The sequence below is a fragment of the Agrobacterium sp. LR_9 genome (assembly GCF_041954855.1).
Classification (GTDB): Bacteria; Pseudomonadota; Alphaproteobacteria; order Rhizobiales; family Rhizobiaceae; genus Agrobacterium; species Agrobacterium leguminum.
Window position 1 is genome coordinate 1 of the sequence record NZ_JAVAYA010000027.1, and the last position, 50838, is coordinate 50838.

General features: G+C 57.9%; 48 protein-coding genes and 2 pseudogenes. 23 read left to right on the top strand and 27 right to left on the bottom strand.

From position 1 onward, the window contains the following. Nucleotides 1-949: 949 nt before the first annotated feature. From RAC79_RS22160 to RAC79_RS22175, 4 genes are all read right to left on the bottom strand, one after another. Entirely contained in the window at nt 950-1684 is a 735-nt protein-coding gene (locus RAC79_RS22160; RefSeq protein WP_161987797.1) for a hypothetical protein, read from the bottom strand. Beyond that, complete coding sequence (locus RAC79_RS22165) at nt 1648-2049, bottom strand: ATP-binding cassette domain-containing protein (RefSeq protein WP_142844488.1); 402 nt, start codon at nt 2047-2049, stop codon at nt 1648-1650. The genes RAC79_RS22160 and RAC79_RS22165 overlap by 37 nt, the downstream gene beginning before the upstream one ends. A gap of 347 nt (nt 2050-2396) precedes the next feature. Then, complete coding sequence (locus RAC79_RS22170) at nt 2397-3359, bottom strand: O-antigen ligase family protein (protein WP_161987798.1); 963 nt, start codon at nt 3357-3359, stop codon at nt 2397-2399. Nucleotides 3360-3837: 478 nt separating this feature from the next. Beyond that, the gene (locus RAC79_RS22175; RefSeq protein ID WP_161987799.1) at nt 3838-4086 is read right to left on the bottom strand and encodes a hypothetical protein; all 249 of its coding nucleotides are present in this window, start codon (nt 4084-4086) and stop codon (nt 3838-3840) included. 69 nt (nt 4087-4155) lie between these two features. Here RAC79_RS22175 and RAC79_RS22180 point away from each other — a divergent pair, with 69 nt between their 5' ends. Further along, entirely contained in the window at nt 4156-5217 is a 1062-nt protein-coding gene (locus tag RAC79_RS22180) for an acyltransferase (RefSeq protein WP_065656022.1), read from the top strand. Here the strand turns inward: RAC79_RS22180 and RAC79_RS22185 are convergent. Beyond that, on the bottom strand, nt 5214-5930 hold the full coding sequence (locus RAC79_RS22185; protein ID WP_142844491.1) for an SGNH/GDSL hydrolase family protein: 717 nt from the start codon (nt 5928-5930) through the stop codon (nt 5214-5216). The two genes, RAC79_RS22180 and RAC79_RS22185, sit on opposite strands and share 4 nt — an antisense overlap. Nucleotides 5931-5980: 50 nt before the next feature. Between RAC79_RS22185 and RAC79_RS22190 the strand changes: the two genes are divergently transcribed. Beyond that, on the top strand, nt 5981-7048 hold the full coding sequence (locus RAC79_RS22190; RefSeq protein WP_142844492.1) for an acyltransferase: 1068 nt from the start codon (nt 5981-5983) through the stop codon (nt 7046-7048). 27 nt (nt 7049-7075) lie between these two features. On the opposite strand, the pseudogene RAC79_RS22195 reads toward RAC79_RS22190, so the two are convergent. Continuing rightward, nucleotides 7076-7366: pseudogene (locus RAC79_RS22195) on the bottom strand (SRPBCC domain-containing protein); the annotation flags it as partial. 64 nt (nt 7367-7430) lie between these two features. On the opposite strand from RAC79_RS22195, the pseudogene RAC79_RS22200 reads away from it, so the two are divergent. Both RAC79_RS22200 and RAC79_RS22205 read left to right on the top strand, forming a co-directional pair. Further along, nucleotides 7431-7562, top strand: a pseudogene (locus tag RAC79_RS22200) (transposase); the annotation flags it as partial. Further along, entirely contained in the window at nt 7553-7693 is a 141-nt protein-coding gene (locus RAC79_RS22205; protein ID WP_162540016.1) for a hypothetical protein, read from the top strand. The pseudogene RAC79_RS22200 and the gene RAC79_RS22205, both read left to right, overlap by 10 nt. 74 nt (nt 7694-7767) lie before the next feature. Here RAC79_RS22205 and RAC79_RS22210 read toward each other — a convergent pair whose 3' ends face one another. Continuing rightward, on the bottom strand, nt 7768-8856 hold the full coding sequence (locus tag RAC79_RS22210; RefSeq protein WP_142844493.1) for a hypothetical protein: 1089 nt from the start codon (nt 8854-8856) through the stop codon (nt 7768-7770). Nucleotides 8857-9326: 470 nt separating this feature from the next. Here RAC79_RS22210 and RAC79_RS22215 point away from each other — a divergent pair, with 470 nt between their 5' ends. From RAC79_RS22215 to RAC79_RS22250, 8 genes are all read left to right on the top strand, one after another. Then, on the top strand, nt 9327-9836 hold the full coding sequence (locus RAC79_RS22215; RefSeq protein WP_142844494.1) for a cytochrome P460 family protein: 510 nt from the start codon (nt 9327-9329) through the stop codon (nt 9834-9836). Nucleotides 9837-10017: 181 nt separating this feature from the next. Next, the gene (locus tag RAC79_RS22220; RefSeq protein ID WP_374997544.1) at nt 10018-11763 is read left to right on the top strand and encodes a cytochrome c biogenesis protein DipZ; all 1746 of its coding nucleotides are present in this window, start codon (nt 10018-10020) and stop codon (nt 11761-11763) included. A gap of 45 nt (nt 11764-11808) precedes the next feature. Beyond that, nucleotides 11809-12567 carry an alpha/beta fold hydrolase gene (locus tag RAC79_RS22225; RefSeq protein ID WP_065656079.1) on the top strand — a complete coding sequence of 253 codons (759 nt, stop codon included), beginning with the start codon at nt 11809-11811 and terminating at the stop codon, nt 12565-12567. A 201-nt stretch (nt 12568-12768) separates the two neighbouring features. Beyond that, nucleotides 12769-13815 (top strand): alpha/beta fold hydrolase, encoded by a 1047-nt coding sequence (locus tag RAC79_RS22230; RefSeq protein ID WP_374997545.1) that lies wholly within the window; start codon nt 12769-12771, stop codon nt 13813-13815. A gap of 94 nt (nt 13816-13909) precedes the next feature. Next, the gene (locus RAC79_RS22235) at nt 13910-14650 is read left to right on the top strand and encodes a response regulator (RefSeq protein WP_026372362.1); all 741 of its coding nucleotides are present in this window, start codon (nt 13910-13912) and stop codon (nt 14648-14650) included. Next, nucleotides 14647-15963: an ATP-binding protein gene (locus RAC79_RS22240; RefSeq protein ID WP_174036665.1), complete on the top strand. Its 1317-nt coding sequence runs from the start codon at nt 14647-14649 to the stop codon at nt 15961-15963. Before RAC79_RS22235 ends, RAC79_RS22240 begins: the two co-directional genes overlap by 4 nt. 149 nt (nt 15964-16112) lie before the next feature. Further along, on the top strand, nt 16113-16529 hold the full coding sequence (locus RAC79_RS22245; protein WP_060726459.1) for an organic hydroperoxide resistance protein: 417 nt from the start codon (nt 16113-16115) through the stop codon (nt 16527-16529). Between the two features lie 309 nt (nt 16530-16838). After that, complete coding sequence (locus RAC79_RS22250; protein ID WP_174045001.1) at nt 16839-18257, top strand: aldehyde dehydrogenase family protein; 1419 nt, start codon at nt 16839-16841, stop codon at nt 18255-18257. Nucleotides 18258-18303: 46 nt separating this feature from the next. On the opposite strand, the gene RAC79_RS22255 is transcribed toward RAC79_RS22250, so the two are convergent. From RAC79_RS22255 to RAC79_RS22270, 4 genes are all read right to left on the bottom strand, one after another. Continuing rightward, entirely contained in the window at nt 18304-18435 is a 132-nt protein-coding gene (locus RAC79_RS22255) for a hypothetical protein (protein WP_272872071.1), read from the bottom strand. 151 nt (nt 18436-18586) lie between these two features. Further along, the gene (locus tag RAC79_RS22260; RefSeq protein WP_162934162.1) at nt 18587-18757 is read right to left on the bottom strand and encodes a hypothetical protein; all 171 of its coding nucleotides are present in this window, start codon (nt 18755-18757) and stop codon (nt 18587-18589) included. A gap of 68 nt (nt 18758-18825) precedes the next feature. Continuing rightward, nucleotides 18826-19806, bottom strand: a complete 981-nt coding sequence (locus tag RAC79_RS22265; RefSeq protein ID WP_174045004.1) for an alpha/beta fold hydrolase — start codon at nt 19804-19806, stop codon at nt 18826-18828. 19 nt (nt 19807-19825) lie between these two features. Beyond that, entirely contained in the window at nt 19826-20344 is a 519-nt protein-coding gene (locus RAC79_RS22270; protein WP_065656035.1) for a Dps family protein, read from the bottom strand. A 412-nt stretch (nt 20345-20756) separates the two neighbouring features. On the opposite strand from RAC79_RS22270, the gene RAC79_RS22275 reads away from it, so the two are divergent. The 7 genes from RAC79_RS22275 (at nt 20757) to RAC79_RS22305 (ending at nt 29143) form a co-directional block, all read left to right on the top strand. Further along, the gene (locus tag RAC79_RS22275) at nt 20757-23051 is read left to right on the top strand and encodes an FdhF/YdeP family oxidoreductase (RefSeq protein WP_174039785.1); all 2295 of its coding nucleotides are present in this window, start codon (nt 20757-20759) and stop codon (nt 23049-23051) included. 250 nt (nt 23052-23301) lie between these two features. After that, on the top strand, nt 23302-24882 hold the full coding sequence (locus tag RAC79_RS22280) for an ATP-binding protein (RefSeq protein WP_142844501.1): 1581 nt from the start codon (nt 23302-23304) through the stop codon (nt 24880-24882). Beyond that, nucleotides 24875-25531 carry a response regulator transcription factor gene (locus tag RAC79_RS22285; RefSeq protein WP_142844502.1) on the top strand — a complete coding sequence of 219 codons (657 nt, stop codon included), beginning with the start codon at nt 24875-24877 and terminating at the stop codon, nt 25529-25531. The genes RAC79_RS22280 and RAC79_RS22285 overlap by 8 nt, the downstream gene beginning before the upstream one ends. Before the next feature lie 66 nt (nt 25532-25597). Next, nucleotides 25598-25972, top strand: coding sequence for a response regulator transcription factor (locus RAC79_RS22290; RefSeq protein WP_080820869.1), 375 nt, complete (start codon nt 25598-25600; stop codon nt 25970-25972). Nucleotides 25973-26212: 240 nt separating this feature from the next. Then, on the top strand, nt 26213-26680 hold the full coding sequence (locus RAC79_RS22295; RefSeq protein ID WP_065656040.1) for a hypothetical protein: 468 nt from the start codon (nt 26213-26215) through the stop codon (nt 26678-26680). A 1-nt stretch (nt 26681) separates the two neighbouring features. Next, nucleotides 26682-27929 carry an oxalate decarboxylase family bicupin gene (locus tag RAC79_RS22300; RefSeq protein ID WP_142844503.1) on the top strand — a complete coding sequence of 416 codons (1248 nt, stop codon included), beginning with the start codon at nt 26682-26684 and terminating at the stop codon, nt 27927-27929. 101 nt (nt 27930-28030) lie between these two features. After that, nucleotides 28031-29143, top strand: a complete 1113-nt coding sequence (locus tag RAC79_RS22305; protein WP_142844504.1) for an FAD binding domain-containing protein — start codon at nt 28031-28033, stop codon at nt 29141-29143. A gap of 72 nt (nt 29144-29215) precedes the next feature. Here the strand turns inward: RAC79_RS22305 and RAC79_RS22310 are convergent, their stop codons facing one another. Beyond that, a complete protein-coding gene (locus RAC79_RS22310; protein ID WP_142844505.1) occupies nt 29216-30034 on the bottom strand; it encodes a helix-turn-helix transcriptional regulator in 819 nt (272 codons plus the stop codon). Between the two features lie 107 nt (nt 30035-30141). Here RAC79_RS22310 and RAC79_RS22315 point away from each other — a divergent pair, with 107 nt between their 5' ends. Continuing rightward, the gene (locus RAC79_RS22315) at nt 30142-31038 is read left to right on the top strand and encodes an SDR family oxidoreductase (RefSeq protein WP_220319243.1); all 897 of its coding nucleotides are present in this window, start codon (nt 30142-30144) and stop codon (nt 31036-31038) included. A gap of 122 nt (nt 31039-31160) precedes the next feature. Here RAC79_RS22315 and RAC79_RS22320 read toward each other — a convergent pair whose 3' ends face one another. Both RAC79_RS22320 and ampC read right to left on the bottom strand, forming a co-directional pair. Next, nucleotides 31161-32483 (bottom strand): solute carrier family 23 protein, encoded by a 1323-nt coding sequence (locus tag RAC79_RS22320; protein WP_078053583.1) that lies wholly within the window; start codon nt 32481-32483, stop codon nt 31161-31163. A gap of 248 nt (nt 32484-32731) precedes the next feature. After that, complete coding sequence (gene ampC / locus RAC79_RS22325; protein ID WP_374997546.1) at nt 32732-33889, bottom strand: class C beta-lactamase; 1158 nt, start codon at nt 33887-33889, stop codon at nt 32732-32734. Nucleotides 33890-34022: 133 nt separating this feature from the next. Here ampC and gcvA point away from each other — a divergent pair, with 133 nt between their 5' ends. After that, nucleotides 34023-34904, top strand: a complete 882-nt coding sequence (gcvA, locus tag RAC79_RS22330; protein ID WP_142844508.1) for a transcriptional regulator GcvA — start codon at nt 34023-34025, stop codon at nt 34902-34904. 3 nt (nt 34905-34907) lie between these two features. Here gcvA and chrA read toward each other — a convergent pair whose 3' ends face one another. The 5 genes from chrA to RAC79_RS22355 form a co-directional block, all read right to left on the bottom strand. Next, complete coding sequence (gene chrA / locus RAC79_RS22335; RefSeq protein WP_142844624.1) at nt 34908-36116, bottom strand: chromate efflux transporter; 1209 nt, start codon at nt 36114-36116, stop codon at nt 34908-34910. A 184-nt stretch (nt 36117-36300) separates the two neighbouring features. After that, nucleotides 36301-36783, bottom strand: coding sequence for a hypothetical protein (locus RAC79_RS22340; protein WP_065656048.1), 483 nt, complete (start codon nt 36781-36783; stop codon nt 36301-36303). Nucleotides 36784-36919: 136 nt separating this feature from the next. Further along, nucleotides 36920-37462 carry a hypothetical protein gene (locus tag RAC79_RS22345; protein WP_374997547.1) on the bottom strand — a complete coding sequence of 181 codons (543 nt, stop codon included), beginning with the start codon at nt 37460-37462 and terminating at the stop codon, nt 36920-36922. A gap of 221 nt (nt 37463-37683) precedes the next feature. Beyond that, on the bottom strand, nt 37684-39552 hold the full coding sequence (locus RAC79_RS22350) for a tyrosyl-tRNA deacylase (protein ID WP_374997548.1): 1869 nt from the start codon (nt 39550-39552) through the stop codon (nt 37684-37686). Nucleotides 39553-39610: 58 nt separating this feature from the next. Continuing rightward, nucleotides 39611-40513 (bottom strand): hypothetical protein, encoded by a 903-nt coding sequence (locus RAC79_RS22355; protein WP_374997549.1) that lies wholly within the window; start codon nt 40511-40513, stop codon nt 39611-39613. Nucleotides 40514-41086: 573 nt separating this feature from the next. Between RAC79_RS22355 and RAC79_RS22360 the strand changes: the two genes are divergently transcribed. Further along, nucleotides 41087-41980, top strand: a complete 894-nt coding sequence (locus tag RAC79_RS22360) for a hypothetical protein (protein WP_374997550.1) — start codon at nt 41087-41089, stop codon at nt 41978-41980. Here the strand turns inward: RAC79_RS22360 and RAC79_RS22365 are convergent. The 6 genes from RAC79_RS22365 to RAC79_RS22390 form a co-directional block, all read right to left on the bottom strand. Next, complete coding sequence (locus tag RAC79_RS22365) at nt 41872-42675, bottom strand: aspartate/glutamate racemase family protein (protein ID WP_374997551.1); 804 nt, start codon at nt 42673-42675, stop codon at nt 41872-41874. The two genes, RAC79_RS22360 and RAC79_RS22365, sit on opposite strands and share 109 nt — an antisense overlap. Nucleotides 42676-42686: 11 nt before the next feature. Then, nucleotides 42687-43505, bottom strand: a complete 819-nt coding sequence (locus RAC79_RS22370) for an ABC transporter permease (RefSeq protein ID WP_374997552.1) — start codon at nt 43503-43505, stop codon at nt 42687-42689. Nucleotides 43506-43509: 4 nt separating this feature from the next. Continuing rightward, entirely contained in the window at nt 43510-44421 is a 912-nt protein-coding gene (locus tag RAC79_RS22375; RefSeq protein WP_125146407.1) for an ABC transporter permease, read from the bottom strand. A gap of 69 nt (nt 44422-44490) precedes the next feature. Then, a complete protein-coding gene (locus tag RAC79_RS22380; RefSeq protein ID WP_374997553.1) occupies nt 44491-45780 on the bottom strand; it encodes a PotD/PotF family extracellular solute-binding protein in 1290 nt (429 codons plus the stop codon). A gap of 29 nt (nt 45781-45809) precedes the next feature. After that, nucleotides 45810-46895: an ABC transporter ATP-binding protein gene (locus RAC79_RS22385; RefSeq protein WP_174039795.1), complete on the bottom strand. Its 1086-nt coding sequence runs from the start codon at nt 46893-46895 to the stop codon at nt 45810-45812. A gap of 182 nt (nt 46896-47077) precedes the next feature. Beyond that, nucleotides 47078-48058: a 3'-5' exonuclease gene (locus RAC79_RS22390; RefSeq protein ID WP_174039796.1), complete on the bottom strand. Its 981-nt coding sequence runs from the start codon at nt 48056-48058 to the stop codon at nt 47078-47080. A gap of 191 nt (nt 48059-48249) precedes the next feature. On the opposite strand from RAC79_RS22390, the gene RAC79_RS22395 reads away from it, so the two are divergent. Next, a complete protein-coding gene (locus RAC79_RS22395) occupies nt 48250-49152 on the top strand; it encodes a hypothetical protein (RefSeq protein ID WP_080857150.1) in 903 nt (300 codons plus the stop codon). 36 nt (nt 49153-49188) lie between these two features. On the opposite strand, the gene RAC79_RS22400 is transcribed toward RAC79_RS22395, so the two are convergent. Further along, nucleotides 49189-49602, bottom strand: coding sequence for a hypothetical protein (locus RAC79_RS22400; RefSeq protein ID WP_174039797.1), 414 nt, complete (start codon nt 49600-49602; stop codon nt 49189-49191). A 173-nt stretch (nt 49603-49775) separates the two neighbouring features. After that, the gene (locus RAC79_RS22405) at nt 49776-50669 is read right to left on the bottom strand and encodes a transglycosylase SLT domain-containing protein (protein WP_174039798.1); all 894 of its coding nucleotides are present in this window, start codon (nt 50667-50669) and stop codon (nt 49776-49778) included. Nucleotides 50670-50838: the final 169 nt, after the last annotated feature.

The window sequence follows — 50838 nt, forward strand, 5'->3', positions numbered from 1 at the left end:
AACAATATCTTGATATTGTTATTGTAATCGATAGCCACTCGAATCTGATCTCCACTCCAATCAATTCTATCTCACTCATATAGTTTCCACGCATAATCATTCTCCAGCCATATCGGCATTTTCAGCATAAAAATCATATATTTACGCGTTTTCGTCCCGCAATCCGCAAATTGCAGGCCGCAAAACAAGATTCTGGCCGCGAATTTTCATCCGACCTCAATATTCTTATACAATTCAACACAGCATATATTTTATATGTTTCGCACATATATATCTATGTAAATATATGTTTGCGGAATCCTCCTAGGTCGAAGGTGTACTCTTCTCTTCATCTAGGTCTCCAAATCTGGATTCTTCTTCCGGTTGTGTAAATATTGCTTCTTGCGTCGACGATTCATAATCTTCGCTACCCTTCGCCTCATCAGGGCTGTATCTGCACGAGCTGCAAGAACGTACATTTCAAAGAGACCCATTTGAACATACCTTTCCTATCGCGCGACGTAGTTGCGACCGTGTTGTGAACTTCATCTCTTTTCCCATCCGCCTTTCAGCTCGATGGGCACTGCAACGGGGCACTGAAAATTGCCACCTGGGGGAATAAAGACACTTATCAGTGCCCCGCATCAGCGGTTTATGCCTGGCAAAGCCAGTCCTTCAGCCAACGAACTCCAGAGAAAGAGAAAGGCCCACCACAAACCAAATCCATTCTCCTCAATCCTTGACGGAATTTCCTTGTCAGACCCCACATATGAGAGCGACGCCCTCTCTCACGACCGGAGCTGGCTCCAAGCAAAAACAGAATGTCTCCTGGTTTTTGATGGAACATAATCAATATAATACGATCACGATGGACGTGCATAAACGGGGAATTGAAAAAAGAGTTAGCCACGTGCCAAAACAAAAAACAGCGTTGAAAATGCCCGATTTTAATCGAAAAATATTCTAGAGATCATTTAAAAAGCTTTTCAAAATCCCCACCCTCGCGCAACTCATCGAGAAGCTCCTCCACAGCGCCGATATCATTTTTACCATTTATCCAATTTACAACCCGACATGCAGCAGCACTATATATATCAACGTCTCCCGCACTGGCTTTTTGCCACCACTCATCGATATCGGCTATCAAGACTCCGCCAGACAATTTATTACAAGAAAGAGTGCCGGATGGTCCGATTTCCAAATATCGGCTATCTCGAGATACTGCCACCGCAAGCCCCTCATCAAACCAAGCAGGAATAGAGGCCCAGCCATAAAATCCGATCCTAAAGCCAGTCTCGACATGAGAAAGCTCATGGGCCAAAATAACGGGATTGTTTCCATCACTAAAAACAACCACTGCCCAGTGCCCATAAGATGAGGCTTTCTCTCCCTGATTACCAAAGCGTGTGAAGCACTTCGCCGAGCTACACAAAAACACCGTCGGCATTGGAGCTCTGACCGCTCCGTATACTTTCCTCACCAAAGATAGCGCGATATCAACATTGCTTGAAATTTTACTTATTTCCCTATCATCGTCCAATTCAGCATCAACATAAATACCAGATGCAACTTCTTTAAATCCAAAACAACGCGGACATAACAACGCACCCCAAATAGGAAAAAATAAAAAAACAAATATAAATAAAGAAAAAAGCAATATTAACGAAACTAATGCTGTCTTTCTGATTCTATAATACCATCGCATTCAAATCTCCAAATTTTATTGCAGAACCTCCCCAATTCTTCTTTGTGAGCTGCCATAACAACAGTAAGCCCCAAATCTCTTACATTTTCTAGAAGCTGCGTCTCAACACGCTCGTCAAGATGGGCTGTCCCTTCATCCAAAATAAGAATCTCCGTACGTTGGTACAATGCTCGTGCAATGAGAACTCTTTGTTGTTGCCCCTGACTAAGGGTACTGCCCACTTCACCAATCAGCGTTTCATAACTCATTGAAAATGACGAAATGTCATCGTGAATACATGCGAGCTCCGCGCATTCCATAGCGACTGCGACATCCGGTTTCTGATCGAAGAACGTTATATTTTCAAGAATAGAGCCGCTAACCAATCCATCACTCCTCCGCCGTTATCGAAGGACACTCACCGTCAAACCCCGAATGCGAGAGTGACCGTCCCCTCCCACAACCGGCGCTGATCCAACGTAAAACCGGAACGTCTCCCGGTTCATCGCAGAACAGGAAGAGTATAGCACAGGCAAACAGACCGGAGATGAATGAGGAAATCAAAAATCGGCCCGCACAGAGCCGAACAGGGCTAAATTACAAAACAAACTGGCGTCAAGTAATTGAAAAACTCGGAGAAACCGTGACTGTGAAATCTTGAACCTTTAGGAGATCACTAAAACCACTATTCTGGATTGGTAGAAAACGGGACATGGTTTCCACGCTGTTAGTCTCAGGCCTTCGTCGAAGGTAAACTAGTGCCTTCAGAGCACAAGGACTGCTGATTACGAAATTCTTTCGACAGGTATCGCAAAATTGCCCGTCCCCGAACCAAGCGATAATCGAGATCCAAACAAGTGTAACCTATTAACAAACCAGCCCAACACATAAAGGCAGCATTGACATCCAATTCCTCAAAAAGATAGCCGCACGTCAGCGTAACTGCGACGTAAAGAAAAAATCTAATTTTTCTAAAACGAAAAAAGATATATGCAACTGACGTGACAACAAAAAAGCTAACTAAAACACCGGCCGTGAAGGCAGTAGAAACAAAACCGTTGTGAGGCGTTCCGAAGTGACTGAACATATTCATCTCGGCAATCCTAGAAATAAGCCCTATACCAAAAGGATTGTTTAGAGCCACTTGGATGCCATAGCCGAGAGATTCTAGCCGCTCGAAAATATTCGAGCTAGCATTCTCGTCCTCAAGAAACCTTTTTGAGATCGCGCCATCGATCGAATCGAATGAGCCAAAGGAGAACATCAGTAAGACAACCATAATCCCAAGGATGGCATACACCAATGTCAAAGTTATTTTTCGGCTCGACAACGACGACATGTACGACATCAGCCCTATTAAGACGACTGTACCCATTCCCGATCTGTTTAATGTAGCAGTAAACGAAACTAGGTATATAGCTGCAAATGACGCAAATATAAAAAAGCTGCGACGCCTCTCTGCCAAATACGCCGCAGCGGCGGCAGCCAATGCGAACACCGGACCAGCTTCATTTCCGTGCGTCCAAAGTCCACCCGCTTTCTCGAAGCGTAGAAGAGGTGCATTATAGTCACCGTTTGCTGCAGCATCAGCGACGGCCTGATAGTCAAAGACAAGGGCCAGGCCAACATTTGTAAGAGTATATGGAACATACAAATCAACAAACAAACAAAAAGTAGTTGCAGCAAATCCTGCCAAAATACCCCAACAAAACAAATCTAGGCAGCCATCTCGAAGCAAGGCAAATGTAAAAGGGAGAAAATAAATTATGTATAAAAACGTGAATACGGATGAATAGAGTTCCCCATTCCCCCTATCAGTGAAAAATAATAGAGACGTTAGGAATGCAAACATCACGGGCAAAAGATATATTAAAATAAGCGCAGAATTAAACAGTCTAATGTATACAATATACAATATAGGAAGAGTTGTTATAACTATCATGTCCGTAATCCGAAGAAACGGAATTCCGAACGCTATCGGAATGATGTTACATTGCAACAAGAAGCCAAAAATAAATGTAAATAAACGGATCACCCCACGAGACACAATTATGCGCCCAGGGTACATCGGTAGCGCCACAATGAAGCTGGGCAATTCATCGTATTGCCGCGGTCTGCTAAGTCTTCGTCGCTGCACTTTGAAAAGCCTTATGTATAAATATTATTCGCAAGACTCACCAAGCCAAATCGGAAAACATTTCCTGTTTTTCAGCTTCACTCAAGGCACGATATTCGTAGTTGTTGGCTTCGCCTCGCCGCATAACCACATGCGACAGTTTCTCACCATCAATCGAAATTACCGGAAAGAAAACGTGCCCACGCACCCATTCGTCGGGTTGGCGCTCGCGCTTGTTACGTTTAAATAATGCAGCTATCTCTAGGAACTTGCCATAGAGTAGTGACGACATAACCACTGAACTCATTTTGATCCCAATCATTTTTTTCTTAAAATATCAAAAATATCGAAAAAACTTTTAGCCTAGGAAGCGACCTTGATCAAGAACCTTCACGCCCTCAGAGCTGTCGCCGCGTTGATGGTAGTTTATGTGCACATCGTCCCCAACTTGCGACGCGCATATGAGGATCTTCCCATATTCGTCTCCGCAAATGCCGGTGTCGACATATTTTTCGTGTTGTCCGGCTTTCTTATGGTAACAAGCACCGAAAAATCGCAAACAACAATATTAGAATTCTATTTCAACCGTATGGCAAGGATAGTACCATTGTATTGGCTACTTAATTTGCTTATCTGCACCACATATTTTCTAGGACTGAAGCCAATCGGCGTGATCAGTCTTCAGCTTGACAGTGTTCTTAAGTCCTTTCTATTTCTTCCAGTCCACAGAAATGGAGTGGACTATCCTATTCTATACGTCGGATGGACATTGATTTACGAAATATTTTTCTATTTATTATTTGGATTTTTTGTACAAATGAAATATCGAATTTATGCCTCGATTTTCGTTACATTGATTGTGACAATTTTGGGTGGACTACCCTTGGTGTTAAACGTTGGAGATTCGGTATTCGCACGATTTTACACAAACCCGATCATGCTGGACTTCGCTTTAGGTGTTTGGCTTGCTCACTTATCATTGGCATACGATTTCAGACGACTCCCTGCTTACAGCTTGATTAGCAGTGCGTTAGCAGGAGGATTGCTCGTAGCTATACCCGATATTATTTCCCTTCCCTCGTTTGAGGGTTTTATCAGGCCTGCCACTTGGGGGCTTGGAGGGAGTTTAATAATTTTCACGCTGATAGGCTTGGAAAAACGAGGACTATATCTGAACTACTCGCCCGTGATTACGATTGGCTCCGCCAGTTATGCAATATATCTAATCCACCCATTTGTATTACAAATTGTCGAAAAAGTTACATCCCCCGTCGTGGAATATCCTCTAATATATGCCGTTCTGACTGTACTTAGCGGACTTGGACTAACAATACTTATTAGCGCGGTAGTATGGCGACGTTTCGAAATCCCTGCGAATAAAGCATTACGAAACTGGTACACTGCACGAACGCTCAGAATACACTCAAATGCGGTTTAGTCGCGGGCGTGATCGGGTGCGCGAACGCAAATTTTCTTAGAAACAGCACGCGCAAGCGATTGATTAGCCGCCGCACTTAGGTGCAAACCGTCTACCCATTTGTGAGGAACATCTGACATTGCTGCCGATGCCTCAACCAAAGGCAAATTCCGTTGACGCGCCATATTCCGAACGACCTCACGATACGGCTCCAAACCAGCGTCTACTGCGTTCTCAGCAATCGGTGGAGGGGTCACGAGAAGAACTTGACCGCCCCTGAGTGTGCGGCGCTTGATTAGGCGTTCTAAGTTCACTTTGAATTCTTCCGTGGTAAGCGACCTCTCCAGCTTACCGAAGTTGCCGAAGTCGTTGGTCCCATACATCAAGACCGTTAAACTGGCAGTTTTCAGTGACGCCCATCTTTTGATGCCTTCGCGACTTCTGTCACCTGGAAATCCATGATTCGTGACTTGCAAATTCACCAGAATTTTGCCTACCTCTTCGGGAAAAGGAATTTTGCTTCTTCGCGGCCATGCACCATTGATTTTTTGTGCACCCGCCATTTCGGTTTCATCATAGCCATAGGTCAAACTATCTCCTTCAAAAGCAATTTCTGAATTAGGCGTGACGACAATTTGATCAGATAGACACGTTCCGTTCGTAGGGCCGGCAAAAAGTAACAGAACGACCATCCAGCCTGAAAATATGAAATTGGAAAGAGAGTGTGGCACCATAAATTTCTCATTCGTTATATTTTCTTAACGGTATTTCGAGGACACATGTAATGATAATCAATTTGCAAGTTTTGAGAGCAGCAGCGGCTTTCCTAGTTTTTTTTCATCATTTTATGCCGAATATAGATAAATTGTTTCCAGGGGCAAAAACCTATGAATTCGGCGCTGCTGGCGTAGACATTTTTTTTGTCCTTAGCGGGTTCATTATGGTGTTGACAACCTTCAACAAAGACAGCGACCCGGCAAGGTTCTTCTTTAATCGAATTGCCCGTATCGTTCCTATATACTGGATAATGACGTCAGCTATCGTAGCCCTGTTCCTCATTGGGTTTCGCCCCATCGGCGTGCTTGATCTGCAACTCAGCTACGTTTGGAAATCACTTCTCTTTATCCCATTTATGCGCAACGGCCTGTGGGAGCCAATTTTATCTGTTGGATGGACACTAAATTTTGAAATGTTTTTCTATGCGCTATTTGCCTTGCTGCTTATTGTGCCCGATTTTAGATTGAGAATAGTGCTCCTGGTAACAATTCTGGCGTGCCTGGTTGGTGCCGGAATGATTTTCGTACTAAATCCCTACCTAGAATACTATACGAGCCCCGTAATTTTGGACTTTGCTTTTGGGGCGGGCTTCGGAGCTTTTTATGTTTCAGGACGCGCGAGTTTTTCGTCAGGAAACAGAACATGCGCTTGGCTCCTCATCGCTATGGGAGCGCTACTCATCGCTGCAACAGGCCGCGGTTTGGAGCTGAGCTCCAGTCATAACATATTGCGCCCTATGACTTGGGGCTTCGCTGGGCTATTGCTGATTTACGGCTGCGTACTTCTTGAGGAAAATGGTTTCGTCGCAAAAAATAGAATATTGATCTATCTTGGGAATGCGAGTTACTCGATATATCTCGTTCATAACTTGATGATCCAAGTTTCTGAAAAAACAGTAAATCTATTTTTGACGCCCGGCTTAGTTGCACTGGGGGTAATGACCCTCTTCGCTTTGGCACTGACCATCATATTTGGCCTAGCCTCCTATAAATTCATTGAGTATCCAATAAACCAAATTTATCGCCGAATAACGATAAAAACACAAAGTATAAAAGCGATTTTATCCCGGATATAGTAAAAATCACTGAACACCTCCGCGCATCTATAGCGCCTTGGCGAAGCGTTCCAGTTTGCCCAGCGTTTGCTGACCCAGCTCCACGGCGCCGAAACCCTTCGCTTGCTGGAACTCGGCTTCCGTGCTGAACACCATGCCCAGCACAACTTTCGTCGCGCCATTCTGATCTTCAAAGGAGGCCCAGGCATCGGCATGTTTCGGCCCGTTTTCGCCCCACAGCAGCGTATAGGCGATCCTCTCTTCTGGCCGGACCTCGACATAACGATGATGGTTCGGGAAGACTGTGCCGTCAGGGCCGATCATGTCAAAGACCCATTCACTGGCCTGCTGCCGGTTTCATGGACAGCGAGTTAAGGGTTCCTCCTGAAACCGGAGAGCATGAATGCAAAGACGAATATTCAGCCGCGAGTATAAGCTTGAAGCAGTGAAGTTGGTCAGGGAACGTGGGGTCATTGTTGCGCAGGCTGCTCGTGATCTTGATGTCCACGAGAATGTCTTGCGCAAATGGGTTCGGTAATACGGCGACGATCCCAGCCAGTGGATTCCTACAGCGCCACCGCGCCACTGGCGCTGACCGCAATCCTGGCGGCATCCACGGTCGCACTTGCCTTGCTGCAGGCCCTGTCCGTGATGCCAGATGCCTAAAACGTATGACCTGCCCGGAATTTGGTCAGGGCAGGTCTTTTTTTGAAAAGCCGATTTTCTTGCCATCGCTCTGGTTACTTGCGGTAGGCTAGCCCACCCCAGATGCGGCCTTCGTCTCTGTGGCGGCCGCCGTGTACTGCGCCGATATAGGCAGCCGCAGCGGAAACGAGCGCGGAAGCGGCCAGCAGGAATGCTGTCAGAATACCTGCGACCCGTGCTTTTTCTGCGGCATCCGCAGCCTTCGTCTTGGCATCGTCCAATGCCTTCTGTGCCTCAGCCTTCACGGCCTCGACCTGCTTCTGCGCTTCATCGACCTTCTTCTGTGCTTCCGCCCTGACGGCCTGCACACGTTCAACCGTCTGGTTCACGCGCGTTTGCGCATCGGTCTGGCTGATGTTTGTGCGGGCAGCGACCTGATTGGCGAGCCATGTTTTGTCGGCATCAGATATCTCGCCTGTCGCCATCAGATTGCCGAGGATTCCGCTAATCTGGCGCTGATAGTCACCGGCGCTCTGTTCACCCGTCTGAGGGGTGGCGGGCGTATCGGTCCTCAGTAGCGTATCCGTGAAATAGTCGATCGGGTTCGTTCTCAGACCTTGCGGAAGCATCTGCTCAATGCTGGGTGCGGCAGCCTGACCGGCTCCTTGCGCCAGACCACCGGCTGCACTGCCAGCGCCGGAAATGATGCCGCCTGCCAGTTGGCCAGCCCCTTGAACGGCGCCGCCGACTGCGGAACCCGTGGCCTCGACGGCGGTCTGCGCCACGCTGCCGACAGCTTTGGCGCCACCGGACAGCACGCCGAGCGCGAGAAACGCCGAGACGACCGTCCCTAGTCCCCATACGACCAAGCCATTCACACCATCGCGGACCGTCAGTTCGTTCCTGTCGGCAGCGCCGGCAGGCCGACGCATGCGGCCGGCAATATAGCCACCCAGCATGTATGAGCCGACCATGGAAATGATGACGAAGAGCGCGGTTATGATGAGCCAGACTGTGCTGATCTCGCCGCCATCGTCGGCCGAGATGGAACTCAGGCCCAGGCCGCCCGCAAATGCGGTGAGGACTGCCATGGCGCCCGAGGAGATGACGGCACCGGCGAAAATCGCTGGCCAGTCCACATAGCTGCGGTTTGGATTTGTTTCGATACCCGTTGGATCAACCATCAGCGTAGCCCCAGCAATGAGAGAATGAACAGGACAACGACGACGAGTCCGACTAGATAGATGATGGAATTCATGTGGTATCTCCTCCGAAAGGATGACCAATCCTCCGCGTAGCGGGTGATTATATGCAGCGAGAAATTTGAGCCGAGTGCTCCTGCACCAAACTCATCGCACCCGAAAAAGTTTCACGACTTCTCGTTGTTTCGGAAGGATTTTGCGCAAATTCAGCCGGCGGGCGACGGTGTGGGCACGGATGAGGAGGAGCCTGATCACTGGGCGAATATGAGCCTTGCGAGGAAATCCGGGCCCGAGATCGCAAGAGGGTGATCGCCGGCCTTTAAGCGCGGCCTTGCCCCCGTGGCGGTGCGCACTGCTACGATTTGATACATAAGTGCGGATTTCAGGAAACATGCCGGATACCTGCAGGGCAGATCATGACCTGATCTATTTCGGATCAGGCAGGATTTCCCATGAAAAGCCAGATTTTCTTCGCCGTCGCCCTATCGGTTGCGGCAGCGGGTTTTGGAACCGTTTATTCAAGTTCAGCGGACACACCGCCGCAAAACGCCTCTCCCATCTATGGTGTCACTCTTCCTGACGGATATCGTGACTGGACGTTCATCGCGCCCGCGCAGGAAGCGCCGCCGCTGGACGAGCTTCGCGCTGTTCTGGCAAACGATGTCGCCGCCAACGCCTACAAAAGCGGAACCCTGCCCTTTCCCGATGGCTCGATACTGGTGAAGCTTGCCTATAAGCGGCAGCAATCCACGGAGTTTCCGCCAGCCACGGTGCCGGGAGCGGCAACCACCGTGCAGGTGATGGTGAAAGATTCCAAGAAATATGCCGGCAGCCACGGCTGGGGCTTCGGGCGGTTTGTCAACGGCAAGCCGGTGGATGCCGCGCAACATGAGACCTGTCTCTCCTGCCACGAGGGCAACGTCAAGGACCATGATTTCGTCTTCACGCGCTATGCGCAGTGACAAATGACGGGGACATGCGGTTTCGCTTTAGCGGCCGTGCGCCGGTGGCGGCTTTTACACTCGATTACAAATTCACCGAAGCCCCGACACATCAGGGATACGTGGGGCCGGGAAATTGGCGCCATCGCCGGGTCGCCTTCGCCGCCCGGAGCCCCGAACTCCTGCCTGAAAGGAAAAGATGATGACGTTTCTGGTCATTGCCTATCTCGGAGGGGCGCTGACAATTCTCAGCCCCTGTATCCTGCCCATCCTTCCCTTCGTTTTTGCGCGGGCGGGGCAACCGTTCCTGCGCAGCACGCTGCCCCTGCTTGCGGGAATGGCGGCAACGTTTTGCGCCGTCGCGACGCTGGCCGCGGTGGGCGGCAGCTGGGCAATCAGCGCCAATGAATATGGCCGGCTAGCGGCTCTTGCGCTGCTTGCGGTCTTCGGCGTCGGGCTGCTCTCGCCGCATGCGGCCAGCATCATCACCCGTCCGGTCGTCGAACTCGGCAACCGGCTCGCCAATGCCGCCGGCAAGCCCGGGGCAATGCCGACGGTCGCGGGCTCGCTGTTACTCGGCATCGCCACCGGCCTTTTATGGGCGCCCTGCGCCGGACCGATCCTCGGGCTCGTGCTGACGGGTGCGGCCCTGAAGGGGGCCAATCTGGAAACCAGCCTGCTGCTTGCCGCCTATGCCGCCGGGGCTGCGACCTCCCTTGCCGTCGCCATCCTCGTCGGCGGCAGGGTATTTGCAGCCATGAAGCGGTCGCTGGGTTTCAGCGAGCGGATCCGGCAGGTGCTTGGCGCGGCGGTGCTTGCCGGCGTCGCGGTCATCGCGCTCGGGCTGGATACGGGTTTCCTGTCGCAGATATCCTATGCGAGCACGGCATCCTTCGAACAGCGGGTGCTCGATCGGCTTCACACCGCCATAGCGCCCGAAGTGGCGGCGGCGGGCGTCAGCGCCGCCGCGGCACGGTCGGAGCTGCCGGTTGAGGGCAAGGCCCCATCCCTCGACGGCGCCGTGGAGTGGCTCAATTCCCCGCCGCTCACGCGTGAGCAATTGCGTGGCAAGGTCGTTCTCATCGACTTCTGGACCTATTCCTGCATCAACTGCATCCGCACCATTCCCTATGTGCGTGCCTGGGCGGACAAATACCGGGATCAGGGCCTCGTCGTCATCGGCGTTCACGCCCCCGAATTCGCCTTCGAAAAGAAGATCGACAATGTCAGACAGGCCGTCGCCCGCTTCAAGATCGATTACCCGGTGGCAATCGACAATGATTACAGGATCTGGCGCGCCTTTGATAACAGCTATTGGCCGGCACATTACCTGATCGATGCCAGGGGCCAGATCCGTTACCACCATTTCGGCGAGGACAACTACCGGCAGACCGAAGAGGCGATCCAGGACCTGCTGCGCGAGGCCGGCAGCAGCGCCTCCGCCAGCGCACCGGTGAGCCCGCAGGCGGCAGGAGCCGAAGCCGGTGCGGATATCGGGCACATGCGCTCGGGCGAAACCTATATAGGCTACCGGCAGGCTCGAAGCTTCGCATCCAACGAGGCGATGCGTGCAGACACGCCGCGCGACTACTCCGTCAAGACGCCTTCCCTCAACGAATGGGGACTTTCCGGCACCTGGACGGTTGGCGCGGAGGCGGCCACACTTGATGCGGCTGATGGCGGCATCACCTATCGCTTCAGCGCCCGTGACCTGCATCTGGTCCTTGGGCCGGATGCAGCCGGAAAACCGGTTCGTTTCCAGGTCACCATCGACGGGCATCCGCCGGGTGCGGACCATGGCGCTGACACGGATGCGGAGGGCAATGGCGTCGTCACCTCAACCCGTCTTTACCAGCTCGTCCGCCAGTCCGGCGCCGTCGAAGCGAGAACCTTTGCCATCCGCTTCCTCGACCCCGGCGTGCAGGCCTATGCCTTCACTTTCGGCTGATCCGGATTTTCCTCCCGTTCCCATCAAAACCAAAGGAGAAATATGATGCACCATCGTCTCATGCCAAAATTCGCGCTTGCCGTCGCAACCGCACTGATCGCTTTTGCCGCACAGGCGGCAGAGGTGAAGAATATCGTCATCGTCCATGGCGCGCTGGCGGATGGTTCGGCCTGGCGCAGGGCGACAGACATCCTTGAAAGCCGTGGTTTCAACGTCACGATCGTGCAGGAGCCCATCACCTCTCTTGCCGATGACGTGGCGGCCACCAACCGTGTTCTCGATCTCCAGCAGGGGCCGAGCCTGCTTGTCGGGCACAGCTACAGCGGGATGGTGATCTCGGAAGCGGGTAACCGGCCGGATGTGGCCGGGCTGGTCTATGTCGCCGCCTTCCAGCCGGAGAAGGGAGAGAGCCTTCTCGACCTCGCCGGCTCGAAACCGCCGGCTGGCAACGGCATCAAGCCGACGAAGGATGGCGCGTTCCTTTATCTCGATCCCGCCGTCTTTGGACAGGATTTCGCCGGCGATCTGCCGCGTGAGGACGCGGCCTTCATGGCAAGAAGTCAGGTCTTCGCCGCCAAGGCCGCCTTTGCCGCCAAAGCCGGCGAACCCGCCTGGAAAACCAAGAAAAGCTGGTCGATTGTCGCAACGCAGGACCGCTCGATCAACCCCGATCTCGAGCGCGACATGGCCAAGCGCGCCGGCAGTGCGGTGACCGAAATTGCGGCAAGCCATGCGGTCTTTGCCTCCCAGCCCGAAAAGGTCGCAGACGTCATCGAACAGGCCGCCCGGCAATCCGCGAAATAAACCGCGACCGCCTCGAAATCCAACACAGCCGCCCCAGACACCAGGGCGGCTGATTGCGTAAGGAGGGCGGACCGAATGTATCAGTCTGTATCCGGAATGCCCCCTGCTACAAAACCATTCACATTCGTCCTCCTTGCGACACATCGAGGATACACGCACCGCGTTACCTGCCCGCATCCAACATGGACAGGAGAGACAGCAATGAATTCCGAGATCAATTTCCAGCGCCGCCGCTTCTTCGGCATTGCCGCAATGACGGTTGCCGCCGTCGAATTCGGGGCCGCAGGCCTTGCTCATGCCAAGGGCGAAGCGCCTTCGCCTCAGCCGTCAACCGGACGCGACGGAGCCACCTCCTTTGGCGCCCTGAAGCAGGTTGAAGCGGGCGTACTCAGCGTCGGTTATGCAGAAGCCGGCCCCGCAGACGGCCCGGTCGTGCTGCTGCTGCACGGATGGCCTTATGACATCTACAGCTATGTCGATGTTGCACCCATCCTTGCATCGGCTGGATATCGGGTACTCATCCCCTATTTGCGCGGGTATGGCACGACCCGTTTTCTCTCGGACGACACCGCACGCAACGGACAGCAGGCGGCGCTTGCGGTCGACATGATCGCCTTTCTCGACGCGCTCGGCGTCAAGCAGGCCGTCGTTGCCGGTTATGACTGGGGCGCTCGCACCGCCGACATCATGGCGGCGCTCTGGCCCGAACGTTGCACCGGGCTCGTGTCGGTCAGCGGCTACCTTATCGGCAGCCAGGAGATCAACAAGAAGCCGCTTCCGCCCAAGGCGGAACTCTCCTGGTGGTATCAGTTCTATTTCGCGACGGAACGCGGCCGTGCGGGCTATGCCGCCAACACCCGCGACTTCGTGCGCCTGATCTGGCAGACGGCATCTCCGACCTGGAAATTCAGCGACGAGACCTTCAATCGTTCGGCCCCCGCATTCGACAATCCCGACCATGTGGCCATCACCATCCATAATTACCGCTGGCGGCTGGCACTGGCCGACGGAGAAGCCAAGTACGATAATTACGAGCGCCAGCTTGCGAAACTTCCCGTCATCACCGTGCCGACGATAACGCTGGAAGGCGACGCCAACGGCGCGCCGCATCCGGATCCTTCCGCCTACGCATCGAAGTTTTCCGGCAAGTACCAGCACCGCAACATCAGCGGCGGCATCGGCCACAACCTGCCGCAGGAAGCACCCGAGGCTTTTGCCAGGGCTGTTCTGGACGTCGCAAAGCTTTAAACTTGCCGAAGCCCGCGAACCGTTGTCTTACTGCATGTGACGCAGGGAACGCGGTAGCGGGCCACTCGAACCGTCCGGACGACGAAGGCATCCAATGGAACATATCGACCATATTCTCGTCGTAGACGACGACAGGGAAATCCGGGAGTTGGTTTCCAGCTACCTGAAGAAGAACGGCCTGCGCACGAGCGTGGCGGCCGACGGACGGCAGATGAGAAGTTTTCTCGACGGCAATACCGTCGATCTCATCGTGCTCGACGTGATGATGCCTGGCGATGACGGGCTGGTCCTATGCCGTGAGCTGCGGGCGGGGAAACACAAAGCCACGCCGGTCTTGATGCTGACCGCCCGCGATGACGAGATGGATCGCATTATCGGGCTCGAAATGGGAGCCGACGACTATCTGTCGAAGCCCTTCGCTGCCCGTGAGCTTCTTGCGCGGATCAAGGCCATCCTGCGCCGCACGCGGATGCTGCCTCCCAATCTGCAGATCAGCGAGGCCGGGCAGCTCCTGACCTTTGGTGACTGGCGCCTCGACACGGTGGGCCGTCACCTGCTCGACAGGGAGGGAACGACCGTTGCCCTGAGCGGGGCTGAATACCGGCTTCTCAGGGTCTTCATCGATCATCCCCAGCGCGTCCTCAACCGGGACCAGCTGTTAAATCTCACCCAGGGACGCGATGCGGAGCTTTTCGACCGGTCGATCGATCTTCTTGTGAGCCGCGTGCGCCAGCGCCTGGGGGATGACGCGCGCGAACCCATCTACATCAAGACCGTACGGGCGGAGGGTTATGTCTTTGCGGTGCCCGTGGAGATTTCGGAGCCGAGGATATGAACGGCCCGCGCCTGCTCGCCGGCTGGTGGCCGCGCTCATTGCGGTCCAGACTTTTCATCATCCTTTTTGCCGGCCTCGCCATCGCCTACGGCCTGTCGTTCAGCATCCTCTTTGCCGAACGATATATGTCGGCAAAGGCGGTCATGCTCGGCACTCTGGAGCAGGATCTGGCGGTATCGATCGCCATCATCGACCGCCTGCCTGCGGAAGAGCGGGCGCAATGGGTCCATCGCCTGAGCCGCAACAATTATCAACTCGTCCTCGGCCCCGGTCTTCCCGGTGTTTCCGACATGACCGGCCGCGGCGCTGAAATTGCGCAGAGGATCGAGGAAGCCGCGGGACACCGTTTTCCCGTCAGGGTCGAGTCCATTCCCGGCGACGGCAAGCGGCTTCAGGCGCACCTGACGCTATCGGACGGCTCGCCCCTGACGATCGACGTGACACCGCGCGGCGTGATGCCCCTGGCGGAATGGCTGCCTTATGTCTTCGCCGCGCAGATGGCGCTTCTCCTCCTCTGCACCTGGTTTGCAGTGCGACAGACGACCAGACCCCTCAGCGCGCTTGCTGCGGCAGCCGAAGCGCTGGATCCGGGGGAAAAGGGGTCGCCGATGAGTGAGAGCGGCCCAAGCGAAGTTGCTCACGCCGCCCGCGCCTTCAACGCCATGCGCGATCGCGTCGCGCAATATCTCGAGGAGCGCGTCCAGATTCTTGCGGCGATCTCGCACGACCTGCAGACGCCCATCACCCGGATGCGGTTGCGGGCCGATATGGCAGACGATACGCCGGAAAAGGAAAAGCTGGTCAGTGACCTGCGTGAAATCGAACGTCTGGTGCAGGATGGGATCGCTTACGCACGCAGCGCTCACGGCAATGGCGAGAAATCCTCCCGTATCGATCTGGCCTCTTTCATCGACAGCATTGCCTACGACTATCAGGATACCGGAAAAGCCGTAACGGTTGCCGGCATGGTGCGCGGCACCGCGTCGACAAAGCCCCATGCATTGCGAAGAATCCTGACGAACTTCATAGATAACGCCCTCAAATTCGCCGGCAGCGCCGAGATTAAAGTGGACCGGCGTGGTGAAGGCACAGTGGTCATCACGGTGCTCGATCGGGGGCCGGGCATCCCGGACGAGATGCTGCAAAATGCCATGCAGCCCTTCTTCCGGATCGAAACATCGAGAAACCGCGATACGGGCGGAACCGGTCTCGGACTGGCGATCGCGCAGCAACTCGCCGGAACGATCGGCGGCTCGGTTCGCCTCTATAACAGGCAGGGCGGCGGGCTTGCGGCCGAGGTGGCTTTTCCCTGACAGGGAAACGGGTCGACGATAACCAGTGACAAAGCGCCGATACTTTTCGATACAGTTTCGCAGTTTCCGGAAACATGCCGGATACGCTGATCCATCACAAAGCTCCTATCACGAAACGCCGCAGCAGCGGCAAATGAAAGGAGCCTCCCATGACCAAGATCGAGACTGTTCTTTATACCGGCAAGACCCACACGACCGGCGGGCGTGACGGATCGGCGCAGAGCGATGATGGCGCGCTGGGCATCAAGCTCTCGCCTCCGGGCAGCGGAAAGCCTGGCACGAATCCCGAACAGCTTTTTGCGGCCGGCTGGTCGGCATGTTTTATCGGCGCCATGACAAAGGCGGCGGCGAAACGCCAGCTCCGGCTTCCCGCCGACACCGCCGTCGATGCGGAGGTCGACCTCGGCACGACGGGCGGCGAGTTCTTCCTGCAGGCTCGCCTGTCGGTAAGCCTGCCCGGGATCGATCGTCCCGTAGCACAGGCCATCATTGAGGATGCCCACCAGATCTGCCCCTATTCGAAGGCAACCAGGGGGAACATCGATGTTACGCTCAAGCTCGCTTAAGCCTGTTGTCTCCGCCCGTGCGCTTGTCATCGCCATCGTGTTTGCGGCGATATTTGCAGCACCGTGCGTATATGATGCAACATCCGACGATCCCTCGCCGCTTGCGGGACTTCTGGGCGCGGTCTCATCGATGTGACCACAAGGGAACGGCTCGGCGCCCGCCGCAGCCGTTTTCGCGTTTCCACTTCTTCCTGCCATCCCTCTGATCAACTCAATGAAGCCTGCTTGCACCCATGCGGCGCGCCTCCAGCGCGTTCCGCGGCGGCCAGACGAGCCGGATTTCCAACCATCTTAAAAGAGGCCAGATCAATGCGATCAATTGAACACATCTATATCGACGGTAAATTTGTGGTGCCAGACGGCAATGAACGGCTGGACCTTTTCAATCCGGCGACGGAAGAAAAAATCGGCGATGTCCGGCTTGGCAATGCCGATGATGCAAGGGCCGCAGTGGCAGCCGCGAAACGGGCTTTTCCCGCCATGGCAACATCCACCAAGGCGCAGCGTATCGACATGCTGCGCAGCCTGCGCGATACGATCGAAGAGCGACCGGATGAGCTTACGCAGGTCATGACCGAAGAATACGGCGCGCCCGCTTATTTCACGGCTTTCTCCGTTCAAAACGCAGCGTCGATTTTTGATGTTATGGCTGAGACCGTGGCGAACTACGACTTTGACCGGGTCGTGGGCAAAAGCACGGTCAGGATGCTGCCGCGCGGCGTTCTCGCCGCCATCACGCCCTGGAACAGCAATTTCGGTTTTATCGCCACCAAGCTTGCGCATGCAATCGGTTCAGGCTCGTCCCTCGTCATCAAGCCGGCCGAACAGAGTGCGTTTCAGACGGATATTCTGGTGAGAAGGCTGCATCGGGCCGGCCTGCCGGCAGGAGTTTTCAACATTGTCAACGGCACGGGTCCGGTGGTCGGCGCGGCGCTGACGCAGGATCCCGACGTGGCGACCGTCAGTTTCACCGGTTCCACCCAGGCTGCAAAGATCATTCAGCGAGCGGCGATTGACGGCATGAAAAGGGTGGTTCTGGAGCTGGGAGGCAAAGCACCCACCATTATCCTGCCGGATGCCGACCTCGACAAGGCTATACCTGTCGCCCTGATGTCGGGCTTTGCAAACAGCGGCCAGGCCTGCGTCGCGGGTACCCGCATTCTGGCTCCGAGGTCCCGTCTCCCCGAGATTGCCGAGCGGTTGAGGATGGCGGCTGAAAAATTCAAAGTTGGCGATCCCCGTGATCCGGAGGTTCGGGTAGGCCCTCTCGCCAGCCTTGCCCAGTGGGAAAGGATCCAGACTTACATCCGGCTTGGTGTCGAAGAAGGAGCAACCCTGCTGACAGGCGGAACCGGACGCCCGGCCGGGATTGAAAAAGGATGGTTCGCCCGCCCGACAATCTTCGCAGATGTCGCGAACGAAATGCGCATCGCCCGCGAAGAAATCTTTGGTCCCGTCCTGTGTCTTCTCGCCTATGAGGACGAAGATGAGGCCGTCAAAATCGCCAATGATAGCGACTACGGATTGCAAGCCTATGTGCTTGGATCCGACATCAGACGCGCCGAACGCATCGCCGAGAGGTTGATGGCCGGCCGCGTCGTCATCAACGGCGCACCGCATGATCCCCGCGCGCCCTTCGGCGGTTTCAAGCAATCCGGTATCGGCAGGGAGATCGGTGCCTTCGGTCTCGACGGCATGCTCGAACCGCGAGCCGTTCTCACCCCGTAACGCGAGAAGTCTGCAGCGCCGGTCCCGGCGCACTCTCTCTTCTGCTTCAGGCCGACTTTGTATCCAGAAGTGTCAGCCGTGCGAAATCCGACGTTTGGTGACGCAACAGCAGGTCGAAAGAAACAGCCGGGATACGATCAACATCTACCTGTTTCGGACGCGACACGGCGTTGGTCATCTCGGATCTCCATCATGAATAACGATATTGCGCCACTTGATGGAGAAGCGTTGTGTCGAGAGTTTTCCATCGAAACCGAAAACGGTACCTCGATGTAGCCTGTCTGGTTGCTGATACAATAAGCTACGGTCGAGGACGGCAATCACATCGATCAGACCTGAAATTTCGTTTCGTTGTTCGAAGGATCCGGCTTCGCATCGACGCGATTTTCCGCCTCGGCCTGCTGCGACAGAGGAAGCTCCAGTTGGATGTCCTCCATCTCGGGCAGGCTGGCGATGCCGTCACGAAGGGCAAGGTCTTCATAAGATGGTTTGAACGGCATCGGAATCTCCTTCCGCGCGGGAAATTGGCCGCCATCCGCTTTTTCCGGCGGCGACCCTTTACCGGTGATCAGCTCTTCACGAAGGCCAGCAGATCCGGATTGATGATGTCGGCATGAGTTGTCAGCATGCCGTGCGGATATCCCTTATACACCTTCAGCGTGCCATTCTTCAGCAATTTGACCGACAATTCGGCAGAATCTGCGATCGGCACGACCTGGTCGTCATCGCCGTGCAGAACGAGCGTCGGCACCGTGATCGCCTTCAGGTCTTCCGTCTGATCGGTTTCCGAGAAGGCCTTGACGCCGTCGTAATGGGCCTTGGCGCTGCCCATCATACCCTGACGCCACCAGTTCTGGATAACACCGGGAAAGACTTTGGCATCCGGACGATTGAAGCCGTAAAACGGACCGGTCGGCACGTCGAGGAAGAACTGGGCGCGGTGTTCGGCCACACCCTTGCGGAAGCTGTCGAAGACTTCGATCGGCAGACCGCCGGGATTGGAAGGCGTCTTCAGCATCAGTGGCGGAACGGCGGAGACGAGAACGGCCTTGGCGACACGGCCCTGCGGTTCGCCGAATTTTGCGACGTAACGCGCGACCTCACCACCGCCAGTCGAGTGTCCGATATGAACAGCATTCCTGAGATCGAGATGTTCGGCAACGGCGGATGCATCGGCGGCATAATGATCCATGTCGTGACCGTCGCTCACCTGCTGGGAACGGCCGTGGCCGCGACGGTCATGGGCGACGACGCGGTAACCGTTGTTTACGAAGAACAGCATCTGGGCATCCCAGTCGTCGGAGGATAGCGGCCAGCCGTGATGGAACACGATGGGCTGGGCATCCTTCGGACCCCAATCCTTGAAATAGATATCGACGCCGTCCTTGGTCTTTACGAATGATTCGGTCATTGGAAATGCTCCTTCGTTGCGGGATGGGATGGATTTTGAAAAGGCTGTTGATGGCACTGCCATCGCAGCGGAAAGCGCGGCACCGGCCAGCAGAAGACGTCGTCTCGAAAGCGCCAGCGCAATTGGATCGTCGGTCATGTCGGTTTCCTGCCTGGCTTCAGCGGGAGCGACGGGTGGTTTCGAACAGGAACCATGTGCGGCGCTCGGTCTCGTCGATCCAGTTTTCGATCAGGCTGGTGGTGGCGTGATCGTTGAGGTCGGAGGTGAGGTTGTGCGTTTGTCGCAGGATGGCGGTCAGCTGCTTGTTGTCCTCGCGCAGTTCGGCGAGCATGTCCTCCGGGGTGACGAAGTCGGCATCATTATCAAGGAGACGCTGGAGGCGGCCGATATGACCGATGGAACGGATGGTGGTGCCGCCGACCTTGCGCGCCCTTTCAGCAATGTCGTCGGTCATCGCGAATATCTGCGCCCCCTGTTCGTCCAGCAGCATGTGATAATCACGAAAATGCGGACCGGAAACATGCCAGTGGAAATTCTTGGTCTTGATGTAGAGCGTGAAGACATCCGCCAGCAGGGCGGTCAATGCGGCGGCGATGTCGCGGCTCGCTTCGGCACCGAGGTCAGTCGGCGTTGCGAGTGGAAGCTTGCGGTTGCTGGCAACTGTGGTCATGTCCATGATCGTTCTCCTTTTGCAATCGACCGCCCGATGTTGAGCGCCCCTGTTGCGGCTGTCTGATCGGCACCGAGGATAGAAAGAAGAATGGCTCGGGAGAAATCGGCTGGTGGTACAGTCCACCCGATACCTAAGTGTAGTTTCGGCGGGTTCCCACCCGGGATAGTTTTTGCCTGTCGCCCTGCCCCAGGGCGATTGGCTCGCAGAAGCCATGAACTCCGGTATCCCCTCTCCCGGAGCCGCGGATCTCCTCCCGATCCGCCAAGGCCGCCCCCGCCGCAGGAGGCGGCCTTTTTCGTTCCGCCCTCCAGGGAGCAGGCAACCTATGCCTGAGTATGATGTTTACCCATCCGCAGTTGCGCTAGCGTCAGCGGGCACGACAATCGTCAATCTGCAAAATCGAAGGAACTCCGACATGGCAGAAGAGCGGCCGGAAGGTATTGAAAAATACGATCATCCCGCTGGCGGCTGGGATGCGTTGAAAGCTGTCGCGAAAACGCTCGCGCATCAGCAGATCGTCGCACAGGGCACGATGACGCTCCTCAAGGCCAATAAGCCCGAAGGTTTCGACTGTCCCGGCTGCGCCTGGCCCGACCCCAAACACACCTCATCGTTCGAGTTCTGTGAAAACGGCGCCAAGGCAATCACCTGGGAATCGACGGCGAAACGATCCGGACCCGAATTTTTCGCGCAGCATACGGTTTCCGAACTGTGGCAATGGACCGATCACAAGCTTGAGGATGCCGGCCGGCTAACCCTTCCCCTGCATTACAATTCCGAAAAGGACCGCTATGAACCGATCGCCTGGGACGATGCCTTCAGCCTGATCGCACGGGAACTCAACAAGCTTGACGACCCCGACAAGGCTGAGTTCTACACGTCCGGCCGGGCATCCAATGAGGCTGCGTTTCTCTACCAGCTTTTCGTGCGCGCCTATGGCACGAACAATTTCCCTGACTGTTCCAATATGTGCCATGAGGCGACAAGCGTCGGCCTTCCGAAATCCATCGGTGTCGGCAAAGGCACGGTGACGCTGGAGGATTTCGATCATGCCGATGCGATCTTCAGCTTCGGCCACAATCCCGGCACCAACCATCCCCGCATGATGACGACTCTGCATAATGCCGCAAAACGCGGCGTGCCGATCGTCGTGTTCAATCCGCTGAAGGAACGCGCGCTCGAACGGTTCGCCGCGCCGCAGGACCCGATCGAGATGGCGACGCTCTCTTCGACGCCAATCGCCTCCGCCTATCACCAGCTTCGCACCGGAGGCGATCTCGCCGCCCTCAAGGGCATTATGAAGGCGGTGTTCGAACTCGATGCGGAGAGCCTTCAGGCGGACCGCGGCGGCGTACTCGACCGGGCTTTCATCGATGAACATACCGCAGGCCTCGACGCGCTTCGCGCCGATATCGACGCGACGTCCTGGGATATGATCTGCTCAGTCAGCGGGCTGACGAAGGAGGCTATAGAGAGTGTTGCGAGGATTTATGTGAACGCTTCTAACGTCATTATCTGTTACGGCATGGGTATAACCCAGCACGCCAAGGGTACCAGCAACGTACAGCAGATCGCCAATCTCCTGCTGCTGCGTGGAAATATGGGCCGCCCCGGGGCGGGAATAGCGCCCATTCGCGGCCATTCCAACGTTCAGGGAGACCGTACCGTCGGCATTACCGAAATCCCGAACAAGGCGCTGTTGGACGGCATGGAGCGCGCTTTCGGTTTCCGCCCATCTGCGGAGAAGGGTCACAACGCGATAGAAGCCGTGGAGGCAATCATCGCCGGCAAATCCCGCGCACTTATCTGCCTCGGCGGCAATCTCGCCGTCGCCATGTCGGATACAGGCGCGACCTTCGAGGGCATGCGCAACCTCGATCTGGCCGTTAATATCGCAACGAAGCTCAACCGCTCTCATCTTTTGACAGCAAAGACATCGCTGATCCTGCCTTGCCTTGGACGCACCGATCTGGATACTCAGGCGTCAGGACCGCAGGCTGTAACAGTCGAGGATTCGATGTCGATGGTGCATGCCTCTCGCGGTTTCCTCAATCCACCAGGGGAACTGGTGAGGTCAGAGCCCGCCATCATCGCCGGCATCGCCAAGGCGACCGTCGGAAACCGTCACGGAATTGATTGGGACTGGCTGATTGCCGATTACGACCGAATCCGTGACAAGATCGAAGAGGTCTTTCCAGATTTCAGGGATTTCAACAGCCGGGTTCGGGTAAAAGGCGGTTTTCGCCTCGATGTCGCGGCCTCCTTCCGCCGTTGGAACACGCAGAGCGGCAGGGCCAATTTCCTCGTCGCCACAGGACTTGAGGAAGACCCGCTCATCTCCAATCCGGAAGCACTCGTGCTGACCACGATCCGCAGTCACGATCAGTACAATACGACGATCTATGGCATGGATGACCGTTATCGCGGCGTCTTCGGCCGAAGGGACATCATCTTCATGAACCGGCACGACCTTGCCGCGCGCGGCCTGAAGGATGGTGATCGCATCGATATTCACGGCATCGGCCCGGAAAATGAGGGCCGACACCTCGTTCAGGGTTTCACGGCGGTCGAATACAATATCCCGAAGGGATCGGCCGCAGGCTATTATCCGGAGATGAATGCGGTGGTGGCGCTCGGCCATTATGACCGCCTTTCCGGAACGCCTTCCTACAAGGGTGTCCCGATCACGGTGAGTCCGGCAGCCGCCTGACGCCCGGAGGCCCGGCGCGCAATGCAACGGTCTTTGCACGCTCTTTTCCCCACCGTTTGGGCTGGACGTCACCTCGGGCCATCAGGCATGGCCTGTGGAAGACGGGCCATATATGCGGATTTTTCGATATATCGCCGTGCCGTTTTACCGCTATCCTGATGTTTCGACGACGGTGGCAACCAAGACCTATGTATAGGTCAGGTTGTGCTGAAAAAACCGTATTGTCGGCAAAAATCGCATCGGGGGAACAATGTCGATTGCGTCAAGGATGTTTCGCGCGCGCGAACCGGAAGGTGGAGCGCACCATCTGGCTTTTGGTCTTGGGGCGCTGGCGCTGGCGGCCGCGGTATTTTACGTTGATACCTATACCGACATAGAAGGCGCGATCGCGGTGCTTTATGTCATCACGGTCCTTTTGGCCGCGCAGACTGTAAGTTGGTCGGGACTGATCGTGATCTCCTGCGCCTGCGCCATTCTTTCCCTCCTGTCCTATGCAGCGACCCACGCGCAGGATGCGGATTTCCAGTCGGCGCTTCGGTTGGTCGTCGCCCTTGCGGCACTTGCCGTCACCACCATGCTGCTTTTGAAAACCGAGACCGCCCGGCTGGCAATGTTGTCCGTCAATGCGGCGCTGAAGGAAAGCGAGGAGCGTTATCGCTCCATTTTCGATCGTACGCGCGTCGCACTTTGGGAACGCGACTATTCGAAGCTTCACGCCCTGCTGATGGGCCTCAAGCAACGGGGCATCACCGACATGCGGGCCCATGCCCGCGCCAATCCGGGTTTTACGCAGCAATGCATCGATCTCATCACCGTCGTTGCATCGAATGAAGCCGGAAAGGAAATGCTGGGTTACGATTCCTCTATCCGCGGCACCCTTCAGCGATCGGTCGTGTCTTCATCCGGCAAGTTCGTCGATGTGCTGCAGGCGATCATCGACAATCAGGGTGTCTTTGAAGACAAGGTGGTGGTGCGCACCGACAGCGGCGAAGACAAGCTGGTGCTTCTTTCAATCAGTTTCCCCGCGGAGGCGGCCTCCTTCAATCGTGTGGTGGTCAGCATGGTGGATATCACCCAGCGCGAAATGGCGCTGAAGGCGCTGGCTGAAGCTCAGGCGGAATTGACAAAGGCCTCGAAGGCGGCGGCCGTCGGAGCCATGTCCGCATCGCTCTCCCACGAACTGAACCAGCCGCTTGGCGCCATCATCGTCAATGCGCAGACATTGCTGCGCTGGCTCGATCGCGATCCGCCGGATCTCGCCGCCGCCCGCCGCTCGGCCGAACGCATGATCCGCGACGGGCAGCGCGCTAGTGAAATCATCCAGAACACGCGCAGCCTGCTCGCCCATACGAGCGGCAAGGTGGAAACCTTCGACCTCGATGAGTTCATCGACGAAACGCTAAGCCTTCTCGAACATGAGCTGGAACGCAGCAGAAGCACGGTGCATGTGGAAAAAGCGGCCACGCCGCCGATAACAGCCGTCAGGATCGAATTGCAGCAGGTCCTCATCAATCTTCTCACAAACGCCATTCAGGCCATGGAAGAGGCGGGCACCGTCAATCGCACCATCACGGTGCGGAAGGAACGTGAAGACAGGGACAATATTCATATTGCGGTTCACGACAACGGACCGGGTTTCCCGGCGCAGATGAAGGAAAAGCTGTTTTCGCCGTTTTTCACGACCAAGGAAACGGGAATGGGCATGGGGCTTTCCATCTGCCGCACGACACTCGAAGCACGGGGCGGCAGACTTACTGGTGACAATCATCCTCTCGGCGGGGCGGTCTTTACCATTTCCATGCCGATCAGCCAGGAGATGGAACATGCCTGAGCAACGCAGGACGACAAAGGAGCCGCTGTCACCCATCGTGTTCATCGTCGACGACGATGTGTCGATGCGCGAGGCGCTCACCGATCTTTTCCGCTCCATGAAGTTCGATGCCGAAGCTTTCGACAGCGCCGGCGCCTTTCTTGAAAAAGCCAATCTGAACCGGCCTGGCTGCCTGCTGCTTGATGTGCGGCTTCCGGGCATAAGCGGCCTGGATTTCCAGATGCAGCTGGAACGCGTCGGCAACCGGATGCCGATCATTTTCATGACCGGCTTCGGCGATATTCCGATGAGCGTGCGGGCGATGAAGGCGGGCGCCGTGGATTTTCTGACCAAGCCCTTCAAGGAACAGGACATTCTCGACGCTGTCGCGGCCGCGATGGAGCGGGATGCGTCACGACGCCGCGAAAGCGCCCAGAACGACGCCGTCACCTCCCTTGCCGAACAACTGACGCCAAGAGAACGCGAGGTCATGGGCGCCGTTGTCCGCGGCCTGATGAACAAGCAGATCGCCTACGAACTCGGCATAAGCGAGGTCACCGTGAAGCTGCATCGGGGCAATGTCATGCGCAAGATGGAGGCGAGATCCCTCGCCGATCTCGTGCGCAAAGCGGAGCTGATCGGCGAGAAGCTACGGCCACCTGTATCTTAGTATGGTATCTTTGATAGCGGCATGGGCGCATAGAAGAAGAAAGAAAAACAGAAAAGGTCGCTTTCATTGCCCCCCGTTCCCGTCATTGCTGTCGTCGACGACGATCCCGCCATTCGCGAAGCCATGGATGATCTGATCATGTCCTTTGGTTACGAATGCCGCCTGTTTGCTTCTGCCGAAGAATTCCTGGAATCGAAGCAGCAGGCGGGCATCGACTGCATCGTCGTGGACGTGAAAATGCCCGGTCTTTCCGGCATCGAGTTGCAGAGCGAGCTGAACCGGCGCGGCGACCATCCGCCCATGATCTTCGTCACCTCCTATCAGGATGAGCGCACCCGGAACGCGGCTTTGAACGGCGGCGCATTGGCCTTTCTCGGCAAGCCAGTCAATATCGTCAGTCTGATCGGATGCCTGCAATCCGTGCTCAACGCGCAATCCTGACGACAATCTTTCCCGAGTGAAATCCATCGCTATTTCATGCTCCGACGCGTGCGTCCGGGCATGCGTTGTCGTTGGGCGAGCGCCATTTCCTGGATTGTTTCGCCGCCAAGACGTTCCGCTATACGAACTAGACCTCTGTATAGATGCCGGCCCCGCCTCTCCGCCGTAACCTTTGCTCCAGTCAAGCGCCTCCCTTCCGGACGCTCCCGACGACACCACCACCCATTTCAGGAGCAGGGCATGACCTCCATCAGCAAGAATGCCGACGCGCAAAGACGGCGTCACCTCAAAGTCGCAGCAATGTTGGTTCTGGGTGCGGTCGCCTTGTTCGGAGGAAATGTACTCCTGATCAGGGATAGCGAGCCGGCGCTCGCGGCCTCCGAAGACGTCGCATCAGCCAGCGCCTTCCGCATCCTCACACCGCAGACGATCGACAGGCCTTACGGACATTCCGCGCCTGTCGCGTCTGCCGGCGATGCAACCGAAGGCAAAGAGACTGTAGCGGCCACCGACGACACATCCTGCGTCGCCATGCGCGCCGCCCGAAAAACGGACCGGCACGACACGCTGGATCCAAAAGCCTTCTGTCAGCTCCAACACCGCCTCTTCAATGCCGAGCTGATCGACCGCATCGCCTTGCTCCAACTCGCATCACAGACCCACACAATCGACACCTCGTCCCAACTCGCTATGAACAAGGAGTTCTGAAATGGAAACGTTGACCAGACGCGCAGTCCTCGCAATCGGCGCCGTCGGCGGCACCGCCCTTGCCGCCAGCGCGGCCGGAGCAGCATCTTTCGGCAATCCCGATCAGCCCGCCGAGGGAGCAATTAATGCCAATGCCGCCGGCCTCAGCGATCCCGGCCCGAAGAACCCTGCGATCAACAACCAGTTTCCGTCTTTCCAGAGCCCACCGGCGACCGATGTTGGCGACATGCAGCTTTTCTGGGGTTCGTTCAACAACGCCGCCAAACGTATCCAGAATGGCGGCTGGGCACGTCAGGTGACCAAGTCGGACTTCGCGATTTCGGATGCCGTGTCCGGCGTCAACATGCGGCTCGGACCGGGCGGCATTCGTGAGATGCACTGGCACCGCGCCGCAGAATGGGCGATCATGACCAACGGGCGTTGCCGCATCACGGTGCTCGATACGCAGGGCCGCGCTTATGTGCAGGATGTGGAGGCCGGTGATCTCTGGTATTTTCCGGCCGGCTACCCCCATTCGCTGCAGGGACTTGGTCCCGACGGTTGCGAATTCGTCATCGTGTTCGACGAAGGCGACCAGTCCGAATATGGCACCCTGCTTCTCACCGACTGGTTGGCGCACACCTCGCCCGAGCTGCTGGCAAAGAATTTCGGCGTCGTGCCGGACGTGTTCCGGAACATTCCACTGCAGAACCTCTGGATATTCCAGGGCAAGGAGCCTGGACCGCTCTCCCGGGATCAGGAAGCCGTTGCCGGCGCGGGGCTTCCGCCGTTCCCGTTCACCTATAAACTCGCGGCATCAAAACCACTGAAGGAAAACGCTGCCGGCGTCATTCGTCTCGCCGACAGCAGCGCCTTTACCGTGTCCAAAACCATCGCCGCCGCCATCGAAACGATCAAGCCCGGCGGGGTGCGCGAAATGCACTGGCACCCCAACGCGGACGAATGGCAATACTGGATCAAGGGTGAAGGCCGAATGACCGTGTTCGACGCGGGGCCACGCAGCCAGACCGCGGATTTCCGTGCTGGCGACATTGGCTACGTGAAGAGGAGCCAGGGCCACATCATCGAAAATACCGGCAAGACCGACCTGCAATTCGTCGCGGTCTTCAAGACCGCCGAATACCAGGAGGTCAGCCTGTCGTCCTGGCTGACCCACACCCCGCCGGCGCTCGTGGCCCAGCATCTCAACGTCAGCATCGAGGATGTGGCGAAGTTTCCCGCAAACCAGCCGGCGATCATGCCGGGCTGAACATCCTGCCCACACTTTGACCGGCGTTTCGGCATACCCGATCCGCAGGTCTTCCAAGACAGGACGCAACGCAAAACCAGTATCGAAAGTCAGGAACAGCCATGAAACCATTGACGATCCGGATCGCCGGCGGCTCGCTTGCCGGTCTCTTCACGGCGACATTGCTTCAGCAGGACGGGCACGATGTGAAAGTCTACGAACGCTCTGCATCCGGCCTCGCAGGGCGTGGTGCAGGACTGGTGCCACAGCAGGAATTATTCGAGGTTCTAGACCAGATCGGCTGCGAAGACGTCTCCCATGTCGGTGTGGTTGCAAAGGAGCGCATCTACCTCGACGCCGGCGGCCACGTCGCCCAGCGCCAGAAGACGCCGCAGATGCAGATTTCATGGGACTATCTCTTCGAGAGCGTATCCTCCCGCCTCCTCGCCGATACCTATCGTCTCGGACACCATATCAACGCGGTTCGGGAAGGCCCTGATGGAGTGACACTATCCTTCACCGACGGCACGGAAGACCGCGCCGATCTGGTGATCGGCGCGGATGGCCTGGGTTCGGTCATACGCAAGGCGGTTAATCGTCATTCAGAAAACGCCTTTGCGGGTTACGTCGCCTGGCGCGGACTGATCCTGGAAACCAAATTGCCGGCCGATGCATCCCTGCTGCTCGACCGCTTCGCTTTTTATATCGCACCCGGCATTCATGTTTTGGGTTACCTCGTGCCGGGCCCAAAGGGTGAGACACAACAGGGACAGCGCCGTTACAACTGGGTATGGTATCGCCCCACACCGGCTGACGAGCTGCCCCGCACCTTCGCCGGCCGCGACGGCAGGCATTTCGAGCATTCGCTCCCCCGAGGTGAGCTGGCCGAACAGCGCCGCGAGCAACTGCGCAGCGACGCGTTTTCCCTTCTGCCGCCGCAACTGGCTCTTGCGGTCGAAGCCGAGGAAACCCCATCGATCCAGGGCATTTTTGACTATGAGGCTGAACAGATGGTGTCGCCACATATGGCGCTGGTCGGGGATTCCGCCTTTGTGGTTCGCCCTCACACCGCAATGGGCGTTTCCAAGGCCGCAGGCGACGCAATGGCACTACGCGACGCCCTGCGACAGACGGACGACCTGCCTGCAGCCCTTTCACGATATCAGAAAACCCGCCTGCCGGTGGGCAAGTCAATCGCCGCCTATGGCCGGAGGCTTGCCGAGACCGCGATCTGAAGACGGGTCAAAATCAGGTCCGCCCGGCGTCATTGTTGTCCGCGACTTGTGCCTACGGCTAAGCGCAGGGGGTCATCCGGATTTTGCGATCAGGGCGCGAAATCGCTCGCTCATTTCAGGGTTGGCGGGATTATAGACCATCATGTTGAGATCCGAGCGTCCCTCCACCGCAAAGCATGAAAACTCCAGTTCGATTGTTCCCAGAACCGGATGGTGTAGGCGCTTGAGGCCCTCGTGCATGCTTGTGACCTCGTTGTCATCCCACATGGCCTTGAATTCGGGGCTGGCGGCCGAGAGCTCATCGACAAGTTGCTGGATGCCGGCGCCAGCGCCGGCGCGCGCGGCATCTGCCCGGAACGCGCCGACCACGTAGCGGGCGACATTGCGCCAGTCCTCCTGGGCAGTGCGCACCCGATCATCGGAGAAAATCAGACGCAGAATGTTGCGGTTCTCCCTCGCCAGTTTGCTGTAATCCGTGAGGATGACGGCGGCGGCCCGGTTCCATGCCAGGACGTCCCATGTCGCCGTTCTGATGATCGCGGGGCTGAAGGGCAACGCGTCAAGCACGCCCTGAAGACGGGGCGTTATCGTCTCGGGCTGACGATAACGCTGCTCGGGCAGATGTCCGAAGGCCAATATATGCAGGTGGTCGCGCTCAGGATCGGTCAGCATCAGTCCTTTGGCGATACGATCCAGCACATCCGCCGAGGGCGAACCGCCGCGACCCTGCTCCAGCCACGTATACCAGGTCGGACTTATGTTGGCACGCTGGGCGACCTCCTCCCGGCGCAGACCCGGTGTGCGGCGGCGGCCGATGGGAAAACCAAACGTTGCAGGATCAAGCCGCAGGCGGCGATCACGCAGGAAGGTGCTAAGTGCATTCTCCGTCATTACATTTCTCGCCGCAGCCTGTTGAGAATTATACCATGATAAAGTCACTACTTTAACAGGACAATTCTTCATGAGATCACCCTCCCCGTCAACGCGGGAGATTTTGTATGCGTGTTTTTCTGACAGGTGCCACCGGGTTCATCGGCTCCCGGATTCTTCGTGAACTGCTCATCGACGGCCATGAGGTAGTCGGCCTCACCCGCTCGGAGGCCGGCGCAAAAGCGCTGCAGGCCGCTGGAGCTTCCGCCCACATCGCAACGCTGGAAGATGCGGCCAGACTCGCCGGGGGTGCAGAGACTGCCGATGCCGTCATCCATACGGCTTTCGACCATGATTTCGCGAATTTCGCCGCCAATTGCGAAAAGGATCGCCGGGTGATCGCGGCGCTCGGTGCCGTATTGGCTGGTTCCGACAGGCCGATGCTCATCACCTCAGGGGTCGGCATGGGTGACCCCGGCAATGGCGAACCCGCCCGGGAGGATGTGTTCGATACGCATCATTTCAATCCGCGCATCGCCTCGGAACTCGCGGGCCAGGAGCAATTGCAGGCGGGCGTCAATCTCGGCGTCGTCCGGCTCCCGCAGGTGCATGACACGGTAAAACAGGGCCTCATCTCGCCCTATATCGAGATGTCGCGCGAAAAAGGCATTGTCGCTTATGTCGAGGACGGCGGCAATCGCTGGTCAGCCGGGCATGTGGACGATGTGGCGAAGCTCTACGTGATGGCGCTCCTTCGGGCGGAGCGGGGTGCTCGCTATAATGCCGTGGCGGAAGAAGGCGTTGTGGTGCGCGATATTGCCGGGATAGTTGCCGAGAGGCTTGGGCTGCCGCTCGTTTCCATAGGCAAAGAGGACGCCGCCGGCCATTTCGGCTGGTTTGCCCTGTTCGCCGCCATGGATCTTACGGCCTCCAGCGCGCTCACCCGGGAGAAACTCGGCTGGATACCCACTGGACCGGGCCTGCTCGACGATCTCAGAGCCATGGACTACGCGACGATCGAATAACCGGCAGGCAGGCGTCCGCCTCACGCCTGTCGTCAGGATCAGATGCGGCGAAGATGGCAACACGGCAGCACCGGGAAAACCGATGCTGCTTCCAAACATGGTGGATGTTCAGGTGGCAGGCATCACTTGCCCGACGCCCGTCTGCCAAGGCCCAGCAGGTGGTAAAAGGCAATCGCTCCGATTGTTGCCGTGCCGATGCCATCGAGCGTGAAGCCCGCGACATTGAGCTTGAAGTTGCCGGCGCCCAGCACCAGCGCGATACCCACGGTGATGAGGTTGCGCGGCTCGGAAAAATCGACCCTGTTTTCAACCCAGATCCGCCCAGCTGTCGCCGCGATGAGGCCGAAGACCACGACGGAAAGGCCGCCGATGACCGGTCCGGGGATGGTCTGAATGAGCGCACCGAATTTCGGCGAAAAGCCGAGAATGATGGCCACCAGTGCAGCTACGACGAAGACGAGCGTCGAGAAAATGCGGGTTATCGCCATGACACCCATGTTTTCGGCATAGGTCGTCATGCCGGTTCCACCGAAGGCGCCTGAGAACATCGTCGCAATGCCGTCACCGATAAAGGCGCGACCGAGATAACGATCGAGGTTCTGCCCGGTCATCGCGCCTATCGCCTTGATATGCCCGAGATTTTCCGCCACGAGAATGACGACGACCGGAGCAATCAGCGCAATCGCGGAGCCGGAAAATACCGGCGCGGTGAATGTCGGCAGACCGAACCACGATGCGGCCGCAACGCCTGCAAAATCGACCGGTTTGCCGAGACCGAGGCCGTTCGCCACCACGAGATAAGCGATATAGGCAATCGCGCCGCCGAGAAGAATGGGCAAGCGGCGCGCCATGCCGGGCGCATAGACAGCAATCGCGCCGACCGATGTGACAGTCAGGATCGCAATCCAGCGCGACAGCTGGTCGCCGTCGGGATTGCCCGGGCCGGAGCCGGAAGCGCTTGCAATCGCAATGGGTGCGAGAACGAGACCGATTGCCGCAACGATCGCGCCGGTCAGAACCGGCGGCATCAGCTTTTCGATCCAGTCATGGCCGGCGATCATGACGATGACGCCGATCAGGGCATAAAGCACACCTGCGGCGATGATGCCGCCGAGCGCCAGCGCGATATCAGGGCTCGCCGCGCCCGCGGCCGCACCCGTTGCCACGAGCACCGGTCCGATGAACGCAAAGGAAGAGCCAAGATAGCTCGGGACACGTCCGCCAACGGCGATGAAGAAAATCAGTGTCGAGATGCCCGAAAACAGGATAGAGACGTTCGGATCAAACCCCATGATCAATGGTGCAAGAACCGTCGATCCGAACATCGCCACGACATGCTGAAGACCGAGCACCGCCGTCTGCCCCGCAGGCAGACGCTCATCGGGCAGGATGCGCCCTTCGGTTTTCAGTCGCCAGCGCGGAAAATAACCACCGGTATCACTCATGTCGCCCCCCAGGAAACAGCCGGCACGCGCTTCCCGGGTTTTCCGGTTTCAGTTCGTCGCCGTGCAAAAGATTTGCTTTTTATGATTTGCGCCCGCCTCCGGAGATCGAATCGGCAGCCGATGCATCTTTTCTCCGTTAGCGCGATCGGCTGCACCTGTCATCGGCAACGGACCGTTTCCCACCGTTACGCATTCCGGCGCGGAACAATCAGCTCCCGCGCCGGTAAAATGATACCAGATCGACGGTATTAGCGCGCTTTTTCAAGCGCCGTCAGAATCTCATAGGCCGCCGAAACCCGCTCCTCATTGGGGTAGTTTTTATTGGCCAGAATGACGATGCCCAATTTCTGCTTTGGTATGAACGCCACATAAGCGCCAAAACCATTGGTGGAGCCGGTCTTGTTGATGAAGACATCCTGGCGCGGCTTCATGGGCGGCGAGATTTCGGAGACCGGAACAGTCTTGAGCAGGGCACCGGAATTCAGCTCTCGCAATGTCTTCAGCGGTGCGGGATGGGTATATTGCTCCCAGACCATGTCCTGCGTCATTGCGCCGACGCTGAAATATCCCGTATGGGTGTTGGTGAGCGCCTGCTGGATTTTTCCGTCCAGCTTTTCCAGTCCCATATTCGCATTGACGAAACGGATCATATCCTCCGCTGTCGATTTGACGCCGTAGGCTTCCGAAGAGAGAACGGCGGGTGTCACGCGGGCGGGCTCGCCCGTTCGCTTATAGCCCTGCGCGTAATCGGCCATCTTTGCCTCAGGCACCACGGTAAAGGTGTTCTTCAAGCCCAGAGCGGGAAAGAGCGTATCTTTCATGGCGTCATCGAAGCTTTGGCCCATGGCCTTTGCGGTGATGTATCCGAGCATTCCGATGCTGGGATTGGCATAAGTTCTGTGTGTTCCGGGCTTGTATGAGGGTTTCCAGGCCTTGAGATAGGCCAGCAACTGCTGCTCCGTCTTGACGTTATCCGGCACCTGCAACGGAAAGCCGCCGGCGGTGTGGGTGCCGAGTTGCATCAGCGTGACATCACCGAAGGGCTTGCCTTTCATGGAGGGAAGATAATTTTCCACCTTGCTCGAGAGCGAAAGCCGGCCATTCATTTCGGCATAGGTGCTGAGGGTGACCGTGAAAGTCTTGGAGATGGAGCCGAGTTCGAAAAGCGTCTGCGCCGTCACCTGCTGGCCCGAGCTTTTGGACATGACGCCATAGGTGAAGATGTGGCTTTCGCCATCGACACTGATACCAACGGCAAGGCCCGGAATGCCGTTTTTCTCCATGACCGGTTTGATCGCTGCATCCGTTATCGCTTTCAGCTTCGCATCATCGGCGGCGAGCGCCTGCGTGAACAGGCCCGTCGAAAGCAAAGTGGCCAGTGCGATATGTCTGCGATTAAGTTTCATCTTTCGCGTTCTCCAAAACCTAGGGTGGATTTTCAGCCCGTGGGCCGTTCCCAGCGAAAGACGTTTAACCGGCCTACATTGCACGAACAAATCATGATATCTCGGAGAAGACACAAGAAAATCTAGGTCTCGAATGGTTCGGCAATTTCTTCCCCTGAACGGCTTACGGGCTTTTGAGGCATCGGCGCGGCACCTGAGCTTCACCCGCGCGGCCATCGAATTATGTGTGACGCAGGCGGCTGTGAGCCAGCAGGTGAAAGGGCTGGAAAAGCGACTTGGCGTTTCGCTTTTTCAGCGGCTTCCGCGCGGCCTGAAGATTACCGCCGAAGGCGAGGCCCTGCTGCCGACGGTGACAAGTTCCTTCGACCAGATGGCGACGACGCTCGACCGGATCGAGGCCGGTCAGGTGCGCGAACTGCTGTTTCTGGGTGTTGTGGGAACCTTTGCCGTGGGCTGGCTGCTGCCCCGGCTGAAGGCGTTTCAGAAGCAGCATCCCTTCATCGATGTCAGGGTTTCCACCAATAATAACCGGGTGGATATGGCGGCTGAAGGGCTGGATTTCGCCATTCGTTTCGGCCAGGGCTCCTGGCATGGCACGGATGCCTTTCGGTTATTCGAGGCGCCTCTCTCCCCGCTCTGCACGCCGAAACTGGCAGAGACACTGAAAACGCCCGCTGATCTGATGGAAGCGACGCTGCTGCGCAGCTACAGGGCCGATGAATGGAGCAACTGGTTTGCCGCGGCCGGCGTGACGCCCGCCGCGCAGGTGAATGCCGGCATTGTTTTCGATACGTCTCTGGGCATGATGGAGGCCGCCCTGCAGGGGCTGGGCGTGGCGCTGGCGCCGCCATCGATGTTTTCGCGGCATCTCGCCTCCGGCGCGATCATCCAGCCTTTTCCGGTTACCATTTCGCTCGGAAGCTATTGGCTGACCCGGCTGCAATCGAAACCGCCGACACCCGCCATGCAGGCCTTTTCCGACTGGATGTTCAATAGCATAGGCTCTGCGGAATAAGGCCTATGCCAGGGCGAGCAGAACGCCGCCGGCCGCGCAGAGGACCACCACGGCCCATGGCGGGCTTTTCCAGATCGTCAACAGGATGAAGCCAGTGAGCGCCAGGGTGAAATCCTTCGGGGTGAAGATGGCGCTTGTCCAGACCGGATCATAAAGCGCTGCGCCCAAAATGCCGACGACAGCGGCATTTGCGCCGCGCATGGCAGCCTGCGCCAAAAGGTGCTTGCGGAACCCTTCCCAGAAGGGCAGCGCGCCGACGAGTAGCAACATGCCGGGCAGGAAGATCGCGACAAGGGCGATAGCCGCACCTGCAACGCCGTTGGGCTGTGGCCCTGCCACCGCACCGAGATAGGCGGCGAAGGTGAAGAGCGGGCCGGGCACGGCCTGGGTTGCGCCATATCCGGCGATGAAGGCATCTTCCGTAACCCAGCCCGTGGCGACGACTTCCGATTGCAGCAGCGGGAGCACCACGTGCCCGCCACCGAAAACCAACGCGCCGGCGCGATAAAAGGCATCGAACAAGGAGAGGCCCTGTGACGCCGCGACCGCCGCAAGCAGCGGCAGGAGGCCAAGAAGCAGGGCAAAGGTGGCGAGCGCAATGTATCCCGCACTTTTTGGCACCCGGAAGGCGAGATGGGTGGCCTGCCGCGCGGCATCGGCGCGACACAAGGCAAGCCCGGCGAGCGCGCCGACGGCAAGCGCCAGGATCTGCCCGAAGGCGCCGGCGACAAACACGACGCAGACGATGCCGGCAAGCGCGATGCTGGCCCGCTCACGATCCGGCGCAAGGCCTTTTGCCATGCCCCAGACCGCCTGCGCCACGACGGCGACGGCGACGATTTTCAGCCCATGCAGGAGGCCGGTGCCGACTGGCCCTTCGATGGAGGCGGCGACCATGGCGAAGAAAAACAGGAGAATGGCGGATGGCAGGGTAAAGGCCGTCCAGGCCGCCAGCGCACCGAGCGGGCCTGCCCGCAGCAGCCCGAGCGCAAACCCCACCTGGCTGGAGGCCGGGCCGGGAAGAAACTGGCACAGCGCCACAAGATCGGCATAACCGGCCTCGTCGATCCATTTGCGCCGCACGACCAGTTCATCGCGAAAATAACCGAGATGCGCGATGGGGCCGCCGAAGGAGGTGACGCCAAGCTTCAGGAAAGCTGCGAAAACTTCGTTGGGCGTTCCCTGTTTGTGGCTGTCAGCTTCAGTGGGCATTGCCTGTGTTGACGACTTCACGAAAGAACTCCCTGCGTGCAACGACTGTTCGTCAACACTATCGGCCTCAAAACGATTTCGGTATCAGACACTATTACGACAGGGATATGAAGAGGCTGGCAGTGGCGACGCCGGAAAGTTAGCAAACTTCCCGGCGTCGTTTGGCGATTATCCGGCGAAGGGCCTATCGCTCGGTGGGCAACAATGCGGTGAAGTGCGAAATCCAGCCATTTTCATCGGTGCCGCCGGAAAAGCCCGTCGCATCCCAGATGATGTGATGCCGGTTGCTGCCGTTGTGGATGGTCACCGCGGCGGCGATGGGGGTTGGGGATCGCCATGAGAAGTTTTGGTTGGCGCCCGGCGCGAGGTGGCTGAGCGATTCAAGCTGGACATCGTCGAGGAACAGGACAGTGCTCATCTGGGTCTCATAGAGATATTCCCATCGCGCCTGCGCCAGCCCATTCGCTGCCGCAACGAGAAGATTGCTCTCGCCGACGGGATCGGCCAGGGCCGCCAGGCGCCAGGCGGCGAAAATATTCGCGATATCCCCGCCGCTGAGCCCGAGACTTGAGAGGAACTCGATGGTTTGATCATTGCCGAAAGCATTATATCCTGCTTCACCGAAGGGCCGGATATGCTTGACGACGAAATTGCCAAGAAGTGGCATGTGTATCTCCTTTTGGACATGGACCACCTGTTCCCGGACGTTGGCGTGCAGGATAGCATGGTGGGATCTGTGGTTGATTGGGCGCCGGATAAATCCGGCAATAGATGGAAATGCGGCCGGTGTTCGGCTTTGCGGCTTAGCCGAAGGTGATGGCGACGCGGGCCGGCATGGCCAAAAACGCCTGCAGGCCGAGCCGCGTTCTGGCACCGCCCTGCCCGGCTGGCCATGGATCGAGGATATGAAGTTCCAGATCCTTGCCATTCACGGTGTAGCCATAGACGAGGTAATAGTGGTACTCCGTTCCGATCACGAAGACGCGGTTGTTATCGATCTCGTGTCTGACGATATCGGCCGTCAGGCCATTGACGAAGTGGCCGCCGGTCGTTTCGTGATCGAAGGCGTTCCACTGGCTGGAAACCAGCTGGACGATATTGCTGTTCTGGTTGGCGCCGGCCTGTTCATTGATGCCGCCGGTTTGATCCAGAACCTCCGCCAGTTCCCAGCGCTCGCGAACCTCGGGATCGACGGTGGCGAGTGCTGCGGTGTTGCGCCTTGCAATGACGTATTGCGTCGCCGCGGGAAGTCCATAATAGGCCCGCACCATCTGTTCGACGGCGGCAAAGCACCAGGCGGGGGTTAGCTGGGGCACCAGGGCGGGAGGGTTTTTGACTGTTGGCATGGTCTTCTCCTTGTTGAAAATGACGGGGTACGGGTTACAGCCGGATGCCCGTCGTTGATTACATCTGCCGGGTGTTGAGGTCTGGGTGGTGTTGGCCGTCCTGCCGGCATCTGCGCCGGCAGGACATTGCCCATGATCCCATGCCCGAGGGGACGTGTTCGGCCGGGATCATGGAGACGCTTCCTGTCGGGCCGGGACAGGAGCGACAGGCTCTTAAGGGATCAGGCAGTTTTGCTGAGGTCCTGACGATAGGCCTGCAACGACGCGATTTTTGCGTCCGCGGCAGCCTCGCGTTCGGCGACGATGGCTGAGAGCTTCTCCGCGACACCCGCCAGATAGGCCGGCAGATTGGCACTGTCGATATATCCGCCCTGCAACTTGTTGAGCTTCGACCATCCTTCGGCAAAGCTGCGGTTGAAGCGGTCGGAGACGATCACCACCGCGTGCCACTGGGCGGTTTGCCTGACGAAGAACTCGTCGACGGAGCGGATGAGCTGCGCAAAGCGGTTCTTTCGCAGCGTCTCCTGCCCGGCGACATTTTCGATGCCGGTGATCTGACGCTGTGCATCATCTGCAACCGCCTGCATGAAATCGGCGAAGCCTTTGAAGAAGAAGGCGATTTCTTCAACGATTTCCTTCATGCGTTTCAGCGCGGAAATGCTGACGTTGAGCGATTGCACCGCAAGCTTGATCTTGTCATCCTCGGCCTGCTTTCCCTTCAGCAGGGCATTGATCCTGATGAGCTCGGCCGCCTGGGTACGGCGTTCCTTCTCATAGGCCTCCGCCTTGTCGATCATCTGCATCTGGATTTCGCGCAGGCTGGCCGCCTGTTGCTGCTGCTCTTCGGAGAGCTTGCCCAGCCCCTTGTCCAAAGCATCGAGCGAAGCCTGCAGGCTGGAAATAACCGTTTGCTGAGCGGCGATCTTTTCTTCCTGCGCCTTGAGTTCCGCGGCACGTGCTGCCAGACGTTTGTCGAGTTCGGCAAGCTCGATGGCCTTGCTCGATTTGGGGTCCGCGCTCTCCGCGTCCTGCGCAAGCTTCGCCTTGGCGTCCTCGAGCGACTTGACATCCCCCTTCAGAGCGTCGCGTTTTTCCTCGCTCTTGCGAAGCTCGGCTTTCTTTTCGGAAAGCTCGCTCTGCTTGGCGGCCGCATCGGCCTTGCTTCCGCCGCCTGACGGGGTGCGGGAGCCGCCGCCCTGCCCCTGCCCGTCTGCATCCTGCCCGGCCTTGGACTGTCCCGAAAGCGCGCCGCCAACCGACGAGGCCAGCATGGAGGCAGGACCGCCCGCCACCATGGCGATGGCGGGAATTGCGCTTGAAATCATCTGCGCGCCGACGCGGACGATCGACATGACAAAAGCACGCTGCTCGGCCGTATTGGCCCGCTGCTCATATTCCCGGGCCTTCTTTTCGAATGTCGCAACCTGTTCCTTGAGATCGTTGACAAGCGATTCAAGCTGTTCCCGCCGTGCGTCCGCCTCGCGGATTTCCCGTTCCATCACGGCTTTATCGGCGAGGCGTTTGCTCAAGGCCGTTTCGCTCATATCCGTGGTTTGCGCCGTGTCCCTGATGATGGCGTCATAGGTCGCAGCAAGAGCAAGAAGCTCGTCTCGAACGCTGAGCGCCCTATCCCGGATATTCGTTGCGAGCTTTATCAGATCGTTGGAGACAAATGCCTTGATTTCGGCCTGATCGTTTTCTTCCCTGACATCGAGCCAGTCCGGGAAAAGATCCGCGATGGACAGGCCGATGCGGGTAGCCGCCTCCATCGCGTTCTTCATGACTATTTCGCTTTTCTGCTGCGACGTAATCAGCCTGTTCATGATAGCGCTGATGCGGACGCGAATATCGCCGTTTTCCTGCGGCGTGGTGTTATAGGCGATGTAAAGCAGATCGATCGCATTGTCGGTGTCGCGCTTGGCGCGCTCGACATCATAGGTTCCCTGGATCTTATCGACATAAGACCGGACAAGCGCCGTATCAGACTTGGGAAGGCTGAAATTCGGTTGCGAAACGATCGCATCGACGCCGGCATCGATTGCGCTGTTGATCTGGGCGGTCCGGCTTTCGAAAGTCACGACATTGTTCATTTTCATGCTCCTGTTGATGGGTGGTTACGGAGAGTCATTTTTTTGGGGGAGTGATCGTTCACGATCCGCATTGTTTCTTCGCGTCGTCCGGCAGTCCGGCCTCGGTGGAGGAAATGAACTGCGGCACGTCTTTGGTCAGGCCGTCGATCTCGGCGGACAGCCGCGTAACCTGACGTATTTTCGCGTCGTCAGGATTGACCTCGCTCGCTTCCTTCAGTGCGCTGGTGAAGTTGCCGACCTGAATGTTGAAGTCTTGAACCTTGACGTTGATGGTGGAGATCGCCGCTTTGAGCCTGGTGATCTGCTCCTCCAGAGTTTTCACCGCCTTCTGGTTTTCCGCGTGGCTCTGCTGTGCCGCCGCAAGCTGGCGGCGATTGTTTTCGAGCTGGTTGCGAACGCCTTCAAGAGCCGCCCGGGCATTGTCCAGCCGTGGCTGCGCGGTCCGGTATTCCCGCTCCGCATCATTCATCCAGCCCAGCGCCTTCACCGCGGCGTCACCGGCCTGGCAAATTCCCGGCAGGAAGAAGAGGACGCCGCTGCATATTTTTACTCGCTTGGCCTGCTCGTCCCTTTCCTTCCGGGCTTTTTCGAAGGTGGCCTGGCGCGCCTTGACGTTCTCGTTTTCGGACTGAACCAGCTCCTCATAGCCCTTCACGCTGGTTTCGGACTGCACCACCTGCCGCTCCAGCTCGATCTGCAGGTACATGGCCTCCCCCAGCGCCTTCTCGCGGTCGGCGCTGAGCTGCTGTTGCGCCGTCAGATGGTCCATCAGGCACACGGATCGGCGGCCGAGCAGCTCGCGGCTCGCTTCCGCCTGTTCCAGTTTCGACTTGAAAGCCGCCGTCTGCTCGACGGTGAGGGTGGCCGCGTTCGCAATGGCCGGCTGGCCCATGGACGGGATATCGAATTGCATTGCGAAGGCCGCAAGGCCGGCAAAAACAACGTGTTTAAGTTGCATCATTTTAACCTCCTCTGGAGAATTGGGGATGAATAAAAGGCATGACGGGCTCCATGCGCCGCCCGGCATCGCTGCCGACCGTGCCGGAGACATGGCAGTAACATTCGGATATCAGGCGCTTTCGGACGCATCGTCTGCAACGTCGTCAAGACCTAAAAAGCAACCATCAAAGATTGCATTCCGGGAAAATGGACGAAAGATTCCACATCCGACGCTTCATTAAATTATGCAATAAAAACAGCATATAACGCTATTGTCAGCGTTACTCCCGCAAACCGTTTCAAAAGGGAACACATTTTTACGCGCCCCTTAACATTCAATTTATGAGAGTATTTTTTAATACCGCTCAACGGGGCCTCGGGGGAGTGCAACAAAATGCACGCATCTTACGGAGGGGAACCTTCCGGCTGTCACGACTGCCCTGCACGGCCGTTGTCAGCGAACAGAACTCACGTTTTCGAATTCGCCATAAAGTAGCGATGCGCAAAAAACCACGGGAGAAAGGTATCCGGAAAAGCAGGCGCCCCAGCTTCAAAGACGCACCCGAGGAGGGACTTCGCCCGGCCTCGGCCGGACATGCTTCGAGAGAGGCTGGACCTACTTGCGAACCGAATCCTGAACGACGATGCCTTTGGTGATGCCGTCGCCTATCTTTGCACCCACCTATCGAACGCCTTCAAACAGGAGCAGCGCCTCGTCCGTGCACTCGGAGACTTCGGCGCATTCGCCACCGTCATGTGCGCCGTGGGCATCGCATCGGTCCATGGCGGGCAATTTACGCTGGCGGCGGTTCAGGCCGTCGTCGTTCCACCCGGCTGGGCATCCAGCCGCAGGACACGCGCCTTGATCGACTGGCTGGAACTGGAAAATACCGCGCAGCGTCACCCACCCGGCGGCGACAACCGTGAGCGGCCATGGTCGCTAAATGGCTGGATTATTTCGGCAATCGAGACGCTTGCCAGCACCTATTGCGTCGCGGCCTCGCCATGGCAAACCCTCCCGGCGACGGAGACGCCTGCGGAGGAAGCCATCGGAACGGGCGCGCTGATCGACGGTGTGAGCTGGTTTCTGCGGCACGCGCAGGATTTGCCTTGTCTCTCAGAGGAAATGCGGATGTTCCTTGGGCATGCGCCTGGTTTCCTGATCCTGTTGGACCTGCTGTCCGCCGCGAAGACAGACGCGTGCGATGCGACGGGTTGCGTGTTCTCCCGCAAGGCGACGGCGCGCGCCTATGGGGTCAGTCGCGCTCATGTAACGGCCATACTCGCCAGGGCCGAGCGTTTGAACATCTTGCAAAGAAACGGACCCAGAATAGTTCTGAGCGATCTCGCATTGCAGAACGTCCAGCGCGATCTGGCCTATCAGCTCGCCTTCGTCGTTTTATGGGCGGAAGCGGTGAGACCGTCTCCGCCGTCTGCCGATGCCCCGGAGAGCCTGTCCGGCCGGAATGGCTCCAGCAATCCGCGATAGGGCTTGGCAAGCGGGGTGGCATAAGCGCCGCGCTTGGCGGTGGACAACCCCATGGACACCAGCGATTCCGCCTGCTTGACGGCCGCGGCGACGCCATCGACGACCGGCACGCCGAACTCATCGCGCAGTTCGGCGGCAAGGTCCGCCATGCCGGCGCAACCGAGCACGATCGCCTCCGCCCTGTCCTCTTTCAGGGCCAGCGAGATTTCCGCGCGCAGCCTTTCACGGGCGTTCGAGGCGGGATCTTCCAGCGACAAAACCGGAATATCGGCGGCGCGCACATTGCAGCGGGCGGACATGCCATAACGGTGGACAAGGTGTTCCAACGGCAGCCGCGAGCGTTCCATCGTCGTGACGATGGTGAATTTCTGGGCGATGAAGGCGGTGGCGGAGACCGCCGCCTCGCAGATGCCGATAACGGGAATATCGGCGAGAGCCCGGGCGGCATCGAGCCCGGTATCGTCGAAACAGGCGATGATCGCCGCGTCGGCTCCAAGCGCCGGCGCCTTTGCCAGCTCCAGCAGCAGGCCGGGCACGGCGAAAACCTCGTCGTAATAACCTTCGATGGAGACAGGCCCCATGGAAGAGGTTACGGCCATTATGTCCGTATCGCGGCCAGCTATCCGCGTCGCGGCGTCGGCGATGGTCGCGGTCATGGATTGCGTTGTGTTGGGATTGATGACGAGAATGCGCATTTTACGTTTCTTTATCCGCGTGAATGGCGGCGATTGAGCGTGACGATCAGGCCGAGCGTGGCCGCGATCACCAGGAAGGAAAACAGGGTTGTAACAGCACCGAGCGCATAAAGCACCGGCGTCGTGACATTGGTGGTCATGCCGTAGATTTCCAGCGGCAGCGTGTTGTAGGTGCCTGACGTCATCAATGTGCGGGCAAACTCGTCATAAGAAAGCGTGAAGCCGAAGAGGCCGACGCCGATCAGGCTCGGCGCGATCATCGGCAGCACCACATGGGCGAAGGTCTGCCAGGAGGATGCGCCGAGATCCCGGGCCGCTTCCTCATAGGACGGCGAAAAGCGGTTGAAGACGGCCAGCATGATGAGCACGCCGAAAGGCAGCGTCCAGGTGAGATGCGCGCCGAAGGCCGATGTATACCATGACGGCTCCAGCCCGAGCTGCTGGAACAGAACGCCGATGCCGAGCGAAATGATGATCGACGGCACCACGAGGCTTGCGACCGACAGATAGAACAACGGCGTCGCCCCGATGAATTTGCGCCGGAAGGCAAGGCCCGCCAGCAGCGAGACCAGCACGGTAACGGCCATGACCATCAGGCCAAGAGCGAAGGAGCGGCGGAAGGAGCCGCCGAAATCGCCGACGGCCTGCTGTTCGAAGAGATTGCCGAACCAGTGCAGCGAAACGCCGTTCAGCGGGAAAGTCAGCCCGCCATTCGGCCCCTGAAAGGCGAGGATGAGGATGGCCGACAGCGGACCGTAAAGAAACAGCACGAAGAGGGCGAAAAAGAAGGCGAGGATGTAGAATTGGCGGCCGCGTTTTTCCTGATGCATTGGATCAAAGCTCCTTGCGGATATCGACGATGCGCAGGATGCCCGCGACCATCAGAAGAACGAGGATGAGCAGGATGACGGCGTTCGCAGCGGCGGCCGGATATTGCAGCAGCGACATCTGGTTCTTCATCATCAGCGCCACCGAGGCGCTCTGGCCGCCGGACATGACCTGAACCGTGGAGAAATCCGCCATGACCAGCGTCACGACGAAGATGCTGCCGATGGCCATGCCGGGCTTGGCAAGCGGAATGATGACGTTGGTGAGCGTCTGCCATCCCGTCGCCCCGGCGTCACGCGCCGCCTCGATCAGCGATTTATCGATGCGCATCAGCGTGTTGAAGATCGGCGTGACCATGAACAGCGTATAAAGATGCACCATGGCCAGCACCACGGCGAAATCCGAATAAAGCAGCCATTCGATCGGCTCGGGAATGATGCCGGTGCCGATCAATGCGCTGTTGACGAGGCCGTTTCGCCCAAGCACCGGAATCCAGGAAATCATGCGGATGATATTCGACGTCAGGAAGGGCACGGTGCAGACGAGGAAGAGCACCATCTGCATGGTGGTGGTGCGGATGTGGAAGGCGAGGAAATAGGCGATCCAGAAACCGCAGAACAGCGTGATCACCCAGACCATGGCGGCATATTTCAGGGTGTTAAGATAGGTCTGCCATGTGACCCAGGAGCCGAGCGTTTCCAGATAGTTGAACGTCACGAAATCCGGATACATCTGGGCGAAATCGTAATCCCAGAAGCTGACGACGGCGATCATGAGGATCGGCAGAGCCAGGAAAAAGCCGAGGATCAGGAAAAGCGGGGCAGCTTGGACATAGGAGACGAGCTTTTGCGGCAGCGCGAAACTGCGGGGCGGCGTGTCCTTTTTGTCGCTGACGCCGATGAGTCTGACCGTCACCATCATGAAGCCTTTCGCTGTTTATGGGCAGGAACCGGCGGCATTGGCCGCCGGCGCCGTCTTTTCAGGACATCAGGCCGCGATGAATTCGTTCCAGCGGCGAACCATGTAGCGGTCTTCATCCATAACGGAGTTCCAGCACGCGACCTTGCCCATGCGCTCCTCGAAGGAGCCGCCATCGCGCACCGCGCCGGCCTTTTCCATGACCTTGCCGTCGGGCGCGATGATATCGCCCTGCGCCGGCTTGCCTTCGACCCAGTAGCCCCACTCGTCGGCGCTCATGTGTTCCTTGGCCGTTTCCATGGCGGCGGAATAATAGCCCTGACGGTTGAGGTAAGCGCCGACCCAGCCGGAAGTGTACCAGTTGATATATTCATAGGCCGCATCGCGTTTCGCGCCCGAAAGATGCTTCGCAAGGCCAAGACCGCCGCCCCAGGAACGATAGCCTTCCTTCAGCGGCTGGTATTTGCAGGCGATGCCCTTGGAACGGACCGCCGCAACGGCGGGCGACCACATGGACTGGATGATGACTTCGCCCGAGGCCATGAGGTTGACGCTTTCGTCGAAGCTCTTCCAGAAGGCGCGGAACTGGCCGTCCTTCTTGGCCTTGATGAGGAAGTCGATGGTCTTGTCGATCTCCTCCTTGGTCATGTTGCCCTTGTCGGCATATTTGATGTTGCCCATGGCTTCCATGATCATCGCCGCATCCATGATGCCGATGGAGGGGATGTTGAGAATGGAGGTCTTGCCCTTGAACTTCGGGTCCATGATATCGGCCCAGCTGGAGATATCGCGGCCGACGAGATCGGGGCGAATGCCGAGCGTATCGGCATTGTAGATGGTCGGAACCATGGTGAAAAAATCGGTCTCGCCCTTGGCGAACTTCTTGTCGCCGGGCTTTTCGACGAAACCGACGGTGTGCGGGGCCGTGCCCTGCGCCACGACGCTGTCCGGCTTCAGCTTGCCGTTTTTGAACAGCGGCACGATCTTGTCGTAATATTTCAGCTTCTTGATTTCCATCGGCTGGATAACGCCGGCCGGATAGACCTTCTTCAGGATCCAGTATTCGATATCGGCGATATCGTAGGAATTCGGCTGGGTGACGGCGCGCTGGGCGGCAGCATCCGAATCCGTTGCCGTCATTTCGAGCGTGATGCCGAGATCGGCCTTGCACTTTTCGGCAATGGCGTTGAGGTTCGACACGCCGGTGCCGAACTGGCGGATGGTGATCGGGTTCTGCGCCCAGATGGTCGGGAAGCCGGTGATGAGGCCGGAGCCGATCGCCGCACCCGTGGCGGCAGCGCCCGCCTTCAGGAGGCCGCGGCGGGACAGGCCCTTTTTGCTGTTGGTGGTATCGGTCATTTCAAAGTTCTCCTCTGGTTATTTTTGGGTCACTTCTCTACCCGGCCGAGCACGATGGCATCGGCCGCATTCCATGAAAGCGGTATGGCATCACCGGCCTTGACCGGATTTTCGAAAAAGGCGGCATCGCTGAGGATGACGTTGAAATCCTCGATGCCAGCGCCGGTGACGGCGATCTTCACGCTTGCGCCGCGATATTCGACATTCGAGACGATGCCGGTGAAACCGAGGCCCGGCTGATCCGCCTCGCCGACGCGCACGCGGTCGGTGCGCACGGCGATATCGACCGCGCCGTCATCCGGGGCGACGCCGCTTGCCGTAAAAGTGCCGCCGCCCGCCACTTCGAGCGTGACGAAATCATCCGTTTTTTCCCGGTAACGCCCGGAAATGACATTGTGGTCGCCCATGAAGCGGGCAACGAAGGCGGTGGCGGGACGCTCGAACACCTCGCGCGGGGTGGCGGCCTGTTCGATGCGGCCGTCATTCATGACGACGATGATATCGGCCAGCGCCATGGCCTCTTCCTGGCTGTGGGTGACGTGGACGAAGGTGATGCCGAGCGAGGTCTGAAGCTTCTTCAGCTCGGCGCGCATGCGCATCTTGAGAAACGGATCGAGCGCCGAAAGCGGCTCGTCCAGCAGCAGCGCCTCGGGATCGGTAATCAGCGCACGCGCCAGCGCCACGCGCTGTTGCTGGCCGCCGGAAAGCTGGGCCGGCCGGCGGCTGGCATAGGGTTCGAGCTGCATCAGCCGCAGCATTTCGAGCGCCTTCGCCCGGCGGGTTTCCTTGTCCACGCCCTTCATCTTGAGGCTGAAAGCGACATTGTCGACGAGATCGAGATGCGGAAACAGCGCATAGGACTGGAACATCATCGCCGTGCCGCGCCGGGCGGGCGGCAGATCGGTGACGACTGTATTGCCTAGCCGGACATCGCCGTTGGATATGCTTTCGTGGCCGGCAATCATCCGCAATGTCGAGGTCTTGCCGCAGCCCGACGGGCCAAGCAGGCAGCAATAGCTCCCGGCGGGAATCTTGAGGCTTATCGCATGCACGGCGGTGGTGTTGCCGTAAATCTTGGATACGGACGCGATGTCGATTGCTGCGGCTTTGCTCATAAACACTCTCCTGCGACGTCTTTGTCATGCAGGAGGCGTGCCAATCGGCTTAGCCATTGATGTAAAATGATATTTTTTTGCGCTTCGGAGACCCGTGCGCGGACCTGCCCAATTTTACAGCGATTGTTTTCGATTCATTGCAGAAATTGTATGCAATCTGAAAGCCCAAAATGCCCCGCGCTTCACCCGGCCCTGAACCGGTCGAAAGCGGTGAGATATTTGACCGTCGGATCGGCGTCCCAGCGGTAGATTTCGGTCCGCAGGAAATGCAGCTCCTCTTCGAGCTTTTCCTCCGGCAGCTCCACCCACCAGGATTTCGGCCGGCCATCGGAGCCGTCCGACCAGCGATAGCCGCGCTTTTTCAGATGATCCTTCATGTCGAACGGGCTGTTTTCCGCGTAGAGGCGCACCCTTGAGCGCCGGCTCGCGTCATGGAGTTCGGCAAAGGGCGTGCTGCTCTGGCCGGGGCGCGTCTGCTCCAGCACTTCCAGCAGCGCGAAACAATCGTCCACCGCGCGATGGCCATCGTGGAAATAGCCGGATTGGCCGATCAGATAACCGAGCTTGTTGCCCTCGAAACCACGCGTGCGCCAGTCTATTTCCGAAACGGAGCAGGCCCATGCCTTGTCGCGGAAGATCGGCGAGAAGGCCTCGCAAAAGGGACGGTCGAAACCGGCATTGTGGGCGATGATCAGATCGGCATGGGCAACGAGGGAGGTCAGCCGGTCCATGTCTATCGACTGTCCCGCGACCATCTCGTCGGTGATCCCGGTCAGACGGGTGATTTCTTCGGGAATGGCGATACCTGGCTGCCGCAACCCGCCATAAATGCCGGTGACATCGCCGATTGTGGCGTTATCGTCGAATGTGAAGGTGATGACGCCGATTTCGATGATCTCATCGGTGCGATGGTCGAGACCCGTCGTTTCCGTATCGAGGATCACACCCTGACGGGCAAATTCCGGCCTTGGCTGATCGACGACCGCGCGCGGCTGCAGCCGGCGCAGGACACGATAATTGCCGGTGGATTGAAGATATGCGGCAAGGGCCTCATCGTCCGTACCGGTCTTTTGGGCCGTTTCGCGACCACCGGCTTTTCGCCCTCTTTCAGCCTGCGGAAGCCGCGCTGCCGCGGGTGCGAAAAAATCCAACTGGGAGGTCATTATGCGCCTGTCCGCCTTGCCCGGAAATCAAGATTGAGTATCCCAACATATGCGCACAGGCTCACAGTAACAACAGCGGTCGCTCTCATCCACAGAAACGGCATATCTCACGGGGTACAGTTAAGGGTTGCGGCTTCAATTTACGATGGTAAAAAAAGCGCACCGTTCCCGTGTTTCAGGAGAGAAGAAGAATGCCGCTTCCATCGCCTTCCAACCCGAAAACGCTCGCTGACCAGAGCCGGCTAAAACTGTTTCCGCTGCAAAGCGGGCCGCATTTCGCCAATGCAGGCCTTACCAACGGGGCAAGCGGCATTGTCTTTACGGGCTATACGCGCGATGCGAGCCCCGACAATGAAGCCTTCTCCTGCTGCGGCAGTTACACCCTGCGCAATTCCGTGCACGCCGCGATTGCCGGCACGACAAGCGACAATTGCACGGTCTTTGCCCTGAAGAGCATCATCAACCAGCGCCCTTGCCTGGCGGTCGGGAAGTTCGACCCGGATGGCAAGCCGCTGGCATTGTCGACGTCGGAATTCGAAGAGGTCACCAAACCCCTGTTCCAGTTCGCGGACAAGGTTTCGCCGATCCTCGGCAGCGAACCGGCGCCGGGCATCCAGATCCGCAGCGGCGACGCCTCCTATAATTATCAGGTGGACGCACGCAGCGGCCGCTTCCGCTTCACCTATAAGGATGCCATGAACGGCGGTCGTTTCGGACCTTCGGCCGATGGCAATTTTTCCCTGGAACATGACGGCCATCGCCTCGCCAGAATAAGCGCCGGCGGCAGCTATAGCAGCTCGGACAATTCGATTGCCGCCTCGGCCTATCGCGACCTCGAATCCCGCGGTTTCGAAACGACGGTGCGCAGCGGCCAGGCTTCCGCCATGTTCGGAAGAACCTACACGGAAAACGCCATTACCCGCAAAATCGGCGTCGGTTACGGCGACACCTCGTTCCGGCGCGAGGATACGCCGGGAGGAACGATCAAGGAAACCCTTGGGCACAAGATGGATAAGGTCACGCTCGAAGTCTCCCGCACGCGCGACCGGGCGAAGGGCACCGAATATATGCTGACGATCAAGATGGAGCTTTGAGGCTTCGGGAAGCGGAGCGGCCGCGACAGCAGTTCCTCAGGAGGCCTGGCTGTCGAGAAGGTTCTCGCAATTGGCCGGATTGCCGATGATCTCGCTTGTCCTGATGATGGAGGCGGCATCTGCGGTTATCTTGATGATGCAGTCGCGGCGATGCTCCTTGATCTTCATGCCCTCGGTTTCCGAGACCTGCGCCTGCCCGTCTACGGTCTTGACTTCGCGCCTGTTGCTGAGACCGGCATAGGTCTCCCTATCGACTTTCAGCCAGTAGGATTCGGTGTCGCCGTTCTCGATGATGACCTTGTTCGGGCGGCCGAGTCGGGCGATTGCGGCCTCGCGCGGTTGCCCCACGAAACCGGCGACAGTGCGGGAAATCTCCGTCTCGCCGGCGCTGGTGCACGCCGCAACGACGACCAGCACGGTCGCCAGACATCCTCTTTCAAGCCATCTCATTTCCAGATCATTCCCTACAAAACCTCGCCGGCCGCGGTTCTCGGCCGGCGTCCGGGGGCAAATCTAGGCACGATCATTTTGCACGGAAAGATGGAACGGCCGTAAAGCCGATCAACTTGTTATGACCAGCCCTGTCGCGGGAAGACGATTTACTGGTCCGGCGCGCGCCGTTTTCACCTGTTGCGGAACACGGTGCAGGGAACGCCAGCGCGCCGGATATCGCCACAAAGCGCATTCGCTTCGGCTCTGGTCTCCCGGCCGATGCGGGCGGCATAACGCGGCCGCGAACCGAAATTTCCGCCCCGCTGGCGCACGATCAAAGCCCGCTCGGCATTCAGCGGCTCCGAAAGCTGCAGGATCGCCCGGGTGAAAAGCCGGTTGGCCACGGCCGGATTATAATGCGCCGCAAGCTGCACGCCCCAGGGCGCCCAGTCGGCCGATGCAATGAGAACGGGATCGTTCATGGTGCGGGTGTCGGCGAGACGCACGCAGGCATCGAGGAAGGAACGGTTGTCATCCAGCGCCGGCGCCGCCTTTTCTGGCGGATTGTCCTTCCATGTCTCCACCGGATAACCGGTGATCGCAAACACATAATCGCGGGTTTCGGTGGGCAGGCGGCCGTTGGCGATGAAGTTTCGCAAGCCCGCCTCCCCCGCATTGTAAGCTGCGGCGGCAAGGCCGAAATTGCCGAACTGCACATTCAATTCGGAGAGATAACGGGAAGACGCCTCAAGCGCGGCGATGATGTTGAAACTGTCTTCGAGTCCGCGCAACCGGGCCGTTCCCGGCATGAACTGGGCGATGCCCTCCGCCCCCTTCGGACTGACCGCATTGGGCCGGAACAGGCTTTCCCGCCAGATCAGCCGGGCGAAATAATCCGGCGGAACGGCATGGCGGGCGGCGAGCACCTCAATGGCATGGCAAAGATCATTATTGTAACTGCCTGCATTGATGCACAGGTCCGGCGCGACATCATGGCTATAGGCGCAGGCGGCTTTTTTCCCGGCGGGCTCTTCGGCTTGCGCCGCGCCGAAGGCTGCGGTCAGCAGACACAGGGCAAGAGCCATGCGGCTTGTCGATATCCCTGCCAAGCGAAAGCCCCCGAAAACTCCAGACACGATGTGCCGATTATCGGCCAATCCGGAAGATATGCCCAGCTTTCCGGCTTGTCATCACGTATCGAACACCGAATGGACGGGCGTGATCGGATGGGAAGGCAAGTCGAGCCAATCACGC

Bases quoted from the DNA above. Each gene is read 5' to 3' on its own strand.
- RAC79_RS22160 (WP_161987797.1), bottom strand. From the start codon at position 1,684: ATGCGATGGTATTATAGAATCAGAAAGACAGCATTAGTTTCGTTAATA.
- RAC79_RS22175 (WP_161987799.1), bottom strand. From the start codon at position 4,086: ATGAGTTCAGTGGTTATGTCGTCACTACTCTATGGCAAGTTCCTAGAG.
- RAC79_RS22185 (WP_142844491.1), bottom strand. From the start codon at position 5,930: ATGGTGCCACACTCTCTTTCCAATTTCATATTTTCAGGCTGGATGGTC.
- RAC79_RS22190 (WP_142844492.1), top strand. From the start codon at position 5,981: ATGATAATCAATTTGCAAGTTTTGAGAGCAGCAGCGGCTTTCCTAGTT.
- RAC79_RS22205 (WP_162540016.1), top strand. From the start codon at position 7,553: ATGGGTTCGGTAATACGGCGACGATCCCAGCCAGTGGATTCCTACAGC.
- RAC79_RS22210 (WP_142844493.1), bottom strand. From the start codon at position 8,856: ATGGTTGATCCAACGGGTATCGAAACAAATCCAAACCGCAGCTATGTG.
- RAC79_RS22215 (WP_142844494.1), top strand. From the start codon at position 9,327: ATGAAAAGCCAGATTTTCTTCGCCGTCGCCCTATCGGTTGCGGCAGCG.
- RAC79_RS22220 (WP_374997544.1), top strand. From the start codon at position 10,018: ATGACGTTTCTGGTCATTGCCTATCTCGGAGGGGCGCTGACAATTCTC.
- RAC79_RS22225 (WP_065656079.1), top strand. From the start codon at position 11,809: ATGCACCATCGTCTCATGCCAAAATTCGCGCTTGCCGTCGCAACCGCA.
- RAC79_RS22230 (WP_374997545.1), top strand. From the start codon at position 12,769: ATGAATTCCGAGATCAATTTCCAGCGCCGCCGCTTCTTCGGCATTGCC.
- RAC79_RS22235 (WP_026372362.1), top strand. From the start codon at position 13,910: ATGGAACATATCGACCATATTCTCGTCGTAGACGACGACAGGGAAATC.
- RAC79_RS22240 (WP_174036665.1), top strand. From the start codon at position 14,647: ATGAACGGCCCGCGCCTGCTCGCCGGCTGGTGGCCGCGCTCATTGCGG.
- RAC79_RS22245 (WP_060726459.1), top strand. From the start codon at position 16,113: ATGACCAAGATCGAGACTGTTCTTTATACCGGCAAGACCCACACGACC.
- RAC79_RS22250 (WP_174045001.1), top strand. From the start codon at position 16,839: ATGCGATCAATTGAACACATCTATATCGACGGTAAATTTGTGGTGCCA.
- RAC79_RS22255 (WP_272872071.1), bottom strand. From the start codon at position 18,435: ATGACCAACGCCGTGTCGCGTCCGAAACAGGTAGATGTTGATCGTATC.
- RAC79_RS22260 (WP_162934162.1), bottom strand. From the start codon at position 18,757: ATGCCGTTCAAACCATCTTATGAAGACCTTGCCCTTCGTGACGGCATC.
- RAC79_RS22265 (WP_174045004.1), bottom strand. From the start codon at position 19,806: ATGACCGACGATCCAATTGCGCTGGCGCTTTCGAGACGACGTCTTCTG.
- RAC79_RS22270 (WP_065656035.1), bottom strand. From the start codon at position 20,344: ATGGACATGACCACAGTTGCCAGCAACCGCAAGCTTCCACTCGCAACG.
- RAC79_RS22275 (WP_174039785.1), top strand. From the start codon at position 20,757: ATGGCAGAAGAGCGGCCGGAAGGTATTGAAAAATACGATCATCCCGCT.
- RAC79_RS22280 (WP_142844501.1), top strand. From the start codon at position 23,302: ATGTCGATTGCGTCAAGGATGTTTCGCGCGCGCGAACCGGAAGGTGGA.
- RAC79_RS22285 (WP_142844502.1), top strand. From the start codon at position 24,875: ATGCCTGAGCAACGCAGGACGACAAAGGAGCCGCTGTCACCCATCGTG.
- RAC79_RS22295 (WP_065656040.1), top strand. From the start codon at position 26,213: ATGACCTCCATCAGCAAGAATGCCGACGCGCAAAGACGGCGTCACCTC.
- RAC79_RS22300 (WP_142844503.1), top strand. From the start codon at position 26,682: ATGGAAACGTTGACCAGACGCGCAGTCCTCGCAATCGGCGCCGTCGGC.
- RAC79_RS22305 (WP_142844504.1), top strand. From the start codon at position 28,031: ATGAAACCATTGACGATCCGGATCGCCGGCGGCTCGCTTGCCGGTCTC.
- RAC79_RS22310 (WP_142844505.1), bottom strand. From the start codon at position 30,034: ATGACGGAGAATGCACTTAGCACCTTCCTGCGTGATCGCCGCCTGCGG.
- RAC79_RS22315 (WP_220319243.1), top strand. From the start codon at position 30,142: ATGCGTGTTTTTCTGACAGGTGCCACCGGGTTCATCGGCTCCCGGATT.
- RAC79_RS22320 (WP_078053583.1), bottom strand. From the start codon at position 32,483: ATGAGTGATACCGGTGGTTATTTTCCGCGCTGGCGACTGAAAACCGAA.
- ampC (WP_374997546.1), bottom strand. From the start codon at position 33,889: ATGAAACTTAATCGCAGACATATCGCACTGGCCACTTTGCTTTCGACG.
- gcvA (WP_142844508.1), top strand. From the start codon at position 34,023: ATGGTTCGGCAATTTCTTCCCCTGAACGGCTTACGGGCTTTTGAGGCA.
- chrA (WP_142844624.1), bottom strand. From the start codon at position 36,116: ATGCCCACTGAAGCTGACAGCCACAAACAGGGAACGCCCAACGAAGTT.
- RAC79_RS22340 (WP_065656048.1), bottom strand. From the start codon at position 36,783: ATGCCACTTCTTGGCAATTTCGTCGTCAAGCATATCCGGCCCTTCGGT.
- RAC79_RS22345 (WP_374997547.1), bottom strand. From the start codon at position 37,462: ATGCCAACAGTCAAAAACCCTCCCGCCCTGGTGCCCCAGCTAACCCCC.
- RAC79_RS22350 (WP_374997548.1), bottom strand. From the start codon at position 39,552: ATGAACAATGTCGTGACTTTCGAAAGCCGGACCGCCCAGATCAACAGC.
- RAC79_RS22355 (WP_374997549.1), bottom strand. From the start codon at position 40,513: ATGATGCAACTTAAACACGTTGTTTTTGCCGGCCTTGCGGCCTTCGCA.
- RAC79_RS22360 (WP_374997550.1), top strand. From the start codon at position 41,087: ATGCTTCGAGAGAGGCTGGACCTACTTGCGAACCGAATCCTGAACGAC.
- RAC79_RS22365 (WP_374997551.1), bottom strand. From the start codon at position 42,675: ATGCGCATTCTCGTCATCAATCCCAACACAACGCAATCCATGACCGCG.
- RAC79_RS22370 (WP_374997552.1), bottom strand. From the start codon at position 43,505: ATGCATCAGGAAAAACGCGGCCGCCAATTCTACATCCTCGCCTTCTTT.
- RAC79_RS22375 (WP_125146407.1), bottom strand. From the start codon at position 44,421: ATGGTGACGGTCAGACTCATCGGCGTCAGCGACAAAAAGGACACGCCG.
- RAC79_RS22380 (WP_374997553.1), bottom strand. From the start codon at position 45,780: ATGACCGATACCACCAACAGCAAAAAGGGCCTGTCCCGCCGCGGCCTC.
- RAC79_RS22385 (WP_174039795.1), bottom strand. From the start codon at position 46,895: ATGAGCAAAGCCGCAGCAATCGACATCGCGTCCGTATCCAAGATTTAC.
- RAC79_RS22390 (WP_174039796.1), bottom strand. From the start codon at position 48,058: ATGACCTCCCAGTTGGATTTTTTCGCACCCGCGGCAGCGCGGCTTCCG.
- RAC79_RS22395 (WP_080857150.1), top strand. From the start codon at position 48,250: ATGCCGCTTCCATCGCCTTCCAACCCGAAAACGCTCGCTGACCAGAGC.
- RAC79_RS22400 (WP_174039797.1), bottom strand. From the start codon at position 49,602: ATGAGATGGCTTGAAAGAGGATGTCTGGCGACCGTGCTGGTCGTCGTT.
- RAC79_RS22405 (WP_174039798.1), bottom strand. From the start codon at position 50,669: ATGGCTCTTGCCCTGTGTCTGCTGACCGCAGCCTTCGGCGCGGCGCAA.